Raw genomic sequence first — 55,093 nt, 5'->3', positions numbered from 1 at the left:
GCGCAGACGGAGGTCGGGCAGCAGCCGGAGGCCGACGGCGCCCCTAATCCGGCAGCCGCGGCCACGGCGGCGGAGAACACCGGTGAGACGGACCTGCCCGAGGTTTCCATTGCGGACGGCGAGAAGATGTTCCTCTACGAGGAGCGGCTCGGCCAGTCGTCGCCCACGGCCATCCCCGGCGCCGTTTCCTGGTCGATCAAAGAGGAATCGCCGGGCGGCGATGCCAAGCCAGAGCCGGCAATCCAGGCGCAGATCGCCGTGCCGGATCGCGGCCTGACTGCACTGATGACGATCAAGCGCAATGCCGATCCGTCGCTGCCGGCGAGCCACGTGATCGAGTTCGTGTTCTCGCTACCGCCGAATTTCGAGGGCGGCAGCATCGATGGCGTGCAACGCGTATCGATGAAGCGTACGGAGCAGGACCGCGGCGATCCGCTGATCGCGGTTCCGGCGAAGATCACCGACGATTTCCACATGATCGCGCTCAACGACTTCGCGGAAGCCGCCAAGGTCAATACCGAACTCCTGCGCAGCCGCAGCTGGATCGATATCCCGATCACCTATCGCAACGGGCGCCGCGCGCTGCTGACGCTCGAGAAGGGCGCTGCCGGTACCGATGTCTTCAACAAGGCCCTGCAGGCCTGGAGTAACCTCGGCAGTGCCGCTGCCAGCGGGCAGTAATAGAGCCTGCTGCAGGTCTCCTTAGATCGAGCTCGATTTAAGGCCAAAGCAGCAACTCAAAGCGCTACAGCGATTTTCCCGCGTCTGAAAAGACGCGCGGCGCTGTGGACGCGAAAAGACAACACCCCGGCAGGGTGGTCATGCCGGGGTTTTAGAGTCTCGAATTCGAGCTTGCGTCGTTTACGCGCCCTCGACTACGCGCCCTCGACGACGCGGAGTGCATTGGCGCGGTCCAGCGCGGCTTTGCGGACGGCATCCTGCACCTTCTCGAAGGCGCGTACCTCGATCTGGCGGACGCGTTCGCGGCTGATGTCGAACTCGGTCGAGAGGTCCTCCAGCGTCACCGGATCTTCGGTGAGGCGGCGGGCCTGGAAGATGCGGCGCTCGCGGTCGTTCAAGACCTTCATGGCGTCGGCGAGCAAGGCGCGGCGGCTGTCGAGCTCGTCCTGTTCGATCAGGATTTCTTCCTGATTGTCGTGCTCATCCACCAGCCAGTCCTGCCACTGGCCCGAGTCGCCTTCGCTGGCCTTGATCGGTGCATTCAGCGAAGCGTCTCCGGACAGCCGGCGGTTCATCGAAACGACTTCGTCCTCGCTCACCTTGAGCGTCGTGGCGATTTCCTTCACCTGCTCCGGCTTGAGATCGCCGTCGTCAAGGGCCTGAATCCGGCCCTTCAGCCGGCGCAGATTGAAGAATAGCCGCTTCTGATTGGCGGTCGTACCCATTTTGACGAGCGACCAGGAGCGCAGGATATATTCCTGGATGGCCGCTTTGATCCACCACATCGCATAGGTCGCAAGGCGGAAGCCGCGGTCGGGTTCGAACTTCTTGACCGCCTGCATCAGGCCGACATTGCCTTCGGATATAACTTCGCCGATCGGCAGCCCGTAGCCGCGATAGCCCATCGCAATCTTGGCGACCAGGCGCAGATGGCTCGTCACGAGCTTATGCGCGGCGCCGCGGTCTTCATGCTCTTGATAGCGCTTGGCGAGCATGTACTCTTCCTGCGGCTCGAGCATGGGAAATTTTCGGATTTCGTCGAGATAGCGGTTTAGACCGCCCTCTCCGGCAGCAATGGTCGGCAAAGTACTGCGGGCCATGAAGCACCCCCTCTTTTTGGTCTCCGGCCTCCAAGACGGCAGGCTGGCGTGGGTCTTCGTTCAGACCCCACGAGCCTAGAAGATAAGTGCGGCGAAAGCATGATTCAAGGAGTCCGGTTTCACGCTGTCGTGAGACCGAAGAGGAAATATCGCGCTTTGAGACCCGTATTAGATCGGAATCCTTCGCCGCAATTTCAAGGGTGATCAGCCGGCGGTCCGCAGCGCCGCGATCAGTTCCTCCATGTCGGCCGGCATTGCCGCTTCGAAATGCATCGTCTCGCCGCTTGAGGGATGCTCGAACTGCAGCATGAAGGCGTGGAGCGCCTGGCGAGGGAAGCGGTTGACCACGGCTTTTGCCGGCTCCGGCAAAAGATTGGCTTTGGTCCGAAAGGCAGCGCCGTAATCGGGATCGCCGAGCAGGGGATGGCCGATATGGGCCATGTGCACGCGGATCTGGTGGGTACGGCCGGTTTCCAGGTGGCACTCGACGGTCGAGACGAGCGCGGTGCCGTCCGGCTTTTCCTGATAGCGCTCGACGACCTCGTAATGGGTGATCGCCTCGCGTGCGTCCTCGCGCTCCTCATGCTTGACGGCCCGCTTTGTCCGGTCTCCCGCCCGTCCGAGCGGTGCGTCGATCGTGCCTTTCAACTGGCGAGGGCGGCCCCAGACGATCGCCCGATACGCACGCTCGAGCGGTCCTGTGCGGCCGTGATCGGCGAATTGGTCGGAGAGATGGCGATGGGCGGCATCGTTCTTCGCCACGACCATGACGCCGCTCGTGTCCTTGTCCAGCCGATGGACGATGCCCGGCCGCCTGACGCCGCCGATGCCGGAAAGGCTTGCGCCGCAATGGTGGATGAGGGCATTGACGAGCGTTCCCGTCCAATTGCCGGCACCGGGGTGCACCACAAGACCGGCCGGCTTGACGAGCACGATCAGGTCATCGTCCTCGTAGATGACGTCGAGCGGGATCGCCTCACCCTTCGGTTCCGGATCTTCCGGTTCAGGCAGGGCGATCTCGAACGTATCGCCCGGGTGTACCTTCTTCTTAGGCTCGAGAGCCGGCGAGCCGTTCATCGAAACGGCACCCTGCTCTATCAGGCCCTTGATACGGTTGCGCGAGAACTCGCCCGAAAGCGCCTCCGTCAGAAAGGCGTCGAGCCGTCCCGCGGCGCTCTCATTCGCCGTCAGGACTTTCCTATTGCCGGTCGCTTGTTTAAAGGGATCGTTCATGCGTTCCAATTCCGATAGAAAGCCAGCCATGACCGCAATCGAGCCCGATGATGAAGAGAAGCCCCTTGATCCGGCGATGGAGAATGTCCGCCGCAAGATGGTGCGCCTGCAACTCGTGTCGGCCGGCGTGATGCTGATCATGCTTATGGCCGTCCTCGGGACGATTGTCTACAAGCTGACGCGCACGGAAGGCGGCCCGGAGACGGTGCAAGCGGCGGTCAGCGTGCCGGCGGACGCGCCGGTGCAGGCGATCGCGGCGCTGCCGGCCGGATTTTCGATAAACGAGGTGGCGCTCTCCGGCTCGCAAGTGCTGTTCTATGGCAGCCTGCCGGGTGCAGAGCCGCGTGTGATCGTCTTCGACATCGGGGCAGGGCGCATCGTCGCGGACATCACCGTCAGGACGAACTGACGGCATGGGCGCGGCCCCTCTGATCCGGATCGACGACCCGTCGGACCCGCGCATTGCGGGCTTGGTGTCGATCAAGGAGCGTGATCTCATCGGACGCGAGGGCCGCTTCATCGCCGAGGGCACCGTCGTCCTGCGCCTGCTGGCAGCGGCGCATCGCTCCGGCCGCGGTATTGCCGCCGAGGCGATCCTGCTCCTGGAAAGCCGCGTTGCCGGTCTTGGGGATCTGCTTGCGAAGTTTCCGCCCGAGGTTCCGGTCTACGTGGCCGATGCCGGCGTCTTCGATGCGATCGCCGGGTTCAACATGCATCGGGGCGTGTTGGCTCTCGGCCGCTGCGATCAACTGCCGGGCGGGGATGCGCTGCTTGCTCGGCTTCCCGCCTCAAGCCTTGTTCTCGCCGCCTGCGGCATCTCCAACCACGACAATATGGGGTCGCTGTTTCGAAATGCCGCGGCCTTCGGCGTTGATGCGGTGCTGATGGACCAGACGAGCTGTGATCCGATGTACCGCAAGGCGATCCGCGTGTCGGTCGGCTCCGTGCTGACGCTACCTTTTGCGCGTGAGGGAACCGCGGCCGAGCTGATCGGGCGGCTGCAGGCGGCGGGCTTTGCGCTCTGGGGCCTTTCGCCGCGCGGCGAAACCGATGTCGCGGAGATCCCGCCGGCGCCGCGCACGGCGCTCCTGGTCGGCACCGAAGGCGAGGGCCTGCCGGAGGCGATCCTGTCAGCCGTTCGGACCGCGCGCATCCGTCAGCGGCCGGGCCTCGACAGCCTCAACGTGGCGATGGCGGCGGGCATTGCGCTCCATCAGGTTGCGCGCGTCAACGGCCGGATCTGACCCGGGCAGGCGGCCGAAACATCCCGGCATAGGGCTCCTCACGGGGCCGGCGACTTGACAAAAAAGCCCAATCCGCGCCTGGCGTTATTTTGACGGCAACAATTCCTTGGCGCGCTTCGCCAGGCTCTTGCGGCTTCCCTGCTTCTCTCCCTCTTCGCCGGCGAGGAGCCCGTGAATCGGCGAGGTGTCGCCTTCGCGCCTGGCGGTGAGCGCGACCATGCCGGCGGCAATCTCCGCCATTTCATCGCGCAGGGCCTCGTCATGGGCGGCGGATCTCGAATTCGTGAGGCGTTCCGAGAGCGCCGTTGCGCGCATACGCATGTCCTCGGAAAGCCTGTCGGCGTCGGGCTCCTGCAGCATGGCCTTCTCTTTCTCGTCCGCATTGCCTACCGCTTTCCGGCTCGGGCCCGGCTGTTTCGGCAGCTTGACACCGGCGGTGCGGAGCGCCTTGGTCGCGTCGCGGATCTCCTGGTTTGCCGTTTTCACCCGCGCCTTCAGCCTTTCTATCTCCTGGGCGCGGCGCTCGAGCGCGCTCTCGCGATCGGCAATGGCGGCGGTTTCACGGGCAAGCTTCGTTTCCAGCTGGCGTATGCGGCTGCCGTCCCGCTCCAGCCGCAACTCCATTTCGCGGGCCCGCGCGTTTTCCGCCTTGAGATCCGCCCGCAGCGCCTCGCGTTCGTCGCGCAGTCCGGCGACACGGCTCTTCAGATGCTCGGCCTCGGTCTCCCGCGCCGCGACATCGATGCGAAGGCTGTCGCTTTCGGCGGCATGCCTGTCCAGTTCCTTCTTCAGCCGGCGAATGGTCTCGCTCTTGTCGCCATCGGCGCGCTGCAGGTTTTCGAATGAGGCGCGCATATCCGCGACCCGCAGCTCGAGTTCGCGGATGGTCGAGCGCATCGTGGTGACCTCGACGTTCATTACCGCCACCTGCGCCTGAAGCTCGGCATTTTCCTCGGCCAGTCGACGCGCTTCCTGGTGCGTCCCTTCGTTCTGCAGCATCAGGGCGACGCCCTTGTCGCGCTCGCGGCGCAAGGCCTGCATGGTTTTGGCGTTTTCGGCGGCGTAGGTCGCGCGGGCGGCATCCCTCTGTGCGCGCACCTCCTGGGGGCTCAAGGGCATGGTTGCTTTCAGCCGATCCTCGGCGAAGCGCACGATGCGCCTCTGGATGGCGGGCGCGATCATCAGACCGAGCAGGACCGCCGTCAGGAAGCCGAGAGCAAAGAGGAGCGCATATTCAATCACGTGCCGGCCGTTTCATCTGGACCGGGCCGCCCATCCGGGACGGCCGGGCGGCCCATTCGTTTTTGCAGTAAAGCATGACGCCTGAAATGACATTTACTGCAAGCTTGCACGCCTTTCCATATCCACAGCGATCAACCCTGCGCGCTCCTCGTTACCGGACGTCAGAACGGATTCCAGGTCGGCTGCTGCGTCAGCTTGAGGTAGCCGACATTGACGCCGAGCCTGGCGCCGATGCCGGTGCGGATCGGCACGACGACGACATGCTCGTCGGTCAGCACCGTCATGCCGACACCGGCGACGACATAGGCCGAGCCGGAGACGCCGCCGAAGCGCTTGTAGAGCGCCGGCACGCTCGGCAGATTGTAGACAAGCATCATTGCCCGGCTGCCCTGTCCACCCCAATCGAGCCCGAGCGACGGGCCCTGCCAGAAGACCGGATGCTGGCCGACATTCTTGGTGTAGAGCTCGCCCTCGCCATAGGTCAGGCCGGCTATGAAGGCGCCGGAACCTTCCTGCCCGAGGATGTAACCGTTCGGCAGCCCGTAGCTTTCGAAGGCGCGCTCCACCACTTTGGCAAGGCCGCCGGAGGTTTCGCCGAAAAAGGTGTGGCCGGCGTCGATGATCTCTTGCATCGAATACTGGCTTCCGTTGGCGGATTGGGCGTGGGCGGCGGAATAGGCGCCGGTTGTCAGGGCGACGCCGATCAGTATGATCGTGGTCAGGATGGCGCGGACAGCCATTGCGGTAGCCTTCATCTTCGGCTGCATCGTTTCCTCCGTCAGGCGCGAATGCGGCGCGCGCGGGCCGTTACGACCAGCTCTTGATCGGTCGTGCGCCACCCGCGGGTCTGGACCATTTTCAAGTGGCTGTGCATGAATGGCACGACCGTCTTGATTGAGCGCACCCTATCCGCTTTCAGTGGTTCCGCGCGAGGCTGGGCCACCGAAATCGGGGTGCCCTGACAATTTGAACCGATGATCTTAACAATCGGTTTACCAAATGTGATGTCATTATGGCTCATCGAGAAATAGGTGTGCTCGCCGGCCGCACGGGGCGTGGCCGGTCGGAGCGTCGCGGGCGTTTGCACCCTCCGCAAGCCCCGGATGGAAGAACCGGACAAGGAACGAGAATGGCAAAGAATCCGAACCTGACGCTGACGGGACCCGATCTGGCCGCGCTGCTGTGCAGCCGGGTTTGCCACGACGTCATTTCGCCGGTCGGCGCCATCAACAACGGCCTCGAACTGCTCGACGAGGGCGGCGCCGATGCCGATGCCATGGACCTGATCCGCACCAGCGCCCTCAATGCCTCGGTCCGGCTGAAATTCGCCCGTCTCGCTTTCGGCGCTTCGGGCTCGGTCGGCGCATCGATCGACACCGGAGAGGCGGAGAAGGCGGCCAAGGATTTTGCCGCCGCGGAAAAGAAGACCGAAGTCACCTGGAACGGCCCGCGCGCGATCATCGCCAAGAATCGCGTCAAGCTGCTCCTGAACCTGTTCCTCATCGCCTATGGCGCGATCCCGCGCGGCGGCTCGATCGAGGTTACGCTGGAGGATCCGGAATTCGACGCCGCCTTCACGCTCGTCGCCAAGGGGCGGATGATGCGCGTGCCGCCGAAGCTCATGGAAATCCTCTCCGGCACCCCGGAGGAGGCGGTCGACGCGCACTCGATCCAGCCCTATTATACGGTGCTGCTCGCCGAAGAGGCGGGCATGACGATTGACGTCGCATCGACTGGCGAAGAGATCGTCTTCACCGCACGCGCCGGGGCCTGATCCGGAGCCGCGCCGCCGCTCACCGAAAATGGCACGAATTGGCTCCCCACCGGTCCGCGTGGCGGGTTCTTGCGTTTTCTTGCCGCTGGCGGAACGCCCCGGATTTCCTTGCTCTCGATGATCATATCCGGACGCGTTAAACGGGGCCGGCAACTTTACCGCGAAACAAAAGAGAGCGTTGACCGAGCGCGGTAACAGTTTCTTTGCCAAATCCGTATAGGATTGTTTCCTGGACGCGTTTTCGCCCGTGAGGCGTGGAGGAGTGAAACATGCGGCGCTTGATGATCGCTGATGGTTCGGATGTTGTAAGGAAGGTCGGCAAGCGCATCCTGTCGGGCATGGGTTTTCTCGTGTCCGAGGCGGCGAGCAGCCTCGACGCTCTGGTGCGTTGCGAGGCCGAGCTGCCGAACATCCTGATTGTCGATGCCGGGCTCGAAGGGGCGCTCGACCTCATCGGCAATATCCGCCGGCTGCCCGAGGGCGCCTCGGTCAAGATCTATTATTGCGTCGTCGAGGCGGACCTGCGCAAGATGATGGCTGGCAAGCGCGCCGGCGCCGACGACTTCCTCCTGAAGCCCTTCGACCGCAAGATCCTGACGAACGTTTTTGCCAGCCAGTCGATGGCGGCCTGAGCGGGGTTTCCGCGACCGGCCTTGAACATGCGGTCCAGATCCTCCCGAAGAAACTTGCCGCGGCTCCCCCGCGGCCCTTTTTTGTCTTGACTTCAACAGGGCGAAGGGTCGGGTAGGGCACGCCTGCAGCGCCGCGTCTTATCGGGTGCCCGGTTGCGATACGGCAGGCTCTCGTCCGGACCTCATCCTTGTGAAGGCGCATCCGCCTTTGATGAAAGCGCAAAGGTTGCTGTAGGGTTTTGCAGCAGCGGCAGGCGCCAAAACGACAAAAACCCGCCCAGGGGCGGGTTTTGCGTCGGGGCGGGTTCGTCGCCCGGGCCAAGCCGGGGGCGCGACGGATTGGAAATCAGGCGGTTTCCAGGTAGTCGTTGCCCTCGGGCTCGCGCAGCACGTAGCCGCGGCCCCAGACCGTTTCGATATAGTTGGCGCCGCCGGCGGCGTTTGCAAGCTTCTTGCGCAGCTTGCAGATGAAGACGTCGATGATCTTCAGTTCCGGCTCGTCCATGCCGCCATAAAGGTGGTTCAAGAACATTTCCTTGGTGAGCGTCGTGCCCTTGCGCAGCGAGAGCAGCTCCAGCATCTGGTATTCCTTGCCGGTCAGGTGCACGCGCTGGCCGCCGACTTCCACCGTCTTGGCGTCGAGGTTGACGATCAGTTCGCCCGTGGCGATGACCGACTGGGCGTGGCCCTTTGAGCGGCGCACGATGGCATGGATGCGTGCCACCAGCTCGTCCTTGTGGAAGGGCTTGGTCATGTAGTCATCGGCGCCGAAGCCGAGGCCGCGGACCTTGTCCTCGATGCCTGCCATGCCGGAGAGAATGAGGATCGGGGTCTTCACCTTCGACAGGCGCAGCGTTCTCAGGACCTCGTAGCCGGACATGTCCGGCAAGTTCAGGTCGAGAAGGATGATATCGTAATCGTAAAGCTTGCCGAGATCGACGCCTTCTTCCCCCAGATCGGTGGTGTAGACGTTGAAACTCTCCGACTTTAGCATCAGCTCAATGCTTTGAGCTGTCGCGCTGTCGTCTTCGATCAGTAGAACCCGCATAGTCTTCCCCTTTTCCGCCGCCCAAGGTCTACGTGGCCCCCCTTACGCGTTACGGATCCAGTCGTTGCCTGATTTGGAGGCTGCCATCAAATGGTTAACAAATTCTGATTCACTCTGGCAAGGTGTATCGAGCGTGTTAAATATTTTTAGCAGTCTCCTGATTCCAAAGGTGAATCTGAAACGGCGTTCCTCATGCGATACATGAGGAGATGCCGATATCTGACTCTCTAGACTCGCAAATAGGCCAAGCGCCACATTTCGTATCTCAGCATTTACGGAGCCTTAAACCATCGTCCCTATGATTAACGATGCCCGTAAACGAAAGGTTACCAGCGGTAGGTGTTTGTTAAGACCGCTGGGGATTTTTCGTTTTCGGCTCCAGGGCGGAGCCGGAGGGGTAGCGCATGGGTCTCGGATCGGAGTCGATTTGTGCCGGACCATGTGCAAGTTCAAAGTGCTGCGGCGGCCTCGTCCGAAAGCGGGGGCGCTGCGGAATCGGTAGCCGGGGTCTCGCCATCCACGGGAGTATTGCGTATGAAACCACGTGAGAGCCTTGTCCGCCTGAAAGAATTTCAGGTTCGGGAGAAGCAGCGTCAGTTGAACCAGCTTCAGATGATGATGGCTGAGTTCGAGCGGATGACTAAGGAACTGGAAAGCCAGATCGTTTTCGAGGAAAAGAAGTCGGGCATTTCCGACCCCTCGCATTTCGCCTATCCCACCTTCGCGAAGGCTGCCCGACAGCGCGCCGACAACCTCCAGGTGTCGATCCGGGAACTGAGAGTGCAGCAGGATGCGGCCGAGCTCGCCCTTGCGGAAGTTCAGGCCGAATACGAGAAGGCGGCCGCGCTCGAAGAGCGGGATGCGGGCACCCGGCTTCGCGCCTGAGAGGGCCTGAGGCGCAGCAGCAGAGAAGTCGAAATGAGCCTGCCTCCCGCGTTTCCGGGAGGCAGGCCGTTTTGTTTCGGGCCTTTTCGAAGCGCGGAAGCCTCGCGGCGCCAGAGGGGGTCGTTCGCGGCCCCCTGAAACGACACCGGCGGCTCAGGGAGGATCCCGAGCCGCCGGTTCGAATTATGGCCCTGTTTCAGGGGTGATCAGTGGCGATATTGCTGAATGCGCGTGGTGCGCAGGCCGGCCAGGCCGTGATCGTTGATGGAGGACTGCCAGGAGAGGAATTCCTCGACGGTGAGGGTGTAACGCTCGCATGCCTCTTCAAGGCTCAGGAGACCGCCACGCACGGCGGCGACGACTTCGGCCTTCCTGCGGATTACCCAGCGCCGGGTATTGGCCGGCGGCAGGTCCGCAATCGTCAGAGGACTGCCATCGGGGCCGATGACATATTTTACGCGTGGACGCATCATTTCGGTCATGGGACTCTCTACACAAACGCAAGACCATATGCACACGACCCTAGCGTGCCACATTTAACATTTACCTAAGCGGCTGGTAACGATTTGCTTATAATTTGAGACACTTCCGACCGGCGGGAATCCCCTGCACGGCCAGCAGGGCGGTGCTATCGCCGATCTCCTTCAGCATCCTGCGAAGCGGCTGAATTGCCGGGGACTTTGCTGCCCTTCGGTTCGGGAGCCATGCAATTACCACATTTCGCTTCGAAGGAGATTTCCTGATAACGGGACTCCTCATGATGCATGCCGCTCCAAAACATGTAGCGGTTTCGGGGCAAGGGCATGCACAAACAAGGAGCGAGCGTCGAAGCGGCGCTCCCGGATATTTCCGCCCGCGCATCACCACTCCCTTTGACCGGCCGCGCCGCGACCGGGGCGGGTTTCCGCCGCTGTTGGCAATTGCCGGAGCGTGTGAGGGGCTTGAATTTGAGCCGGGCGTCCGTCGGCAGCAGGTGACCTTGAATGAAGGAAGCGAACGAACCGGCCTTGCAGCGCGAGGCTGACGCAGATTTGTTTTTCGACATCGATCCAGCGTCGGTGCAGACCGAATACGAAATCCTCCAGCTGATGCGGCAGCTGGTCACCCGCTATGGCTACGCGCATTTCCTGATCGCGCGGCTGCCGATGGCCGAGGAGCAGCGTTTTTCCGAGCGCCTGGTTCTCAGCAACTGGCCGGCCGAACTGGTGCGCCAGTATGACGCCGAGCAGATTTTCCCGGCGAGCGGACTCGTTGAGCGCCTGCGCCGTACCAAGCTGCCCATTGCGGGCGGTCCGGAACTCTTAGAGGAGACGGGGAAGGGAAGGGGGATGGGCGCGATCCGCCAGCTCCAGCCGCATCCGGAAATGGTGCGCCATTTCGCCGTGCTTCTGCACACGACCTCGGGCGAGCCGTTCCTGGCGATGCTTTCGGGCAAACGGGAGGAGCCCAGGGGCGGGGAAAAGGCAATGATCTATCTGGCGCTCGTCCAGCTCTTCGAGTGTCTCGAGCGCACCTTCGATGCCGGCCAGCCCGCGCGCGAGAAATTGTCGAGCCGCGAGATCGAATGCCTGCGTTGGGCTGCGGCCGGAAAAAGCAGTGACGAGATCGCCATCATCCTCGGCATCTCCGCCTATACGGTGGCGAGCTATTTCAAGAGCGCCGCCCGCAAGCTCGATGCGGTCAACCGCGTGCAGGCGATCGCCCGGGCCATCAGGATGAAGCTGATCTGACGCCCGCGCCGTCGCCCTTGCCCGGCGAGGCACAAGTTTCTATATGTCGCGGCACGAAAGCCATGGAAATGCCGCTGGCGCGGCGAGACCAGCGCCTTGCGGCCTGAAGCGTAAAAGAGGGCGTCGGATGGCCGCGCCCGGATTCCGGATTGGATCCCGTGAACAGTCTCGATTTTGACCGCAAGCCCGAAGATACGCGCGTCGTCGTCGCCATGTCCGGCGGCGTCGATTCCTCCGTCGTGGCCGGGCTCCTGAAACGCGAGGGCTACGACGTTCTCGGCATCACGCTGCAGCTCTACGACCATGGCGCGGCCGTGCACCGCGCCGGCTCCTGCTGCGCCGGCCAGGACATCGACGATGCGCGCCGCGTCTGCGAGACGCTCGGCATTCCGCATTACGTGCTCGACTATGAGGCGCGCTTCCGCGAAACGGTGATCAATCCCTTCGCTGAGAGCTATATTGCCGGCGAAACGCCGATTCCCTGCGTCGCCTGTAACCAGACGGTCAAATTCGCCGATCTGCTGGCGACCGCCAAGGAGCTCGGCGCCGATGCGCTGGCGACCGGCCACTACATCCGCTCGCGGCCGAGCCCCAAGCCCCGCCATGCCGGTCAGCGCGCCCTCTACCGGCCGACGGATGCGGAGCGCGACCAGAGCTACTTCCTCTTTGCCACCACGCAGGAGCAGATCGACTATCTGCGCTTTCCGCTCGGCGGCCTTTCCAAGACCGAGACTCGGCGGCTCGCCGAGGAGATGGGTCTTGTCGTCGCCAAGAAGGCCGACAGCCAGGACATCTGCTTCGTGCCGCAGGGGAAATACAGCGACATCGTCTCGAAGCTGAAGCCGAATGCGGCGCTTGCCGGCGAGATCGTGCATCTCGACGGCCGTGTACTCGGCACGCATGAGGGCATCCTGCACTATACGATCGGCCAGCGCCGCGGCATCGGCGTTGCCACCGGCGAGCCACTCTATGTCGTCTATCTCGACGCCCGCTCGCGCCGCGTCATCGTCGGCCCTAAGGAGGCACTCGAGACGCGCCGCGTCTATCTGCGCGATGTCAACTGGCTCGGCGATGAGGAACTTGAGGAAGCGGCTGTCCGCGGCTTTGCGTGCTTCGCCAAGGTCCGCTCCACCCGCCAGCCGGCGCCGGCGGTGCTGAAGAGCGATGCCGACGGGCTCTATGTCGAGCTCGTCGAGGGCGAGGCGGGGGTGGCGCCCGGCCAGGCCTGCGCGCTCTATTCCGGCACCGGCGAGGACGCCCGAGTCTATGGCGGCGGCTTCATCCGCAAATCCGAGCGCGAGCCCACCGCGGAGGCCGCCCTGCAGGCGCTCCTCAGGGCGCCGGCGGCCGCCTGAGACGGGTCGCTCGGCCTCTTCGGGAAAACTTCGCATTTCCCGAAGACATTGCTTGACACTAGCGGGAACAGCACCTTATAAGCCGCCCGACCAGCCGAAACGGGCTTCGCCAAGAAGCCTTCTGGCACCGGCGGCGGAGTAGCTCAGTAGGTTAGAGCAGAGGAATCATAATCCTTGTGTCGGGGGTTCGAATCCCTCCTCCGCTACCACACGTCCCCCCAGCATTTCAGCGTTGGCGCCGATCAGGGCGGGTAGGTGGCCGATCACTTCGACTTCCACGCCTCCATGCCGATCGTGCACGACGACGCTGTCGACTAGATTTCGGAAAGCGACTATCGCTTCGGCGTCGACGCGGGCATCCAATTCGTTCAGGCGGCTCGCCAGCTGTCGTCTAACATCACCTGAGCTGATGCCGGGCCGAACGCCGCAGCCGTTATCATGAATGTGAACACTGTCCTTCCGAACAAGAACGCCCCCGTTTTGCAGCATCACCAGCCAGAGCAATTAGCGCGATAGCAATGAAACCTTATCCCGAAGCATCAGGTATCTGTCGGATTTGCGACGTACACCGAGCGCTTCTGGGTTGTGCCGCCTCCTTGAGCTTTGATGCTGGCCCCGGCTACAGTGGTGCAGATCTTCGTTACCTTTGTGGATAGCTCCTCAAGCGTTGCCATCACCCGGTTCACCTGCGTCAGCGTCGCGGTCATCTCAGGACCATACCGTATAACGAGATATTCCCTGTTGGAGGTCAGCGTTGCCAAGTGCTCGGCCGTACGTCTGCGCAAGATTAGGCCAGCATCCATCGCCATTCGCGATCGCTCGCCTATGTCGTGCTTGAGGCCGCGAATGGCCTTGGAGTCGAGACCTTTGGCAAGCAGAAACGCATTCAGGTGAAGCTCAATCGAGTGAAGGGCGAGAAACCGACGCGGATTGTGCTTTTTGCCCCGTGGAGAGTGTTCTCCGAGCACGATGGCGGCCATCTTGTATTGCTGCGCCAACTCAAGAATGTCGTCAACGCTCGCCGAGTCTCCAGGGTACGCCGCATCCACAAAGTGTCTCCCGGTGCTAAGAAATCCGAATTTGATGGCCTTGAAGTTCAAACGTCAATTCACTCAATCGGGCTAATCGGCACTGTTCAGCCGCCCTGTGGGGCTCTGCCCCATAGGAATCGTCAAAGCATGAACGTCTTGCCGACCGCGGATGGAACGACCCTCTCGGCATAGGCGGCGGCCAGTGCGCTCACGGCTCGCCAACCCGTGCAGTGCCCGGGTGATATCAATTGCAGGTCAAACTGCGCCAGCGTTTCGACCGTCTCAGCGGCTCGCCTTCATGCAGCAAAACGCCCGAAGGTGAATTGGGGCATCGTTTGAGTCGGTCCTCCACAACCAATGTATTTCCGAACTGCGCGGAGGGCGGTTCGGCGGATTCTTCGAAGTCCGCTTTGCGCGAATGTCGGTCGTCAAAGCTATATCGTCCGACCTCTAAAAGCGGACATCGCCTGTAACCCCAACTAGGTGCCCGCCGGCAAACGTTCTCGCCGGTCCGCTCCATCTTCGTTTCGCGGCTGTGCCGCGCGCTCGGCGCCCGTATGCCACAAACTATCTGATCGAACTGAAGCTCAACGCGGCCGCCGCAGCATCGGGACGAGCGTCGGCGACGAACCGACCTGGATCGCGCCGAGCGGTTCGAAGCCGTAGCGTCGGTAGAACGGAATGTTGCGCGGGTTCGACGATTCCAAATAGGCTGGCGCGTGATCGCGATCGCACCGTGCGAGTGCGTACGCCATCAAGGCGTCGCCGTGACCTTCGCCTTGATGCGCCGGGTCGACGCCGATCAGCGGCAGGTACCAATGTGGTTCGGTCGGGTGGTAAGTGGCCATCTGCTCGAATATGGCCGTGGTTTCGGGGGTAAGAGAGCGCGCAACCGTGCTCTCGAGCACCGCACCAAGGCCTTCCTCGTCGGAATGCACCCCGGGCGTTAGCCACAGCGCCGTCCCGGCGTAGCCGTCGGTGCAAAAGGCGCTTCCGTTAGAGAATGCGCTGCTCCCGAACGCCCGGATCATTCGCGGCATGGCCGCAACGTACTGGTGTGCATGCGGCCAGGTCCATCGCGCCATAGGATCCGCTGCAAACGCCAGCATGACCGTTTCGACCGCCAGATCTTCCTCGGCCGCCGCCATAACTCTCACTGTTGGCGATTTCACACTGCCCTCCTGACGTAGGTGGTCCGACGAGGCGCCCGCGCCCGTTCTCAGCTACGCATCGTAACCCGGACGGCGTGGGAGCGATACCGGTTGCTGCTGGCTCAGCGGTTCCGGATTCAGCTGCCCGTCCGCTCTAGGCCCAATGCTGCCGCGCGCAGCGGTATCGAACTCCTGCCGGCCCGGCGGGCAAGGTTCGTCGTCCACACACCACGCTCAACTCGGTGTGAAGCTCAGTCGTTCGAGGAATTTAGTTGCGGCCTCGACACCGCGGTCGCCCGACAGGGCGGTTCCCAGCTCCGCCGCGCGTGCCCGCATGATGGCCGCGTCCATCGCTGTCAGCGCTTTTGCCAGACCGGCAGCGCTGAGCGTCTTCCGGTCGAGTGGGGCGGGCCCAGCGCCAAGCGCCGCTACCCGCCTGCCCCAGAAGGGCTGGTCGCCGAAGAAAGGGACGATCTGCGTGGGCAGTCCTGCACGAAGGCTCGCCGCAGTCGTTCCTGCTCCCCCGTGGTGGATGGCGGCAGTTGCCCGTGGCAGCAACCAATCGTGTGGCGCGTTGGCCAGGAAAAACGCACGTGGGCTCGCATCCACTTTACCGATCGCACCGCCCCCACCGGTAAGCAGGCCGCGCTTACCGGTCATTTCGAGGGCCTTCAGGATCATGCCCGTCATCGCCGCAGGGTCGATCCCCGGCATGCTCCCGAAGCCGAAATAGACAGGCGGGGGGCCAGCCCGCAGGAAAGACTCCAGTGCCTCGTCCGGCTGCCAATCGGGGCGGTCGAGGAACCAATATCCGGTGACCAGCACGTCTGGTCCCCAGTCGGTCGGTTTCGGGAGCACTGCCGGACTATATGCGTAGAGTGTCCCTGCCACCGGCTTGCGAGCAGTCTTTCCAGGCAGGCCGAGCGTGGTTGCGCGCCACGCCTTCAGGTCCTTGGCGAACAGCAGCCGCGCCCCGTTGATGGCAAAGGTGTGGCTCATTCTGTTGAATGGTCCGAGCGACGCGAACGGAAGCATAGGACTAGGAAATTCGTCGGTCGGCGTGAATCCTGGAACGGGGGAAGCAAGGACATGCGGTACACCGAGCGCCGCGGCCATGTCCGGTGAGCCGAACGATTTCGGATGGTAGACCAGCACGTCAGGCTGGAAGCTGCGGACGGCCCGCCACTCCTCGTCGAGAAGCCTCATCATTATGGGGCGCACATGCTTGAGAAGCTTCAAGCCGGCGCTGAATCCTTTGCCGCCGGCAACGGCGGCCTTTCCCTCCCGCGTATCCAGGAGCGCCAGGAATTCGCCTGGAAGGCCCGCGAACAGAATACCATGCTCGGCGGCCATGTCGGTGAACTGGACGGGAGCGGCCAACTGGACCTCATGTCCACGCGCCATCAGGCCCATAGCCAACGCAATGTAAGGCTGGACGTCACCGCGTGTGCCGAGGGTTTCAATTGCGAAGCGCATCCACCCTCAGTACACCATGCCGAAGCGAATGTCCGCTCGTTGCGATGCTGACCCTAAACCTGCCGGTCCGGTGTCGGCCCCAAAGCAGTCACTCAACTCCCCGCTGCGAGCCGCGCTTAAAATCAACTCATGAACTTTGGCAATGCAGCCGCCAGCGCATCGACGGCTACACGGACCTTTAGCGGCAGATGAGGCGTCTGCAGCCATACTGCATGGCAATCATAGAGGAACGGTGGTTGATCGGGCAAAAGCCGGACAAGCATGCCCGCCGCGATCCGCTCCCGCACCAGCCAATAGGGAAGCCATGCAAGCCCCGTTCCGGATATCGTGGCATCGGCGATGGCATCGAGATCGTCGAGTCGGAAACGGTTGAGTGGCATCACTACGAAAGGCGATTGGCCCTGCCGTAGAAAGAGCCATGGCGGAACAGGGCCGGACCGACGGTAGACGACTGCTTTGTGTTGCGCCAGATCTTCCACGGTCTCCGGGCGGCCATGGCTTTCGAGGTAAGCCGGTGAGGCGCAAACGATCATTGGCTGGCGCGCGACACGGCGCGCAATCAATCCGGCCCTGTCCCCCAGCGTTCCCGTGCGGATAGCGAGATCATGGCCATCTTCCGCAAAATCGATGAGGCGATCGTTGAAGGAGAGCTCAAGTTCCAGTGCCGGATACTGGCGGGCGAGTTCCAGCAATACGGGCATGACGCAGTGCCGGCCGAAATGGACCGGCATGGTGACGCGCAGTTTTCCGCGCGGTTCGGAAAGCTGGTCAGCCGCAAGCGCATCCAAAGCTTCGGTCTCGGCGAGAATCACGCGGCAGCGCTCGTAATAGGCTCGACCGAAATCGGTGAGGCTTTGGCGCCGTGTGGTGCGGTTGATGAGACGCACACCCAGCCGTTCCTCCAGAAACCGGATATGCTTGCCAACCATCGGCCCGGAGAGATCGAGAGCAGCTGCGGCCGCGGCGAACGAGCCGAGATCGACGGCCTTGACGAACACGGCCATGCTTGTCAGGCGATCCATATTCAAAACCTTTGGTTTCTACTGTGCTGACTAGTCCGCTATTTATCTGCTGAAACACTGCTGTCATAGCTCATTCCGTTCACTTGTTTTGGAGTTTAGCCATGACGCGCGTCGTTCGCTTTCACGAGCTTGGTGGTCCGGAAGTTCTGCGGATCGAAGATGTGGATGTTCCGGAGCCCGGTCGGGGCGAGGTTCGGATCCGGGTCAAGGCGCTCGGCCTCAACCGAGCCGAAGCCCTGCTACGGTCAGGCAACTATATTGAAACGGCGCAATTACCTTCCAGCCTCGGCCTGGAAGCCGCGGGCGTCGTGGAAAAGGTCGGCGAAGGCGTGGACGGCTTCGCGCCGGGCGATGCGGTCAGCGTGGTGCCGGCGAGGTCGATGATCCGCTGGCCGTCGTATGGCGAGCTCGCGACCTTTCCCGCCGCGCTCCTCGTCAAGCATCCGACATCGCTTAGTTGGGAGGGGGCGGCCGCCGTCTGGATGCAGTATCTCACCGCCTACGGCGGGCTGATCGACATCGGTGGGCTCGGCCGCCAGGATTTCGTCGTCATTACCGCGGCGTCAAGCAGCGTGGGACTGGCCGCGATCCAGATTGCCAGCAAGGTTGGCGCGATACCGATCGCAGTCACCCGGACATCGGCCAAGAGGCAGGCGCTGCTGGAGGCCGGCGCGGCGTATGTCATCGCCTCCGCGGAGGAAGACCTGGAAGCCCGCCTGAAGGAAATTTCCGGCCCACAAGGCATTCGGGTGGTGTTCGATCCGATCGGCGGACCGATCTTCGAGCCTTTGACCGCTGCCATGTCGCCAGGCGGCATTCTCATCGAGTATGGCGGCCTGAGCCCCGAGCAGACGCCCTTTCCGCTGTTCACCGTGCTCAGCAAGAGCCTGATGCTGCGCGGCTACCTCGTTCACGAGGTGATCGGCGATCCGGCCCGGCTGGAACCCGCCAAGGCGTTCATTCTCGACGGGGTGATATCGGGTTCGCTCCAACCGGTCATCGCCAGAACCTTTCCGTTTGACCAGATCGTCGAAGCGCATCGCTTTCTGGAATCAAACAAACAATTCGGCAAAATTGTCGTGACGGTTTGAACCAACGCAACCTCCGGTCCGAAGTGCATCGACGGAAGGCCGGACTCCACCCGTTCCAGTCCTCCAGATCGGCGGATGTAGCGCAGTTTCGCGCCAACAGCGGGCCGCCCTTCATGCAGCAAAACGCCCGAAGGTGAATTGGGGGGATCGATTGAGTCGGCCCTCCACAACCATATGTTTCGAGCTGCGCGGCGAGTCGGTTCCGCTGAAATACCCGTCATGGGACATCGGCGCCGCAAGTTCTGCGAGATAGCGTTCGAACTCCTTGTTGAAATCTAGTACCCTTCCGTTCGTTAAAACAACGCAACATGAATGCACGGGACCGTGAGGTGCATACCGCACGCTGGCATAACCGCTTGGTCCCGATGCATCTTCAGGCGAGGCCCCTTCCATGAGAGCCGTCGACACGGCAGAGGTCCTCTTTCTGGTCGATAATGCGACCGACAGTCTGTCGTCGAATCCTGATTTCGTGGAGACCGAGTTCGCCCGCCATCGCCGTCGCGGGATGCGATGGCTCTCCGGGAAATGCCTGTGCTGCGCCGCGCACGGGCTTTCCTGCTTGATCACCACCCGGACGAGGTCGGCCAGCCGCACGCTCCTGTTCGACACCGGGCCCGAGGAATGGGTGTTTGAGCGCAATGTGGTCAGGCTCGGCGTCGATCTCGGCGATGTCGGCGCGGTGATGCTGTCGCATGGTCACTGGGATCATGGGGGTGCAATGCCGCGCGCCCTCCAGATGATCACAATGGGCAATGGTGGGCAGCCGGTCCCGACCTACATGCATCCCGATATGTTCGCCCTGCGCGCGACGAAATCCGGCGAAGGGCAGTTTCGACCGATGGAGCTGGTGCCGAGCGTGGATGTCCTGTCTGGAAACGGCGCCGATGTCATCGTTACCCGAGACGAGCAACTGCTTTTTGACGAGACGTTCTATGTAAGCGGGGAAATCCCTCGCGTGACCCGGTTCGAACGCGGGTTCCCCGGTCAATATCGCCAGACCGCGGCAGGCAGTTGGGAGCCGGACGAGATAATGCCGGATGAGCGCTTCGTGGCGATCAACGTGGCCGGCAAGGGGCAAGTCGTCTTCACCGCCTGCTCGCACGCCGGCCTGATCAACGTTCTGATGCACGCCCGGGCACGGTTTCAGGATATCCCGCTCTATGGCGTGTTTGGCGGCTTCCACCTCTCGGGGATCACCGAGCCCATTATCCCGGAGACGGTCGAAGCGCTGGCGCAGTTTGACCTGCAATTGATATCGCCCGGGCACTGCACGGGTTGGCGCGCCGTGAGCGCTCTGGCCGCCGCCTATGGCGAAAGGGTCGTTCCAGCCGCGGTCGGCAAGACGTTCATGCTTTGACGCCTTCTGTGGGGCAGAGCTAATAGCCCAACGCCATCCCATCCTTGCGGGGGTCGGACCCTCCGATCAGGACGCCGCGCTCCCAGTCAATCCAGACGGCCTGCGCGCCGCCGATGGCCCACCGGGGTGGCTGAACCTTGAAGCCACGGCGTTCCAGTTCGGCGCCGACGCGGGTGCGGATGACTTCCTCGGCCTCCACCGTTGCGGTAGCGGGAATTGGAAAGAGGCGCGGCAGGTCAATGGCGGTCTGAAGATCGAGACCGCAATCATAGAGCCGGGATAACAGATGAGCATGGCCCATGGCCTGGTAGTGGCCGCCCATCACACCGAACGGCATGACGACGCGTCCGCCCTCGGCGGCCATTCCCGGGATGATCGTATGCATCGGACGTTTGCGGGGACCGACTTCGTTGGGATGCCCTGCCACAAGCGAAAAGCTCTGACCACGGTTGTGGAACAACACGCCTGAGCGTGGCGACATCAGCCCGCTGCCATAGGAACTGAATATCGAATTGATGAAGCTGACCGCGTTGCGGTCGCGATCCACCACGCAAATATAGACGGTATCCTTGTGCTCGACGGTGTCGACCGACGGCAACGGATCGGTGATCCGATCGACGGAGATGCCACTGGCGAGGCGATCAGCAAGGGTGCTCGAGAGCATACGCTCGACGGCCCCATCCGACCCGGGGGGATCGGCGACCATCGCGTCGCGCGCGGCATAGGCGAGCCGTGTTGCCTCGAGGAGGAGATGCAGATCATCGACGTCGAACGGGTCGTTGGACAGCGAGAAACGTGAGAGGATGTTCAGAATCAGGAGGGCGACGACGCCCTGGCCATTCGGCGGGCATTCGTAGATGGTGCGGCCGCGATAGGTCGTGGAGATGGGCGTAACGTAGTCTCCTGCAGCGCTGGCGAAATCGTCGAGAGTATGATGGCCGCCGAGGCCGCGCAGATAGTCCACCATGTCCTCGGCGACAGCGCCGCGATAGAAGGCGTCCTTGCCACCGCGTGCGATCGCTTCGAGCGTGTCGGCGAGCAAGGGCTGGCGCTGGATGCTGCCGACCGCAGGCGCCGCTCCCTCGACCAGGAAGGTAGCACGGGTGGTTGGGTCCGCCGCCAGGAGGTCGCGCTGCAGGCTGAGGTCGGCGGCGACACGGGGTGTCAAGGCGTAGCCGTCGCGCGACATGACGATGGCCGGTTGAAGGACCTCGGCCATCGGCATCCGGCCGAAGTCCTTCAAGAGGCGGCACCAGGCATCGACCGCTCCAGGAACCGTGACCGCATGAGGAGAAGAGCGCTCGATTGCTGTCACACCCTCGGCCCGCAACGCGTTGCCGGTCAGGGCGGCCGGTGTCCGGCCCGAGCCGTTATATGCGCGAATGTCGGTGGATCCTTCCACCGCTATCATTGCGAAACAGTCCCCGCCGACACCGGTCGAACCCGCCTCGACGACAGACTGAACCGCCACGGCCGCCACCGCCGCATCAATGGCGTTGCCTCCTGCCTTGAGGATCTCGATGGCTGTCAGGCTTGAGGCCGGATGGGAGGTTGCCGCCATGCCGCGACGTGCGACGGCCAGCGACCGACCAGGATCTTCGAAGTTGCGCATGACGTTCCCCAAAGTCTTCCCGGCCATCTACTTTGTCAGTCTCTGGCACCAGAACTTTCCAATAAATTCGACTGTGTTGTCCCAAATGTACTGATAATTAGTGCCATTTAGCGATCAAAGTTACAAACTTCTGTTCGCATCAATCGGTCGCAAAGCTGGGCTTCTGCGACAGGTTCGGGCGTCCACTTGGGGTCAACAGCAGCCCGCCTTCAGGCAGCAAAGCGCCCAAAGGTGAATTGGGGGATCGCTTGAGTCGGCCTGGTGACAAGCTCGTAACCGCCACGCCTCGTGGGCCAAGCCCGCAAGAGGAGCCGGCGAACAGGGCCGGGGCTGGGTTATCTCCGATCGCGTCCAATTCCGTGCCCAGCCTGCGATTGAGCACGCGCACTGGCCACGCCCCTTTCAGACCTATGCGCATGGGCGCTATCCTCAGCGGGGCGTCGAGACGTCCGTCGCCTGCGGCGTGTAGACGACTATATCGGTCTCTTTCTCCGTCAAAGCGCCACCGATCGCCAAGTAGACGAGGATCGTGCCTATGGAGAGCAAGAGCAGCCCGACAGGGAAAGCAGTTGAAGCGTTCTGTTCGGGCTTGTTGTGATCGCTGCCATACATATCGCACTCCCACAAAATGGTTCTGGGAGAACGAGAATGGCGTGGACCGGTTCCCGCTCGCGTGGCGTCGGGGACTTAAGTCCGAAGCTCTGCAGCCAAAGGTCTTATCTCCATTGCGGAGCGGTTTTCCCGCTACATATTGAGAGAATGAGCACCCCCGTGAAATAAGGGGGTGAACGCTGGTAGCAGCCGTGGAGTGCGCGGTCCCAGGGCGGTGCTTCCGTCCCTTCCGCAATGCCCTGGGGTCTCCCTTCCGAGCTTCCCTTGAGGTTCGCCATGAACGCCCAAAAGATACGAAAGCTCATTGACGACTGCCGTCGCGACCTGTCGGAATATCTGTCGCCCGAGAGCGGAATCAGTGACAGGGAGATCGTCATCGCATTGCTTTATCGGCTGGATGGACCTCAGGCCATGGACGCGTTGGGTGAGGACTTCGACTACCGACCGCCGGCGGACGATTCACGGACCGCCGAGCGTGCCGGCTCCCGTCCGAACGAAGCCCGACTGAGGATAATTCTCGGGCAGACAAGGAAATGTCATTAGTTTGAGCCGGCAGAGCCCGTTTGGCGATGGCTCTGCCGCAGCTTCGAAAACGACTGCTCACACAGAGCCGTGAATTGGACACCCTCTTCGATAGCTACCCACCCGCGGCCGAAGCGGGGCGTGGAGTTCGAATGGAGGAGCTCACCCGGCCCACCTAACCCCATCGCGTGAGTAGCCCCCAGGTCGCTTTGGCAGTATCATGCGCGCCGTGCTCCTCGCGGAGGCGAGGTAAGCCTGGGAGGACCGAGCCATGTCCATGTCTTCGGTGCTGCGCCCGCTGCGGACGGTCTGTCTCGCGGCCGGTGCTTTTTTCATGTCCGCACAATTGGTGAATGCTGAAGAGGCGCTTCCGCCGGAACTCGAGAAGCTGAAGGTCTCGCTGGAGAAATACAAGGATCCGGTCGTCGCCGTGCGCGAAGGCTATTTCTCGACGCTCGGATGCGTCACCTTCGCAGAAGGAACGATGGGGGTACATTTCCTCAACCCCGCGCTGATCGGCCCCGAGCCAGATCCGATGAAACCGACCCTGCTGGTCTATGAGCCGGTCGGCGACCGGCTGGAGCTCGTCGCAGTCGAGTGGCTGATCCCGCTCGCGACCGGTGTCAAGGACAGGCCCGAGCTCTTTGGCCAGCCCTTCGAGGGGCCGATGGAGGGGCACGAGCCGCTTCTGCCGGCGGCGCTTCATCACTATGACCTGCATGCCTGGATCTTCAAGCCGAACCCGCGCGGCCTGTTCCATCCGGTGAACCCGGACGTCAAATGCCCCGAGGGTCCCTACACCCTCCTGGAAGAACCGGCGAAAATGGTGCCGCATAAGCACCAATAGGAATGAAGGCTGGCCGATGCGCTAACCTCTGCGCTGATCTGCGGCGTCGTCGGAACCACGGGCTGGCGCGGAGGTAAAGGACGGGAAACGGTAGCGTTCGAGAGGCGAGTGGCCTTTCGTTTCGCGAGGCGCTTTTCCGTCTTGCGCGGACCGATCCGCGGGCGACAGGCCGCGCAGAGTTCATCTTCATCCTCATCAAGAAACATCGCGCCGGCGGTGGAACCAAAGAGCAGGCCTCGCGTTGAATCAACGAAGTTCCGGGAGGCGGACCATGAAGCACACCGACATCAAAAAGCTCGATTTAAGCCAGCCCAGACATGTCTGGGACGTCGCCGATTATTGCCGGCGAAGCGGCCTCCACAAGGCCGAGGAACGGCGGCTGATCCGGCTTCTGGGCAAGTTTGCCTCGAGCCACGAGCTTCAGATGAACGTGATCCGGCCTCAGACGCGCGTGCGTTGAACATTTCGCCGGCTTTAATGCGCAACTTCCGAAATCGGAATCGATTTCGGAAGTTGCGCAATCTCGAAGAGTTAAAGCGAAGCTTTGCGCGTCTGAAATGACGCGCGGCGCTGCAAGAAGTGGAGAATGCGCATCGTGTGGGCAATTCTGACCGGCGCATTTTTGGTACTATGCGGGCTCCTCTACATGACAACAGAGGCGCTGAGCCGACGTCGGCTGAGCAAGGAACCTGATCCGGTAGTAGAGCCGAGACAGAGCCTGGAGCCGCGGCGGCAGGGCCTGCGTTTCCTCGGGATGGGGCGCAACTGGCCGGGTGCGGTGCTGATGTTTGTCGGGGCACTCCTGCTGCTTTACGGCGCCTTCCTGCCCGACCTAGTCTGACATTCCCGACCTAGCCTGACATCATCTCGATCAGAAAAACTTCCGACGCTATATCGGCCGAGAGGGTCAGGGCTATCGGCTGCTGCAGGGTGGCCGTGTCCAGCGCATGCAGGGTCGCGGAAACGCCTTGGGTGCCAAGCGCGACGCTGCCTTTATGGCAGAAGAGCAGGATTTCCCGGGCATTGGTCGCGATCGGCAGCGAGCCCTCGACATGCAACTTGCGCACCCGGTGCCTGAGCGCATGCCGCCGCGTCATCACGTTGAGGTCGGTGACGGGGCCGTCCGCAAGCCTCGACGATGTCGGCACGTCGGCTGGGAAGGAAAGCGGCGGGTCCGCGACCGTCAGCAGCTTCGGCGGCCGCCCCTCGATGACAAGCGTCAGGCCGTGGCCCTCGAGGACCGACAGCGTACGGTCGATCCCCTGGAAGCTGGAAAAGGCGCCGTCGGCTGCAACGGTCGCCATGCTGACGCGCCAATCGAAATCCGCAAGCGTCGCCCGGTCCGGCGAGACGGCGATTTCCACCGTCTCGCCGCCGCCGTTCTTCCACGGCATCCGCCTGTATTCGATCGCGCGCAGGATTCGCATCATCTCAGCCGAGCCATCCCATCGCAGTGCCGATCCAAACGATCGGAGCAGCAACCAGTATGCTCAAAGCGACGCGGATATACCAGATCACCAGGAGATTCCGGAAACCGAGCGGAATCGAAGTCGCCAGCATGCAGGGGATGGAGGCCGAGAGGAAAAGCACCTGGCTCACCGAAACCACGGCAGCGAGGAACTTCAATTGCGGCGCCGCCTCCTTGAGAAGGATGGCAGGCAGGAACATTTCCGCCAGCCCCGAGGCGAGCGCCCTTGCAGCCTGCATCGGCTCGCCGACCTGGGCAATCCAGGCAAAAGGGTAGAGCGCAAGGCCGAGAATGTCGAAGATCGGCGTGTATTTGGCGGCAAGAAGGCCGATCAGCCCGACGGCCATGATGCTCGGCAAGATCAACGCGGCCATGCGCATCCCGTCGAGGAAGCTTTCGCTGAGGAGCGCCGGCAGGCGCTTGGCGGATGCCGCCTGGTCCAGTCCCGTCTCGACGGCGACGCTCAGGCGGCCGCGTCCGGCAGGGAGCGGCTGGTCGCGATCGCCCTCATGCGCGAGCCCTGCAATCGGCCAAATGCGCGCGGTGATCGCCGATACGATGAAGGTGACCGCAAGCGTCGACCAGAAATAGAAGTTCCAGACGTGCATGAGCCCAAGGGTCTTGGCGACGATGATCATGAAGGTGGCCGAGACGGTGGAGAACCCGGTGGCGATGATCGCCGCCTCGCGCACCGTATATTTGCCCTCGCGGAACACCCGGTCGGTGATGAGCAGCGCCAGCGAGTAGCTGCCAACGAAGGAGGCGACTGCGTCGATCGCGGACCAGCCCGGTGTGCGCCAGATCGGCCGCATGATCGGCTGCACCAGCACGCCGGTGAATTCGAGAAGGCCGTAGCCGACGAGAAAGGCAAGCGCCAGCGCGCCGATCGGCACGATCAAACCGACGGAAAGCACAAGCTTGTCGAAGAGGAAGGGCAGCATGTCGGGCGCGAAGATCGCCGCGGGGCCGATGCCGGCGAGATAGAGAAGGGCGAGCGCCAGTCCGAGGACGCGCAGCACGGAAAAGACGGCATTCGTCGCAGTCTTCCGCCAGGTGCCTTGAACGAAGGGGGCGAAGGCGCCATAGGCCATCAGCAGACAGACGAAGGCGATCGCCGCCGGGCGGGCGCCGGTGGATATGGCGCTTGCCGCATGGTCGAGCAGGATGGTCGATTTGCCGTTCAACTCGACCGGCACGAAAAACAGGACAATGCCCAAGAGGCTGCAGAGCATCAGCCGCAGCGCGGCCATTGCGCGCGTTCCCCTTGCCGTCGTGGTGATATGCGTCATGTGGTCTCCTCCCAGAGCACGAGCCGGCGGCGGCGGCCGCGGGCTCTTATTTCAGCTTTGTAAGAACCCGCCCGAAGGCGCGGTCGATCTCTTCCTCCCGGTCATGGCGTCCGTTGCGGATCTTCCATTGGCCCGCGACCATGACGTCGAGGACCGCCTCGCGGCCGAGCGCAAAGAGCCAGCGGTCGAGAATCTGGTTGCCGCTTGCCGCGGCGATAAAGGGATTGGCGCCGTCGAGCACGACGAGGTCCGCCCGCGCGCCGACGGTGAGGCCTTGCGGGCCGATGCCGGCCGCTTGGGCGCCGCCGGCAAGGGCTGCGTCGAAAATCGTTCTGCCGACGGAGGCGCCGGGGCCGGCGGCGAGGCGGTTCCGTCGGCGGTCGCGCAGCCGCTGGCCGTATTCGAGGAGCCGCAGCTCTTCCGCAACACTGGTCGCGACATGGCTGTCGGTGCCGATGCCGAGCCGACCGCCGGCGGCGAGGTAATCGACGGCCGGAAAAATCCCGTCGCCGAGATTGGCTTCGGTGGCCGGGCAGAGGCCGGCGACCGCGCCGGATTTCGCCAGCCGCACCGTTTCCTCCGCTGTCATGTGCGTCGCGTGGATGGCGCACCAGCGCCCATCGACCGGCATCTCGTCGAGCAGCCATTCGACCGGACGCCGGCCGCTCCAGGCGAGGCAATCCTCGACTTCGCGGGCCTGCTCGGCCACATGGATGTGGATCGGGCCGGAGACCGGGGCCGCGTCCAGGATCGCGCGCATCTCTTCCGACGTTGCGGCGCGCAGCGAGTGGATGGCGTAGCCGAGTTCGGCGCCTTCATGCCGGGTGGCGGGAAGGAGGCGGTCGATGAGGGCGAGGAAGCGATCGGGATCGTGCAGGAAGGGGCGCTGCCCGGGATTGGGTGCCGCGCCGCCGAAATTGGCATGGGCGTAGAAGACGGGCAGATGGGTGAGGCCGATGCCGGTCGCCTGCGCGGCGCTCAGGATGCGCAGCGACATTTCCGCCGGATCGGCATAGGGCGTGCCGTCGGCGCCATGGTGGAGATAGTGGAACTCGACCACACGGCCGAAGCCGCCTTTCAGCATCTCGACGTAGAGCTTTGCGGCGATCGCCTCGACATCGTCGGGATCGACGAGACCGACCGTGCGGTACATTTCCTCACGCCAGGTCCAGAAGCTGTCGTCTCCCGCGCCTGCGACCTCGGCAAGCCCGGCCATGGCGCGCTGGAAGGCATGGGAATGCAGATTGGCCATCGCCGGGAGGAGGGGGCCGGTCATGCGCTCGTCCTCTGCGGTCGGCACCTGGTTCGGCTCGATCGCGGCGATGCGGCCGTCCTCGCCAATCGACACGGCGACGCTTTCGGCCCAGCCCGTCGGCAGGAGTGCCTGTTCGGCAAAGAGCCGTTGCGCGGGATGCCTCGCCATGCGCCGTTCCTCCTGTACGTGGTTGTATATGGAACTATAGGCATTTTGTGGTGGCGCGCAAGCGCAAAATCGCGCAAAAGAATGGCTGATTTGCCGATAGGCAGGGCCGGCCGGTGCCGGCGAGACGGAGCATCAGATGACGCCAGTGGAGCGCAAGAGCGAGCTTGCCGCCTTCGACGAGGGTCCGATGCCGCGCTACGAGGCGGTGAAGCAGTTCATCCGCAGCCGCATCGAAAGCGGCGAATGGCCGGCGCACCACCGTATCCCCTCCGAAAACGAGATCGTAGCCGAGCTCCGCGTCAGCCGGATGACGGCGAACCGGGCACTTAGGGAGCTTGCGAGCGAGGGCGCGATCACCCGCATACAAGGCGTCGGCTCCTTCGTCGCGGCAAGCAAGGGCAGCAGCGCGCTTCTGGAGGTCCGCAACATTGCCGACGAGATCCATGCCCGCGGCCATCTGCATAGGTCGCGGATCAACCTGATGCAGGCGGAGCCGGCAAGCTCCGAGGTGGCGGACGCTCTGGGGCTCGCGACGGGCGGACGCGTCTTCCACTCGATCATCGTCCATCTGGAGGACGACGTGCCGATCCAGGTCGAGGACCGCTTCGTCAACCCGTCCGCCAGCCCGAACTATCTGAAGCAGGATTTCGAGAGCACGACGCCGAACGCTTATCTGACTCTGGTGGCACCGATCACCCGCACCGAGCAGATCGTCGAGGCGGTGCTACCGAAGCCCTGGGAGTGCAAGCTACTCGCTATCGGCCGCAACGAACCCTGCCTGATGATCCGCCGCCGGACCTGGTCCGATGCCGCCAATGTCACCGTGGCGCGGCTTCTTTACCCCGGCACCCGCTATCGACTCGAGGGCATCTCGCAGTAGAACCGCGCGAAAATACGGGAACGAACAATGGAAGAGGAATCGCTGAAGCGCCGCACAGAGCTCGCGCGCCCGCAAGTGTCCGCCGAAGAGGCAAGCGCGATCCTGTCGGAACATTACGGGCTCTCCGGTGAAGTGGTGGAGCTTGGCAGCCAGCAGGACCGGAACTACCGCGTCGATACCGCCGAGGCGCGCTTTGTCCTGAAGATCGCGAGGGCGGAATATGCACGTGTCGAGCTCGAGGCGCAGAACGCGGCCTTGCGTCACGTGGGCGGGAAGGCGGGCGCACCGAAAGTACCGAGCGTGGTGCCGTCAAGCGCCGGCGAGGAGATCGTCGCCGTCACTGGCGGCAACGAGGCCTATCAGGTCCGGCTCCTGACCTTTCTCGACGGCAAGCCGCTGACGGGCCGCAAGCACCTGGCCGTGGAGAGCGTGGCCGCGCTTGGCGACACCGCCGGACGGCTGGCGGTTGCGATGCAGGACTTCGATCATCCAGGCCTCGAGCGGGAGCTGCAATGGGACCTGAGAAGGGCGGGGCCGGTGGCGCTGCACCTGCTTTCGGCCATGACGGACGGGGAATTGCGCAAGCGCATAGCCGAGGCGATGGTCGGCGCCATGCGGCGGCTGCAGCCGCTGATGTCGCAGCTGCGCGTGCAGGCGATCCACCAGGACGTCACCGACGACAATGTCGTCAGCCGTGCCGACGGGAGCGGCCGCCTCATCCCGGAGGGCGTCATCGATTTCGGCGACGTGATGAAAGGCTGGGTGGTTGCGGAGCTTGCGGTTTCCTGCACATCGCTTTTGCATCATGCGGATGGCGATCCTTTCGCAATCCTTCCGGCGGTGGACGCCTTCCACGCCGCCTGCCCGCTGACGGACGCCGAGCTCAAGGCACTCTGGCCGCTGATCGTGGCGAGGGCCGGCGTGCTGGTCGCAAGCTCCGCGCAGCAGCTTGGGATCGATCCGGACAATGCCTATGTCCGGGGCAATGCCGCCCACGAGCGCGAAATCTTCAACGTGGCCGTGTCGGTTCCGTTCGAGCTCATGGACGAAGCGATCCACCGGGCCGTCGGGAGGGAAGAGACAAAGACCATTCCTGCCATGGAGACCCGCCTGCTGCCGGATATCGATCCGGAACATGTCGGCATCGTCGATCTCTCGCTTCTCGGGCCGCATCTTCCCGCCGACCGCTGGCAATACGAGGATACCGAAGCGCTTCTCCTGCAGTCGGCTGCGCGCGCGGCGGGCGCTGCCGCCACGCGCTACGGCGAATACCGGCTGACGGAGACGCGGCTGCTTCAGGCTCAGGCGCCGCGGACCTCGGCGCTCGGCGTCGACCTTTGCCTGCCCGGGCAGACGGCGGTTCACGCGCCCTTTGCCGGCCGGGTCGTGGAGCGCCAAGGCCGGCTGGTGCTTTCGGACGAGCGGCTGCATCTCCATCTTCTCGGCGTTGATCCGGCGGATATCGGCAGCGATACGATCGAGGCCGGTACCCGCATCGGCACGACCTTTGGCGATCCTTCGGCGCTCGGCTTCATGCGCGTCCAGCTCTCAACGGTGGCGGATCTCGACCCGCCAGCCTTTGCGACGGCGCATCAGGCGGAAGCCTGGCGCCGGCTCTGCCCGTCGCCGGCCGCACTTCTTGGGTTCGATTGTAATGCACCCTTGCCGGATGCGGCCGGGCTTTTCGAGAGGCGCCGGCGCCATTTCGCGCGGCCGCAGAAGAACTACTACCGCAAGCCGCCCGAGATCGAGCGCGGCTGGAAGGAGCATCTCTTCGACGTCGAGGGGCGCGCCTATCTGGATATGGTCAACAACGTCACCATCGTAGGCCACGGGCATCCGCGCCTCTCGGCCGCCATCGGGCGGCAATGGTCGCTGCTCAACACCAATTCCCGTTTCCACTACGCGGCGGTCGTGGAGTTTTGCGAGCGGCTGGCGGGGCTGGCACCGGAAGGGCTCGACACGGTCTTCCTCGTCAACAGCGGCTCGGAGGCGAACGATCTCGCCATCCGTCTGGCCTGGGCCGCTTCCGGCGCGCGCAACATGCTTTCGCTGCTCGAAGCCTATCATGGCTGGACGGTCGCGAGCGACGCGGTGTCGACTTCGATCGCCGACAATCCGGAGGCGCTGACCACACGGCCCGGCTGGGTGCATCCCGTCGTTTCGCCCAACACCTATCGCGGCCCGTTTCGCGGTGCCGGATCGACCGGCGACTATGTCGCGACAGTCTCGGCCAAGCTCAGCGAACTGGATGACAAAGGGCAAAAGCTCGCCGGGTTCATCTCCGAAACCGTATACGGCAATGCCGGCGGCATTCCGCTGCCGCCCGGATATCTGGAGGCGGCCTATGCCATGGTCCGGGCGCGCGGCGGCGTCACGATCGCCGACGAGGTGCAGGTCGGCTATGGACGCCTCGGGCACTATTTCTGGGGCTTCGAGGAACAGGGCGTGGTTCCGGACATCATCACCGTCGCCAAGGGCATGGGCAACGGCCATCCGCTCGGCGCCGTGATCACCCGGCGCGAAATCACAGAGGCCTTGGAGAAGGAGGGCTATTTCTTCTCCTCCTCCGGCGGCAGTCCGGTCGGTTGCGTCGTGGGCATGACCGTTCTCGACATCCTTCACGATGAGGCGCTGCAGGAAAACGCCCGCATGGTCGGCGACCATCTCAAGGCACGGCTCCAGGCACTTACGGACCGTTTTCCGCTCGTTGGCGCCGTGCACGGCATGGGGCTGTATCTCGGCGTCGAATTCGTCCGCGACCGGGAGACGCTCGAGCCCGCAACCGAAGAGACGGCAGCCATCTGCGACCGCCTGCTCGACCTCGGCGTCATCATGCAGCCGACCGGCGATCATCTGAACGTGCTCAAGATCAAGCCACCGCTCTGCCTCAGCCGCGAGAGCGCCGACTTCTTCGCCGACATGCTGGCGAAGGTGCTGGAGGAGGGCTGGTGAGGATCAGCCCTCGCTCAGCATTTCCGTTTCCCCGTTCAGGCGGTGGACGAGGCTGCGGCGGACGCGGCCGATGTCGCGCATAGGCGGCTCGCCGAAGTGGCGGGCATATTCGCGGCTGAACTGCGACGGACTCTCGTAGCCGACGCGGTGGCCGGCAGCGCCGGCGTCGAGGCGTTCCTGCAACATTAGCCGTCGCGCTTCCTGCAGGCGAATCTGCTTTTGATATTGCAGTGGGCTCATGGCCGTGATCGCCTTGAAATGATGATGCAGCGAGGAGACGCTCATGTTCACGCGGCCTGCGAGTTCCTCGATGCGCAAAGGGCTGGCATAATTTTCCGTCAACCAGGCAACGGCTCGGCCGACCTGGTGCGGATGGCTTTCCGCCGTCGCCATCTGCCGCAGCTTGGCACCATGGGGACCGATCAGCAGCCGGTAGAGGACTTCCTGTTCAAGGAGGGGCAGCAGGACGGCCGAGTCCTCGGGGCGGTCGAGCAGGCGCAGCAGGCGCAGCGCCGCGTCCTCCATCTCGCTCGTCAGCTTGTTGACGGTCATCCCGCGCGGCGAGGCTGGCAAGGGTGTCGGCGCATCGTCTATCCTGTCGACGAGCTCTGCGACCTTACGCACGTCAATTCGAAAACTCATGCTGAGATACGGTTCGTCCGGCGTCGCAACGATCTGCCAGGACACCGGCAGATCGATCGATGTAACGAGATAGTCAGACGCGCCGTAGGTGAGCGTTTCCTCGCCGAGCATCAGGCGCTTGGCACCCTGTACGATGATGGCGAGACCTGGCCCGTAGGAACCGCAACTGACCTCGGCGGCATTGGACGACCGATGAACGGCGAGGCCCGGAACGAAGGTCGGAAAGTGGCCATCCGCCACAGCCGTCCGGGCAATGATACCGATCATCTCCTGGCGTGGCGATTTATGCGTGGCTGACATGTTCTGCGGTCTTTCCAGTGGCTTGGGTGCAGGCGGGGTGGAGAACAGATAGCCGTTTGAGCAAACTTCCGTCAGCGTTCCACGACTATTCCTGCAGGATCGTGCAAGAATCTTGCAGGATCAAGCTACCCCAATCCGCGGCCGAGACAGCATAGTGCAACTTGCCGCCCGCAGTCCATCTCCGCCGCGGGCGGCCCTCCCACAGGCACCGCGCGCTCCCGAGCCGGTCGCCCACTCCAAGAAACATCAAGGACACATCCATGGCCATAGCAAGAGGATATGCGGCGACCGATGCGTCGAAGCCGCTCACGCCTTTCACCTTCGAGCGCCGCGAACCGCGCGAAGACGACGTGGTTATCGACGTCGAATATTGCGGCGTCTGCCATTCCGACATCCATCAAGCCCGCGGCGAGTGGGGCAATTCGACCTTCCCCATGGTGCCCGGCCACGAAATTGTCGGCACCGTACGGGTGGTCGGCGCCAAGGTCAGCAAATTCAAGATCGGCGACCGCGTCGGCGTCGGCTGCTTCGTCGATTCTTGCACCGCCTGTGCAGCCCGCGACCTCGACCGCGAACAATACCTGCCCGGCCTCGTGCCGACCTATAACGGCGTCGAAGCGGACGGAACGCCGACCCAGGGCGGCTATTCCGATCATATCGTCGTCAAGGAAGGTTATGTGCTCTCCATTCCGGAGAACCTGCCGCTCGACGTGGCCGCACCGCTTCTGTGTGCCGGCATCACCCTCTATTCGCCGCTGCGCCACTGGAAGGCGGGGCCTGGCAAGAAGGTGGCGATCGTCGGCATGGGCGGTCTCGGCCACATGGGCGTCAAGCTCGCCCATGCGATGGGCGCGGAAGTGACCGTCCTCAGCCAGAGCCTGTCGAAGAAGGAGGATGGGCTAAAGCTCGGCGCCGACCACTACTACGCGACGAACGATCCGGAGACTTTCCAGGCGCTTGCCGGCAGTTTCGACCTGATCATCTGCACGGTGGCCGCCGAGATCGACTGGAACGCCTACCTCAACCTGCTGAAGGTCGACGGCGATTTCGTGCTGGTCGGCATCCCGGAAAATCCGGTGCCGCTCCATGCCTTTTCGCTGGTGCCGGCCCGACGCAGCATTTCCGGCTCGATGATCGGCTCGATCAAGGAAACGCAGGAGATGCTCGACTTCTGCGGCGAGCACGGCATCGTCTCGGAGATCGAGACGATCGACATCGATGAGATCAACGAGGCCTATGAGCGGGTGATCAAGAGCGACGTGCGCTACCGCTTCGTGATCGACATGGCCTCGCTCAAGGGATAATCGACGGCGATCAAGGGTCCGCTTCCGTCATCAGATTAGCGGCAGCGGACCGTCATTCTTGATCTCTTCCATCACCGCATAGGTGCGGGTCTCCTTTACGCCCGGCAGCGTCCAAAGCACCTGGCCGAGGAAATTGCGGTAGGCGGCCATGTCCTCGAAACGGGTCTTGACGAGATAGTCGAAGCCGCCGGCCACCATATGACACTCCAGCACTTCCGGCGCCTGCTTGATGGCGGCGGTGAACTGGTCGAAGACCTCCGGCGTCGTCTTGTCGAGCATGACCTCGATGAAGACGAGGAGCCCGAAGCCGAGCTTGTGCGGATCGAGGCGCGCTCCGAAGCCGCAGACATAGCCTTCCTTCAGCAGCCGCCGCAGGCGTTCGCTGGTCGCGGTCGGAGAGAGGCCGATGCGGTCGGCCAGCTCGAGATTGGTGATGCGGCCGTCCGCCTGCAGGATCTGCAGAATTCTGCGGTCGGTTTTGTCGATCTGATGCATTGCCGCCCTCCCTGCGTTCGTCAGGCGGCAAGTCGCGCTTCGGCGAGCTTCACCCAGTAGGAAATCCCGTGCGGAATCACCTCGTCGTTGAAATCATAAGCGGGATGATGGAGTCCGGCCGTCTCGCCATTGCCGATGAAGATGAAGGCACCCGGCCGGGCAAGCAGCATATAGGAGAAGTCTTCGCCGCCCATCATCGGGTCGAGCGCGGCATCGACCTTGCCGTCGCCGGCGATCGTCGCTGCCGCAGCAAGCGCATGGGCGGTCTCGTCCGCGTGATTGACGGTGACCGGATAGTTGCGCCCGTACCACACCTCGGCGGTGGCACCATAGGCGCCGGCGAGGCTTTCGGCGATCTGGCGGATCCGCGCCTCGCCCGTGTCGCGCACTTCCGGCGTGAGCGCCCGGACGGTGCCGGCAAGCACGGCCTGTTCGGGAATGACGTTATGGGCGAAGCCGGCATTGAATTTGGTGACGGAGACGACAATCGGGGCGAGCGGATCGACCATTCGCGAGGCGATCGTCTGCAGCGCGTTGACGATCTGCGCGCCGATCGCGATCGGGTCGACGGTCTTGTGCGGCTGGGCTGCATGGCCGCCGCGGCCCTTGATGGTGATCGAGAACTCGTCGGTGGAGGCCATGATCGGGCCGACGCGGCTTCCGAAATGGCCGACCGGCATGCCTGGCATGTTGTGCATGCCGTAGACCTCTTCGATGCCGAAGCGTTCCATGAGGCCATCCTTCACCATCTCGTTGCCGCCGCCACCGCCTTCCTCCGCCGGCTGAAAGATTACGGCGACATTGCCGGCGAAATTGCGCGTCTCGGCAAGGTATTTCGCCGCACCGAGCAGCATGGCCGTGTGGCCATCATGGCCGCAGGCATGCATCTTGCCAGGCGTGGTCGAGGCCCAGGGCTGGCCGCTCGTCTCGGCGATCGGTAGGGCATCCATGTCGGCCCTGAGGCCGATGGTGCGGCCGGTGCCGAGATTGCCGCGAATGAGCCCGACGACGCCGGTGCGGCCGAGGCCGGTCACGATCTCGTCAATGCCGAATTCCTTGAGTTTCCTTTCGACGAAGGCTGCCGTATTTTCCACCGCGAACAGAAGCTCCGGGTTCCTGTGCAGGTGGCGCCGCCATTCGGTCACTTCGCTCTGGAGTTCGGCGGCGCGGTTCAAAATCGGCATGATGTATCCCTGTCGGTCTTCGGTGGATGAACGCGGCAGCCAAATCACTGGGCTTTGCCATGTCCTGGCCATATAGGCTAAATAGCGGCACAATACGAGGCAACTCCGGAATTTCGAGGTCTGAGATCTTGGCGAATGCTCGATTCATGATGCGCAACAGCATAAGGGCGGCGGCCGCCCTTGCGACCGCCTGCGCGGTCCTTGCGACCACGACCCTGCCGTCCCTTGCCAATCCGCGGCTCGTCGTCGACGTCAACACGCTGAAAGTCTTCGAGCACGAGGACATGTTCCAGAAATGGTACCCGGCGTCACTGACCAAGCTGATGACGGCCTATACGACCTTTCGTGCGATCAAGGCGGGGCAGCTGACGCTGGAAAGCCCGGTGGTCATGTCGAAGAATGCCGCGTCCGAGCCGCCGAGCAAGATGTTCTACAAGCCCGGCCAGGCGATGACGCTCGACAGCGCGCTGAAGATGATGCTCGTGAAATCGGCGAACGACGTTGCCGTGGCGATCGCCGAGACGGTCGGGGGGTCGGAATCCGCCTTCATCGACCGAATGAACGCCGAGGCGCGCCGAATCGGCATGACATCGTCGCATTTCATCAACCCTAACGGCCTGCCCGGCAAGGGCCAGTACACAACAGCCCGCGACCTGGCGGTGCTGGCGATCACGCTGAGGCGGGAATTCCCCGAATATGCCTCCTATTTCGCCCTGGAAGGCATCACCACCGGCAAGAAGGACTATGCGAATTACAACATGCTGATCGGCCGCTTCGACGGAGCGGACGGCATGAAGACCGGATTCATCTGCGCATCGGGCTTCAATCAGGTGTCCTCGGCCAGGAGGAACGGCCGTAGCGTAATCTCGGTCGTGCTCGGCGCGGACAGTCTCGGCGCCCGCGCCGACGAGTCCGCCCGCCTGTTGCAGATGGCGCTGACGACAAGCGGCGGCGGCAAACCCTCGCTCACCGCGATTGCTCCCTACGGCGGGACGCGCGACGCGGTCGTCGACGTCAGCAAGGAGATCTGCTCCAAGGAGGCGGCGAAGATTCGCAGCGAAGGCCGCGACGAGGCCGGCCGGCAGAAGCTGCTCTCGCCCTATATTCACGAGATCAACCGTCCGCTGAAGCTTGTATTCGCCGGGCTTATTCCGGGCAGCAAGGAGAGGGGCGGCAGCGATGTTGTCGGGCAGGGCGATATCGCCAATGTGCCGGTCCCCGTTCCGCGTCCGAGCTTCTGAACAGTTTCCATAAGGGAGTTTGCCATGAACGGTCCATTGCCGGTTGTGCCGGTATCGATCCTGACCGGCTTTCTTGGGGCGGGCAAGACGACCCTTCTCAACCGTCTGCTGAAGGATCCGGAACTCACCGACACGGCCGTGATCATCAACGAGTTCGGGGATGTGGCGATCGACCATCTTCTGGTCGAAGCGTCAAGCGACGGCGTCATCGAGCTTTCCGACGGCTGCCTCTGCTGCACCGTGCGTGGCGAACTCGTCGACACCCTCGCCGACCTCGTGGACCGGATGCAGACCGGACGTATCAGGCCGCTGAAGCGCGTCGTGATCGAAACCACGGGGCTTGCCGATCCGGCGCCGGTGCTGCAATCCGTTCTCGGCAATCCCGTGCTCGCGCAGAATTACCGGCTTGACGGCGTGGTGACCGTCGTCGATGCGGTCAATGGCGAGCCGACGATTGCCGGCCACGTGGAAGCCACGAAGCAGGTTGCCGTCGCCGATCGTCTCGTCATAGCCAAGACGGGGCTTGCGAAAGGCAAGCAGGTCAGCGCGCTTTCGGCCATCCTGAGGAAACTCAATCCGCGCGCGCCCATCATCGACGGCGATACGGAAGCGGCAGCCCGGGCCGATCTGTTCGCCTGCGGCCTTTACGATCCATCGACCAAAACGGCTGATGTCGGCCGCTGGCTGCAGGACGAAGCCGACGCAGATCACGACCACGCCCACGAGCATCACCACAATCATGATCACGGCCATCGTCACGATCTTGATGAGAATGGGCACCGCCATCACCACCATGACGTCAACCGCCACGGCTCCGACATCCGCTCCTTCAGTATTCTCCACGACCGGCCGATCGAGCCGATGGCGCTGGAGATGTTCATCGATCTCCTGCGCTCGGCTCATGGCGAGAAGCTGTTGCGGATGAAGGCGATCGTCGCGGTCGCGGACAATCCGGAGCGGCCGGTGGTGCTGCACGGCGTCCAGACCGTCTTCCACGCGCCGGAGCGCCTGCCCGCCTGGCCCGATCCCGCCGACCGGCGCACGCGCATGGTGCTGATCACCAAAGGGCTCGAGGAGGCCTTCGTCCGCGACCTCTTTGATGCATTCACGGGCAAGCCGCGTGTCGATCAGGCGGATGCCCAGGCGCTCGCCGAAAATCCCCTTGCAGTGCCCGGCATGCGCTTCTAGAGCCTTTCCTGATTTCGCGCGTCTGATAAGACGCGCGGAGCTGAAAACCGGGGCCCGATGCGCCTAAGCCTTCTTCCGAATAAGAAAGCGATGGCCGCCCGCTACGGGGGTTGCCTCTTCGAGCCGGTGTCCGTCCTCGTTGCAGAAATGCGGGATGTCGATGACTGCCAGGGGATCGGTCGTCTCGATCTCGATCAGGGCGCCCGGCGCAAGCGATTCCATGCGTTTGCGCGTCTTCAAAACGGGAAGGGGGCATTTCAGCCCCCTCAAATCGTAGATGGTCTTCTGTTCGTGCGGCATCAATTGCCCCAGATCTTCCAGAAAGGGCGTTTTTTCGGCTGTTCGGGGGCCGGCTGCTCGGCGGGGATTGCTTGACCGCCGCCAGCGGGCGCCGTGGCGACCTGCGGGTTCTCGGCCGCCGACGCACTTGCCGCAGTGTCGCTTGCCGCCGGCTGCTGAGCGGGCGCGGGCGGGCCGGCGACCTGTTCCTGTGCCTGGGCGGGAGGTCGCGGCGTCACGGGATCGCCGTTGGAGAACAGGTTCCAGAACGATCTCCTTGCGGGCGCCGTCTGCAGCGTTGCCTGTTCCACTGGGCGCGCGACCGGGTTTGGCTGCGGCACCGGCACGGTCCCGCCCTCGCGGGTCGTCCTCTCCAGTGCTTCCTTCTGGATCAGGGTCGCCTGCCTGGCTTCCTCGGCTTGCTTCTCTTCGGCGAGCTTCCTTTCGAGGTCGCTCACCTTTATCAGCTTTCCGGCGTCGAGCGAGGTGCCGGTCGGGGCGTAGGCAAGTTCGCGGCCCTTGCGCTGTTCGGCGACCACCGCCTTGCGCTCCGCTTCCGTCGGCTCGTACCAGACCATGCCTTCGAATTTCTTCAGCGCCTTGTCATAGTCACGCTTATAGTCATTCTCGTAGTTCGCCATCGCCACCTGCAGCGCCGGCGGGCTCGACATGGCGGGGCATTGCCCGGCCGGGTTGAACGTGCCTTCGCTTTGCTGGTTGAAGACGTATTTCCGCTCGCAGACATTTACCTGCGGCGGGCGCTTGGTTACCTCGAACTGGTCGTAGCCGGCTTTCAGCATCTTCCAGAACTCGATATTCGGATTGTCGCGGTGACGCGCCATGTTTTCCGCCGTCATGCGGAAGGGAAAGGCCTGCAGCTGAATGTTTTCCTGTCCGCCCCGGAAGGCGTCGCGCGCGAGGGCAAAAATCTCGATGATCTGCTCGTCAGTCATGGAATAGCAGCCCGACGAGGAGCAGGCGCCATGGATCATCAGATGCGTGCCGCTGCGGTTGTTCGCCTTGTCATAGGCGTTCGGATAACCGGTATTGATCGCCAGATAATAGCTCGAATTGGGGTTCATCTGATGCGGATAGAGCGGATAGAATCCCTCGGGCGCCTGCCGGTCGCCTTCCTTGACCTTCGGGCCGAGCTTCCCGGACCAGGCGCAGATCTTGTAGCTCTTTAGAAGCTGGAAGCGACTGGCCGTGTTCGCCTTCCAGACTTCGAGCGTTCCCTCTTCCTTGAAGATGCGCAAGAGGATCGGCGATGACTTCTGCATCCCCAGCTCGCGCATTTTGCTGACCATCTTGCTGGAAAGCTGGTACTCGGTCTTGTTCTTGACATTGGAAATGTTGACCGAGTCGAGCGTCTCGTTGGTGCAACCGGCAAGCGCGGCTGCGACAGCGGCGGTGACAACAAGATTTCTGAAACGCATCAGCGAAAGCCCGTTCTTGCCACAATTTAACCTTGAGTGCCGCCTCCCTTTCGGGAGGACTCTTCAACGAATCACTACGTCATTATTCTTCACGAAATCTTAACCCTGCAGGGACCGCCTGCGAACGCCGTTTTTCATGACCCGATGAATATGGCCAAGATTTGGCCATGATCGATTTCCGGTTGCCGCACGCGAGGCTCTGATCGCGATGGTTCAGGGCGGAAAGGCGAGCTTTCAGCCCGCGGCAAGAAGGCATCGTGGGTTCAGAGATTGCGGCCGATATTCAGGTATTTCTGGCGGCGATCGGCGCGCAGTTCGTTGCCGTTGCGCGCGGAAAGCTCCTTGAGCGCGTCGGCGATCACGCTGCCGGTGCGCTCGATAACCGTGTGCGGATCGCGGTGCGCGCCCCCGACGGGCTCGGGAATGATGCCGTCGATCACGCCGAGCGCCTTCAGGTCCTCGGCGGTGATCTTCATGTTGCTCGCTGCCTCCTTGGCGCGAGTGGAATCGCGCCACAGGATAGAAGCGGCACCTTCCGGCGAGATGACGCTGTAAATCGCGTGTTCGAGCATATAGACGCGGTTACCGGTGGCAATCGCGATCGCCCCACCCGACCCGCCTTCGCCGATCACCACCGTGACGATCGGCACCTTCACGTTCAGGCACATTTCCGTCGAGCGGGCGATCGCCTCGGCCTGACCGCGCTCCTCGGCGCCGACGCCGGGATAGGCGCCGGCCGTATCGACCAGCGTAATCAGCGGCAGTGCGAAGCGATCGGCCATTTCCATCACACGGATCGCCTTTCGGTAGCCTTCCGGGCGCGGGCTGCCGAAATTGTGCTTGATGCGCGACTTGGTGTCGCTGCCTTTCTCCTGGCCGATCACGGCCACGGGCGTGCCGCGAAACCGCGCAAGGCCGGCCTGGATGGCATCGTCATTGGCAAAGTTGCGGTCGCCGGCAAGCGGCGTGAACTCGCTGAAGAGCTCGGCTGCGTAATCGAGGAAATGCGGGCGCGAAGGGTGGCGGGCGACCTGCGTCTTCTGCCACGGCGACAGCTTGGAATAGATCTCGACCATCGCGTCGCGGACGCGCCCCTCAAGCCTTGCGATCTCGTCGGACGTGTTCACGCTCTCGTCTTCGCTGGCGAGTTTCTTCAGTTCGAGAATCTTGCCCTCGAGATCAGAGATGGGTTTTTCGAAGTCGAGATAGTTGTGCATGAGATGCGTTTCCGATCGTTTTGCGACAAGGACTGCCCGGCCTCGCCAACTGCCCGGCGGTCCTAATCCTGTTTTTTCGCCTGTTTGGCAAGGGGGTGATGGTTTTGCACGAGCTCGCGTAAGCGCTCTTCCAGCACATGCGTGTAGATTTGTGTCGTCGAGATGTCCGAGTGGCCGAGTAGTTCCTGCACGGCGCGAAGGTCGGCACCGTTGGCGAGAAGATGGCTGGCGAAGGCGTGGCGTAGCACGTGCGGCGAGATCGCCGCGACCCGGATGCCGGCGCGCGCGGCGAGGCTCTTTAGGTCGCGGGCAAAGACCTGGCGCGGCAGGTGCCCGGATTTGCCATAGGAAGGGAAGAGCCAGGGGCTCTCCTCCTCGCTCTCCCGTTCCCGTAGGGCATCGCCATAGCTGCCGATGGCGCGCATCGCTGCCTGCGAGAGCGGCACCAGCCTTTCCTTGTTGCCCTTGCCGCGGATGACGAGAAAACGGCCGTTCTGCGAAAGCACGCTCGCCGGCAGCGAGACGAGTTCGCTGACGCGCATGCCGGTGGCGTAGAGAAGCTCGATGAGGGCATGCATGCGCAATTTCGAGAGCGCGTCCTCGCCGCCGGCAGCCGCCTCTGATTCCGCCTCCGCCTGGCCGATGAGCCTGGTAACGTCGTCAACGCTCAGCGTCTTCGGCAGCGGGCGCGCCTTTTTCGGGGCGTCGAGGATGCCCGTCGGGTCGTCGCCGCGCAGGCCCTCGGCATAGAGGAACTTGTAGAATTGCCTGAGCGAGGAGAGGCGGCGTGCCTGCGACGAGGATTTGAAGCCCTCCTTGGCGAGATGAGCGAGATAATGTCTCAGATCGTCGGGGGTGGCCTCGCCGAGCCGCGTGCCGCTCGAGCGCAGGAAGGAGAGCGCGTCCTTGAGGTCGCGCTCGTAGGATTGCAGCGTGTTCACTGCGGCGCCGCGCTCGGCGCTCATCATTTCGAGAAAGGCTTCGATATGCGCTTCTGAGAGATCCATCATTGCGGCTTGTTGACCCGCTCGGAGGGGATACGCACGGTGACGTCCCGTTCCACCGGCTCGACGAAGGTGACGAGTGCCACCATCGTGCCGTAGACCATGCCTGCGACGACGGCACAGAAGAACAGGAATCGGAACAGTGTCGGCATTTTAATCTCCTCTACACCGCCGCGCCGCCTTTTCAGATGCGCAAAGGTCGCTGTAGCACTTCGAAACGCTGTATGTCTTCAAAGCGAAGTCGATTCAAGGAGGCAGGCGGTTGAGAGCCTTCCATCCGTGCCAGAGGCCGCGCTTCCACTCAAGGTGCGTCCGCGACATTTGCGCGTTGAAATGGGGCATGGCGACCATATGAACGGCCCTGAGGGCGCGTTCAAGAAGCGCCCTCCGGCCCGTAGCGACGACTTGACGCCCTCCGCCGATTTGTCGATACCGGAATGGAATGGGGACTATGAAGCGCAATGAACGACGTCACCGAACCGGTTTCCGCGACGCTTGCCGAACGGGCGAAGCTCGCCCTCGGTAAGCGCAATCTCATCTTCATCGGCCTGATGGGAGCGGGTAAATCGGCGATCGGCCGAATGACGGCTCAGGCGCTCGGCATTCCCTTCGTCGACTCCGACCATGAGATCGAGCGCGTCTCGCGCATGACGATCAGCGAACTTTTCGCCGCCTATGGCGAGGAAGAATTCCGGGCGCTCGAGGCGCGCGTGCTGAAACGGCTGTTGCGGTCGGGACCGCGTGTCGTCTCGACCGGCGGCGGCGCCTATATCAACGAGCGGTCGCGGCGGCAGATCAAGAGGGGCGGGCTGACGGTCTGGCTCAACGCCGAACTCGACGTGCTCTGGGAGCGGGTGAACAAGCGCGACACCCGTCCGCTTCTGAAAACGGAGAATCCGAAGCAGACGCTCGAAAACCTGATGCGGGCGCGCTACCCAATCTATGCCGAGGCGGACCTCGTCGTCCTCTCGCGCGACGTGAAGAAGGAAAGGATGGTCGAGGAGGTCCTCGTCGCCATCGCCGATTGCAAGAAAGCCGAGACGCTATGATGAGCCAGATGACGCCCTCCGAACGCAAGGTCCGCGTGAATCTCGGAGACCGTTCCTACGATATCCTCATCGGCCCCGGGCTGATTGCGGCGACGGGCCGGGAGATCGGCGCACGCCTGAAGGGCCGCAGGGTGGCCGTCATCACCGACGAGAATGTCGCACCGCGTTACCTCGATCCGATGATGGCGAGCCTTGCGCAAAGCGGCATCGAGGCCGTCTCGCTGGTCCTGCCCCCGGGCGAGAAGACCAAGAGCTTCGATCATCTCATCCCGGTTTGCGACGCCATTCTCGGGGCCCGGATCGAGCGCAATGACGCGGTGATTGCGCTTGGCGGCGGCGTGATCGGCGACCTCACCGGCTTCGCCGCCGGCATCGTGCGCCGCGGTTCACGCTTCATCCAGGTCCCGACCTCGCTTCTCGCCCAGGTCGATTCCTCCGTCGGCGGCAAGACCGGAATCAACTCGCCGCATGGAAAGAACCTGATCGGAGTCTTCCACCAGCCGGACCTCGTTCTGGCCGACACGGACGTGCTCGACACGCTGAGCCCGCGTGAATTCCGCGCCGGCTATGCGGAGGTGGCGAAATACGGCCTGATCGACAAGCCGGCTTTTTTCCACTGGCTCGAGCAGAATTGGCAGGCGGTCTTTGCCGGCGGCTCCGCCCGTATCGAGGCGATCGCCGCAAGCTGTCAGGCCAAAGCCGATGTCGTGGCGGCCGACGAGCGCGAAAACGGCCTGCGGGCGCTCCTCAATTTCGGCCACACCTTCGGACATGCGCTGGAAGCAGCGACCGAATATGATAGTAACCGTCTGGTGCACGGAGAGGGCGTCGCGATCGGCATGGTGCTGGCCCACGAGTTCTCCGCGCGGATGAATCTCGCGAGCCCGGACGATGCACGCCGGGTCGAAGCCCACCTCAAGACCGTCGGCCTGCCGACGCGGATGGGCGATATTCCCGGCGGCCTTCCGCCGGCGGAGCGGCTGATGGACGCGATCGCCCAGGACAAGAAAGTGAAGGGCGGCAAGCTCACCTTCATCCTGACGCGCGGCGTCGGCCAGTCCTTCGTCGCCGACGACGTGCCGGCCTCCGAAGTTTTGAACTTCCTTAAGGAAAAGCACCCGCAATGAGCAGCGACGCCTTATTGACCTTCCTGGCGGACTATTGGCTATCCCTGGTTTCGGTCATCGCTCTTCTCGTGCTCTCGGCATTTTTCTCCGGGTCCGAGACAGCCTTGACCGCCACCTCCCGGTCGCGCATGCACACGCTCGAAAGCAATGGCGACCAGCGGGCGGGAATCGTCAACCGGCTGATCGAGCGGCGCGATCGTCTGATCGGCGCGTTGCTCATCGGCAACAACCTCGTCAATATTCTCGCGTCGTCACTGACGACCAGCCTGCTGATCGGCCTTGTCGGCGATTCCGGCGTGGCGATAGCCACCTTCGCCATGACGGTGCTGCTCGTTATCTTTTCCGAAGTGTTGCCGAAAAGCTGGGCGATCGCCTCGCCCGATCGCTTCGCCCTCACCGTGGCGCCGGTGGTCCGGCCCTTCGTCGCAGTCGCCGGCCCGCTTTCCTCTCTCGTCAACGCGATCGTCCGGCGCATCCTGAACCTCTTCGGCGTCAATCTCGCCTCCGACATGCCTATGCTTTCCGCGCATGAGGAGTTGCGGGGCGCGGTCAACCTGCTGCATCGCGAGGGAGCGGTGATCAAGGCCGACCGCGACCGGCTGGGCGGCGTGCTCGATCTCGGCGAGTTGGAAGTGTCGGATATCATGATTCACCGTACCGCCATGCGGGCGATCAACGCCGACGACGCGCCGGAAGTCTGCGTGCGAGAAATCCTCGAAAGCCCTTTTACGCGGCTGCCGCTGTGGCGCGGTTCGACCGACAACATCATCGGCGTCGTCCACTCCAAGGACCTCCTGAGGGCATTAGCCGAGCCCAATGTGGAGCCGGAGACGCTGGATATCGTCAAGATCGCGCAGAAGCCCTGGTTCGTTCCGGATACGACCAACCTGAAGGACCAGCTCAACGCCTTCCTCCGCCGCAAGCTCCATCTGGCCATCGTCGTCGACGAATATGGCCAGGTGCAGGGGCTGGTCACCCTTGAGGACATCCTGGAGGAGATCGTCGGCGACATTGCCGACGAGCACGACCTCGACATCCAGGGCGTGCGGCAGGAAGCCGACGGCTCCATCGTCGTCGATGGTTCGGTGCCGATCCGCGATCTTAACCGCGCGCTCGACTGGTCGCTGCCGGACGAGGAGGCGACCACGGTCGCCGGTCTCGTCATTCATGAATCGAAGAGCATCCCGGAGGAGCGGCAGGCTTTCACCTTCTACGGAAAGCGCTTCACCGTCATGAAACGGGTCAAGAACCGGATCACCAAATTGCGCATCCGCGCCGCCGACGACACGCCGACGGCTTAGCGCATCGGCCCATCGTATGGGTTTCCGGAAAACCCATTGCGTCGATTGAAGGTGTGCCTTGCGCGCACAGAGCCCGTCCCAACGTCACCAGGGGCGCGGATCACCAGCGCGTCGGCTCTCCGGGGGCGGCGGGCTCGACTGCAAGCGCATGCAGGCCGGCATCGAGCTCCGGCTTCAGGAGATCGTTGATGGCGCGGTGGCGCGCCACGCGGCTCATGCCTGAAAAGGCGCTTGCGACGATGCGGACGCGCATATGGGTCTCGCCGCCGCCGTCAAAGCCCGGCTGGTGGCCGGCATGGAGATGGCTTTCGTCGATGACGGCGAGCCGTTCGGGTTGGAAGGCTTCCACCAGCTTCTGCTCGATGCGGCTTTGCAACGACATGCTTCCGTCCCATTTCCCTGTTTGCTGCTTGAGCGTAGCTGGCGACGCCCGGAGTAAGCGGTGCAAAATACCCGCACAAAGCCAGCAACATTCCACTTTGTCAATTCTTGTTGTGACCTGTCGCAAACCCCATAATGTGCGCCATGAAACTCGATTCAAAATACTTCGACCGCATCCGCACGCGCCCGAAGGGCGAGGCGCGCGTCGAGCCGTCCGTGCCCATGTGCCAATGGGACGGCTGCGACAAGAAAGGGGTGCATCGGGCGCCCGTCGGTCGCAACGCCGAAGGCGAGTATTTCCTCTTCTGTTTCGAGCATGTGAAGGAATACAACAAGGGCTACAATTATTTCTCGGGGCTCTCCGATTCCGAGATCGCGCGCTACCAGAAGGAGGCCGTGACCGGGCATCGGCCCACTTGGACGGTCGGCGTCAACAAGAATGCCGGGGACGGTCCCACCCAATCGCAGATGCGCTCCGGCAGTGCGGGTGCGCAGGCGCGCATGCGCGACCCGTTCGGCTTCTTCAACGAAGCACGCGCCCGCTCGAGCCGGCACGAGCCGCGGCTGCGCAAGCTGAAGACACTCGAGGCCAAGGCCTTCGAAACGCTCGGACTTGCAGCCTCGGCAACGACCGCCGATATCAAGGCGGCCTACAAGGAACTCGTCAAGAAGCATCATCCCGACGCGAACGGCGGAGACAGAGGTTCGGAAGACCGTTTTCGGGCCGTTATACAGGCCTATCAATTGTTAAAACAGGCTGGTTTCTGCTAACAACGCGGATTAAGACAGAAGTACTATGCAGGCGAATGCGCGGGTGCCGTCCGGCGGCCGCTCTGGAGACATGATGAGCAAGATTGACCTCGACATTTCCAACCTCCCCGACACGACGATCTCTGTCCGGGAGGTTTTCGGCATCGACACGGATTTGCGCGTTCCCGCCTATTCGAAGGGCGATGCCTATGTGCCCGATCTCGATCCGGACTATCTTTTCGACCGGGAAACGACGCTCGCCATTCTTGCAGGCTTCGCCCACAATCGCCGCGTCATGGTTGCAGGCTATCATGGCACCGGCAAGTCGACCCATATCGAGCAGGTCGCCGCAAGGCTCAACTGGCCCTGCGTGCGCATCAATCTCGACAGCCATGTCAGCCGTATCGATCTCGTCGGCAAGGATGCGATCGTCGTCAAGGACGGCCTGCAGGTGACAGAGTTCAAGGACGGTATTCTTCCCTGGGCCTACCAGCACAATGTCGCGCTCGTCTTCGATGAGTATGATGCCGGTCGCCCGGATGTCATGTTCGTCATCCAGCGCGTGCTGGAATCCTCCGGCCGGCTGACGCTTCTCGACCAGAGCCGGGTAATCCGCCCACATCCGGCCTTCCGGCTGTTCGCGACTGCCAACACCATAGGCCTCGGCGATACTACCGGTCTCTACCACGGCACACAGCAGATCAACCAGGCGCAGATGGACCGCTGGTCGATCGTGACCACGCTCAATTACCTGCCGCACGACAAGGAAGTCGACATCGTCGCGGCCAAGGTCAAGGGATTTTCGGCCGACAAGGGCCGCGAGACCGTCTCGAAGATGGTGCGCGTCGCGGATCTCACGCGCGCCGCCTTCATCAACGGCGATCTCTCGACGGTGATGAGCCCGCGCACCGTGATCACCTGGGCGGAAAATGCCTACATCTTCGGCGACGTCGCCTTTGCCTTCCGCGTGACCTTCCTCAACAAGTGCGACGAGCTGGAGCGGCCGCTGGTGGCCGAGCATTACCAGCGCGCCTTCGGCGTCGAGCTGAAGGAAAGCGCCGCGAATATCGTGCTGGAAGCCACCGCCTGATTGCCGAAGGCTGCAGGTAAGGTGAGGCGCTCGGATATCGCCCGGGCTGGCTGAAGAAGGAACTGTTGTGAGCTCGAATTCCAAGGCGAACCCGCAGACGAGGGAAAGCGCTGCCGAACCGTTTAAGCGGGCGCTTTCCGGCTGCGTCCGCTCGATCGCCGGCGATGCGGAACTCGAAATCGCCTTCGCCAACGATCGTCCGGGAATGTCCGGCGAGCGTATTCGCCTGCCGGAGCTTTCCAAACGTCCCAGCCGCCATGAGCTTGCAGTCGCGCGCGGCCTCGGCGACTCGATGGCCCTGCGAAAGGCCTGCCATGACGACCGGATCCATGCGACGATGTCGCCGCAGGGCGCCGACGCCCGCGCGATATTCGATGCGGTCGAGCAGGCTCGCGTCGAGGCGATCGGCGCACTCAGGATGCCTGGCGTCGCCGCCAACCTCTCTTCCATGCTTGAGGAGAAATACGCCAAGGCAAATTTCGGCGCGATCGCGAGCCAGGCGGATGCGCCGCTCGAAGAGGCGATGGCATTGCTGGTGCGCGAGAAGCTGACGGGCGAGAAGCCGCCCGCCGCCGCTGGAAAAGTGCTCGACCTCTGGCGCGACTTCATCGAACAGAAGGCGGCCGCCGACATGCAGAACCTGCCGGCGGCGGTCAACGACCAGCAGGCTTTTGCCCGCGTGGTTCGCGATATGCTGGCCTCGATGGATGTCGCCGAAAAATACGGCGAGGACGATCTGGAGCCGGACGAGCAGGAAAGCGAGACCGACGAGGACCAGCCGCGCAGCGAGCAGCAGGACGAAAACGCCAGCGAGGAGGAAGAGGGAACCGACGCCGCGCCGGCCGAGGAGAACCAGTCTGCCGAGGAGCAGATGGAAGAAGGCGAGATGGACGGCGCCGAGATTTCCGACGACGACCTTCAGGATGAAGGCGACGAAGAGAGCGAGACGCCCGGCGAGGTCAAGCGTCCGAACCATCCTTTCGCGGATTTCAACGAGAAGGTCGATTATACCGTCTTCACGCGGGAATTCGACGAGACGATCACCGCCGAGGAGCTCTGCGACGAGGCCGAGCTCGACCGCCTGCGGGCCTTCCTCGACAAGCAGCTCGCCCATCTGCAAGGGGCCGTCGGCCGGCTCGCCAACCGCCTGCAGCGCCGCCTGATGTCGCAGCAGAGCCGCTCCTGGGAATTTGACCTCGAAGAGGGCTTTCTCGACACGGCCCGGTTGCAGCGCGTGATCATCGATCCGATGCAGCCGCTGTCTTTCAAGCGGGAGAAGGATACGAATTTTCGCGATACCGTCGTGACGCTGCTGATCGACAATTCCGGCTCCATGCGTGGACGGCCGATCACCGTTGCCGCCACTTGCGCGGACATTCTTGCCCGCACGCTCGAGCGCTGCGGCGTCAAGGTCGAGATTCTCGGCTTCACCACCAAGGCGTGGAAGGGCGGGCAATCGCGCGAGAAATGGCTTACCGGCGGCAAGCCACAGTCGCCCGGCCGCCTCAACGACCTGCGACACATTATCTACAAGTCTGCCGACGCGCCCTGGCGCCGGGCCCGGCGCAATCTCGGCCTGATGATGCGCGAAGGCCTGCTCAAGGAGAATATCGACGGTGAGGCGCTGATGTGGGCGCATGAGAGGCTGATCGGTCGGCCGGAGCAACGGCGCATCCTGATGATGATATCGGATGGCGCGCCGGTCGACGATTCGACGCTGTCGGTGAATCCCGGCAACTATCTCGAGCGCCACCTGCGCGCGGTCATCGAGCAGATCGAGAACCGGTCACCGGTCGAGCTCCTGGCGATCGGCATCGGCCACGACGTGACGCGCTATTATCGCCGTGCGGTGACGATCGTCGATGCCGATGAACTGGCGGGCGCGATGACGGAACAGTTGGCGTCTCTGTTCGAGGAAGAGAGCGGCCGCACCGGGCGCATGCGTCGGGCCGGGTGAGCCGCGTGCCCCGATTTCGCGCGCATCTCCCCTCCCTTTGTGCGGGCGGTCGGCAATCAAAGCAGCGACCATGGCGTCACCGACGGCGCTGTGGCCGATCCTGCTTCTCCTGAAGGGCCTTCTGTAGATGCTCCGCCGACCTCTTGTAGCCCTGTTCCTCCTCGCTTCGACCGCCGACGTGCAGGCCGAAGCGCTTTACGAAACCGTTCCGGTGCGGAGCCGGCAGATCACTGAGTTCCAGGTCGGTTCGGACACGGCCGCATTTGGCGCGCTCGAGTTCATCGGCGGCATCGAGATGACCTCGACCAACGCGCTCTTCGGCGCGCTTTCGTCGATCCGGTTCCGGCCGGACGGCCGGTCCTTCGTCGCCGTCCTCGACACCGGTCACTGGGTAGAGGGCGCCGTTCTCCGCGACGGTGCCGGCAGGCTTTCGGGGCTGAGCGATCTTACGATCACCTCGATGACCGATGGCAGCGGTGCGGCCCAACTCAAAAAATGGAAGGTGGATTCAGAAGGGTTGGCGCTGAGGGATGGCGAAGTGGTCGTGAGCTTCGAGCAGTCTCACCGGGTCGACGTCTATCCCGATCCCGGCTTTGCCTCGTCACGGCCGGTCGGGCAGCTACGCCTGCCCTTTCCGGTCGCCGAATTGCGCAACAATGGCGGCCTTGAAACGCTTGCGATCGCCCCAAAGCAAGGGCCGCTTGCCGGCGCCGCGGTCGTCGTTTCCGAGCGCAGCGTCGACACGTCCGACAATCTGCTCGCGGCTATTTTGGAGGGGCCGATGCGGGGCGCATTCACGGTGGTCCGCCACGACCCCTATGCCGTGACCGACGGTGCCTTCCTGCCGAATGGGGATCTGCTGCTGCTTGAGCGCCGCTTTAACTTCGCCTCCGGCCTCGGCATGCGCATTCGCCGGATCGCGGGCGGCGACATCCGGCCGGATGCGGTCGTCGACGGCGAAGTGCTGCTCGAGGCGGACATGGGTTACCAGATCGACAATATGGAAGGGATCGACGTCATCACAACTGCCGATGGCGAGACTCGGCTGATCCTGGTTTCCGACGACAATCACTCGATCCTCGAGCGCAACCTGATGCTCGAGTTCCGCCTCGGCAATTACTCCAACTAAAGCGCGTCGCGATCGAACGTCCTCGCCCGACGCGCTTCAGGCCCCTTTTTCCCTAAGCCGCTGCACACCTTTTTGGGCGACATGCATCAGCCTCAGGCGTCATCAAGGACGCATGCAGGGACCCTCAGACAGCCGCCTTGGATGCCTTCGGCATAGGTTTGACGACGCTCATCAGCGCGCCGTAGGGGAGCAGGAGCACGATTGCACAGAGGATCTTCACCAGTAGGTCCCCGAGCGCCCAGGAAATCCAGCGCGGCGTGTCGACTGCAACCAAGCCGAGCAGTGGGACCACCTCAAGCGCGAATCCGTCATTCGGTCCGAGAAAGACGAAGAACGGCGCAAAGGCGAAGGAGAAGAACATCGCCGTGTCGAGACCCGATCCGATCAGCGAGCCGGCGAGCGGAGCGCGCCACCAGGTCTGGCGCCGCAGCTTGTTGAATATCGCGATATCGAGAAGCTGGCCGAGCAAGAAGGCCGAGCCGGAGGCGATCGCGATTCGCGGCGTTGCGGCAAAAAAGGATAGCGCAACGGCGACGGCAAAGCCGGCAACCACTACGCGGCGTGCGACTTGCGGTCCTAGCTGGCGGTTCGTCAGATCGGTGACGAGGAAGGCAAAGGGATAGCTGAAGGCGCCCCAGGTCAGGAGGTCGCCAAGCTGCATGCCGGCGACGGAGCCCGGCAGCGGATACTGTACGAGGAAATTCGAGGCGACGACCACCAGGGTCATCAGCGCGACATAGATAAGGAACGTACGGCCGATCAGCATTTTTTATCCTGGGTGATGCCACCAGCGAGGGAACATAAGGATTCAAGTCACGAGAAAAAGGCTTGCGGGACGAACCCGCAAGCCTTCAGTTCCTCAGCGCCGCGCATCTTATCAGACACGCGAAGGCCGCTGGCGCATTTTCAAACGCCGCATACTTTTATCCTTCAATCGGATCCGATTTAAGGATGCAAGAGCAAATGTGCCGGTGCCGATCAGGCGGCTTCGGCAACCTTCTTGACGATCTGGCGGCGCAGCAGGCGGGCGCGCATGCTCAGCTCATTCTCGTCTGCCTTCAGAAGGAAGGCGTCGAGACCGCCGCGATGCTCGACCGAACGCAGGGCGGCAGCGGAAACCCGCAGACGGAAACGCTGGCCGAGAGCGTCGGAGATCAGCGTGACATTGCACAGGTTCGGCAGGAACTTGCGCTTGGTCTTGTTGTTGGCGTGGCTCACATTGTGGCCCGACTGGACGCCCTTGCCGGTCAATTCGCAACTACGGGACATGGTACACCTATTTCTTTATCGCCGCCGGACAATGCGGGTAGCGGGCCCAGAGCCCAGGCCGCGTTCCTACTGGCCATTCTTGGAAAGTCGCGGTTCTATAGTCAGTGACGGGCGGCCAGTCAAGCCAAACCTGTGCATTCCTGCAAAACCGGCCTTTCTCGCCACAGGCCGCCGCCGATCGGCGCTTCGGAACGCCTGCTTTTTCCGATTCCAAGCCTGTTGGGCTTGCGCTATTTCTGTCGCATGCATTCTGGAAGCGTGCAAGCCAGGCCGCTTTCAGATCATTTTGACCGTTTGGCGCAGAAAAGCCGCAAACCGCCTGCATTTCAAGGGATGGCAACGGCATAGTAAGGGAGCTCTCGGGCATGACGTGGCGTACTGGCTTTCGTGCGCCGGCCATTTTGGCCGCTACTCTGTTTTCCACGGCATCTTTCGCTGCGGAAATCAAGCATCAGACGGATTACAGCATAGCCCTTGCGGGCCTGCCCGTGGCGCGCGCCTCCTTCCACACGGAACTTGAGAAGAATCGCTACACGATTTCAGGCACGCTGCATTCGGCTGGGCTTGTCGACATCATCAAACGCACCTCGGGTCAGACGCGCGTTTCCGGGGTCGTCGGCCGCGATCAACTTCGCGCCACCTCCTATTCCATGTCCTACCGCAGCGGCAGCAAGGCGCGCGCGATAAGCGTCACCTTCCGTAACGGCAATGTGGTGCGCGCCAGCATGGAACCGAAGCGCACGCCGCTGCCGAAAAACTGGGTGCCGGTGACGCGCCGCGACTTGCGCAACGTGCTCGACCCGTTGTCGGGGCTGATCATTCCGGCCAGGACCCGTGTCTGTCCCAATACCCTGCCGATTTTCGACGGCGAATCGCGGCTCGACATTAAATTGTCGCCGAAAGGGACGAGATCATTTAGGACCCGGGGTTTCGAAGGCGAGGCCATCGTCTGCGGCGTCCGCTTCGTGCCCAGGGCGGGCTACAGGAAGGGGCGGCAAGACGTCGAATATCTGCGCCGCCTGAACACGATGGAAATCTGGTTCGCGAAGGCAGAGACCGTCGATGTCTATGCCCCGGTCTATGTGCACATTCCGACCAAGCTCGGCCCAGTGACCGTTTCCGCGACGCGATTCGGCGGCTGACTTTCTCATCCAACGGAGCGGTCACGCGCTTTCGTAAATCGTGAAAGAGCGATATCAGCTGCACGTTTACGGCCCTGCGCGTGTTTATCTAATCAGACGCGCAAAGGTCGCTGTGGCATTAATTGCATGCCTTCTCAATTCGATGTCGATTCAAAGAGACATGCAGTAGGTATCAGCAAGCGGGTCGGCTGGGGCCAGCGCTGCGCGAGGGAACGGCGATGAAGCTCAAGGCGACCCTGATCGGTTTTTCCGCGATCCTTATGTGGTCGCTGCTGGCATTGTTGACGGCAGCGTCCGGCAAGATGCCGCCATTCCAGCTTTCGGCGATCTGCTTCCTCATCGGCAGCTTGCCGGGTGTCATCCTGCTTACCCTGAAGCCGCAGCGCCTCGCGCTGCTGAAACAGCCTGCCAAGGTCTGGTTGACCGGTGTTGCCGGCCTGTTCGGCTACCATTTCCTCTATTTCACAGCGCTGCGCAACGCGCCGGCCGTCGAGGCGGGGCTGATCGCCTATCTCTGGCCATTGCTGATCGTCGTCGGCTCGGCGCTGCTGCCCGGGGAAAAACTTCGTTGGTTTCATGTCGTCGGCGCGCTTGCCGGGCTTGCCGGCACGATCCTCATCGTTGGGCGCAACGGCGTCGCCTTCGACGACGCCTACACGCTTGGCTACGGGGCAGCCTTTCTCTGTGCCTTCGCCTGGTCGGGCTATTCGCTTATCACGCGCCGTTTCGACAGGGTGTCGACCGATGTCGTTACCGGCTTCTGCCTGGCGACCTCGCTCCTGTCCTTGCTCTGCCATCTCGGACTCGAAACGACAGTCTGGCCGGAGACCGCTTTCGAGTGGCTTGCAGTCGCTGGGCTCGGGTTCTTGCCGGTCGGGGCGGCCTTTTATGCCTGGGATTTCGGCGTGAAGAACGGCTACATCCAGTTGCTCGGCGTCGCGAGCTATGCGGCGCCAGTGCTTTCCACGTTGATCCTGATCCTGTTCGGCTTCGCCGAGCCGTCCTGGCGGATTGCGGCCGCATGCCTGCTGGTCACAGGCGGCGCCGTGATTGCGGCGCGCGACATGATCTTCCGCAGGACGAAGGCCGCGGCGCAGCCCGCGGAGTAGGTGTCAATCCGGCTGCCAACCGGGCGGCGCCATCTCGAAGGCGGAAAAATCAAAGCCGGGCGCGACGGTGCAGCCGACGAGGGTCCAGTCGCCGAGCGAGGTCGCCGATTGCCACCAATCGGCTGGAACGAGATGCTGCGGTCTCTCGCCGGCGACGAGGTCGGGACCCAGGCGAACGGGCGCCGCCGGCCTGCCGGGCTCGGCGATCCTGAGCTCGAGCGGCGCACCGGCGTAATAGTGCCAGACCTCGGCGGCGTCACGGACGCGATGCCAGTGCGAACGATCGCCTTTCTCGAGCAGGTAGTAGATCGCGGTCGAATGGCCGCGCGGGCCACCTCGGGCGTCGCGGAAGGTCTCACGGTACCAGCCTCCTTCAGGATGGCGCGCAAGGCCGAGGTTCTCGATGATCGCCGCCGCGGTCAACTCTCCATCCGCCATCAGAAATTGTCCTTGCGCTTGCGGATCTCGGCGAAGACGGCGGCATCACTTGCCTTCTCCATTCGGAGGGTGGCGCGGATCTTTGGATCGGCGGCACGCAGAAAGGGATTCGTCCGCTTCTCCAGCCCGATCGTCGTCGGCGCGGTGAAACCGCCGTCCGAGCGGGTTTCTTCGATCTCCGCAGCGCGTTCCTTGAGCGCGGTATTGTCCGGATCGATCGTGACGGCAAAATGGGCATTGGCGAGCGTGTATTCGTGACCGAAATAGACGGCCGTATCGTCCGGAAGTGCCGTCAGCCGGCATAGCGATTGCCACATGCTTTCCGCCGTACCTTCGAACAGGCGGCCGCAGCCAAGCGCGAAGAGCGTGTCGGCGGCAAAGAGCAGCTTGTCCTCGGGAAA

General features: G+C 63.1%; 56 protein-coding genes and 1 tRNA gene (2 of these 57 running past the window's edge). 29 read left to right on the top strand and 28 right to left on the bottom strand.

Annotated elements, in window-relative coordinates; translation table 11 throughout:
* On the top strand, positions 1–681 hold the 3' portion of the coding sequence (locus SJ05684_RS13100; protein ID WP_034855130.1) for a hypothetical protein. It extends 1,557 nt beyond the left edge of the window; only the last 681 of its 2,238 coding nucleotides appear in the window; its start codon lies off the left edge, out of view; it ends in the stop codon at positions 679–681.
* Between the two features lie 194 nt (positions 682–875).
* On the opposite strand, the gene rpoH is transcribed toward SJ05684_RS13100, so the two are convergent.
* Positions 876–1,781 (bottom strand): RNA polymerase sigma factor RpoH, encoded by a 906-nt coding sequence (gene rpoH, locus SJ05684_RS13095; protein ID WP_034855131.1) that lies wholly within the window; start codon positions 1,779–1,781, stop codon positions 876–878.
* Positions 1,782–1,985: 204 nt separating this feature from the next.
* The gene (locus SJ05684_RS13085; protein ID WP_034855173.1) at positions 1,986–3,014 is read right to left on the bottom strand and encodes an RluA family pseudouridine synthase; all 1,029 of its coding nucleotides are present in this window, start codon (positions 3,012–3,014) and stop codon (positions 1,986–1,988) included.
* Positions 3,015–3,042: 28 nt separating this feature from the next.
* On the opposite strand from SJ05684_RS13085, the gene SJ05684_RS13080 reads away from it, so the two are divergent.
* A complete protein-coding gene (locus SJ05684_RS13080) occupies positions 3,043–3,423 on the top strand; it encodes a hypothetical protein (protein ID WP_034855133.1) in 381 nt (126 codons plus the stop codon).
* A 4-nt stretch (positions 3,424–3,427) separates the two neighbouring features.
* Positions 3,428–4,258: a TrmH family RNA methyltransferase gene (locus SJ05684_RS13075; RefSeq protein ID WP_034855134.1), complete on the top strand. Its 831-nt coding sequence runs from the start codon at positions 3,428–3,430 to the stop codon at positions 4,256–4,258.
* 84 nt (positions 4,259–4,342) lie between these two features.
* On the opposite strand, the gene SJ05684_RS13070 is transcribed toward SJ05684_RS13075, so the two are convergent.
* Both SJ05684_RS13070 and SJ05684_RS13065 read right to left on the bottom strand, forming a co-directional pair.
* Positions 4,343–5,500 carry a coiled-coil domain-containing protein gene (locus SJ05684_RS13070; protein WP_034855136.1) on the bottom strand — a complete coding sequence of 386 codons (1,158 nt, stop codon included), beginning with the start codon at positions 5,498–5,500 and terminating at the stop codon, positions 4,343–4,345.
* 161 nt (positions 5,501–5,661) lie between these two features.
* Positions 5,662–6,267: a DUF1134 domain-containing protein gene (locus SJ05684_RS13065; RefSeq protein ID WP_034855137.1), complete on the bottom strand. Its 606-nt coding sequence runs from the start codon at positions 6,265–6,267 to the stop codon at positions 5,662–5,664.
* 362 nt (positions 6,268–6,629) lie between these two features.
* Between SJ05684_RS13065 and chpT the strand changes: the two genes are divergently transcribed.
* Together chpT and SJ05684_RS13050 are read left to right on the top strand one after the other, a co-directional pair.
* A complete protein-coding gene (chpT, locus tag SJ05684_RS13055) occupies positions 6,630–7,274 on the top strand; it encodes a histidine phosphotransferase ChpT (protein ID WP_034855140.1) in 645 nt (214 codons plus the stop codon).
* Between the two features lie 269 nt (positions 7,275–7,543).
* Positions 7,544–7,906 carry a response regulator gene (locus SJ05684_RS13050; protein ID WP_034855142.1) on the top strand — a complete coding sequence of 121 codons (363 nt, stop codon included), beginning with the start codon at positions 7,544–7,546 and terminating at the stop codon, positions 7,904–7,906.
* Positions 7,907–8,252: 346 nt separating this feature from the next.
* Here SJ05684_RS13050 and ctrA read toward each other — a convergent pair whose 3' ends face one another.
* Positions 8,253–8,954: a response regulator transcription factor CtrA gene (gene ctrA, locus SJ05684_RS13045; protein ID WP_026616417.1), complete on the bottom strand. Its 702-nt coding sequence runs from the start codon at positions 8,952–8,954 to the stop codon at positions 8,253–8,255.
* Between the two features lie 534 nt (positions 8,955–9,488).
* Here ctrA and SJ05684_RS13040 point away from each other — a divergent pair.
* Complete coding sequence (locus tag SJ05684_RS13040) at positions 9,489–9,839, top strand: flagellin family protein (RefSeq protein WP_034855145.1); 351 nt, start codon at positions 9,489–9,491, stop codon at positions 9,837–9,839.
* 206 nt (positions 9,840–10,045) lie between these two features.
* Here the strand turns inward: SJ05684_RS13040 and sciP are convergent, their stop codons facing one another.
* The gene (gene sciP / locus SJ05684_RS13035) at positions 10,046–10,321 is read right to left on the bottom strand and encodes a CtrA inhibitor SciP (protein ID WP_003527546.1); all 276 of its coding nucleotides are present in this window, start codon (positions 10,319–10,321) and stop codon (positions 10,046–10,048) included.
* Between the two features lie 501 nt (positions 10,322–10,822).
* On the opposite strand from sciP, the gene SJ05684_RS13030 reads away from it, so the two are divergent.
* The 3 genes from SJ05684_RS13030 to SJ05684_RS13020 all read left to right on the top strand — a co-directional run bounded on the left by SJ05684_RS13030 (position 10,823) and on the right by SJ05684_RS13020 (position 13,133).
* Positions 10,823–11,569 carry a helix-turn-helix transcriptional regulator gene (locus SJ05684_RS13030; protein WP_034855147.1) on the top strand — a complete coding sequence of 249 codons (747 nt, stop codon included), beginning with the start codon at positions 10,823–10,825 and terminating at the stop codon, positions 11,567–11,569.
* A gap of 158 nt (positions 11,570–11,727) precedes the next feature.
* Positions 11,728–12,924, top strand: coding sequence for a tRNA 2-thiouridine(34) synthase MnmA (gene mnmA, locus SJ05684_RS13025; protein WP_034855175.1), 1,197 nt, complete (start codon positions 11,728–11,730; stop codon positions 12,922–12,924).
* Between the two features lie 132 nt (positions 12,925–13,056).
* Positions 13,057–13,133, top strand: a tRNA-Met gene (locus tag SJ05684_RS13020).
* Between the two features lie 330 nt (positions 13,134–13,463).
* Here SJ05684_RS13020 and SJ05684_RS13015 read toward each other — a convergent pair.
* The 4 genes from SJ05684_RS13015 to SJ05684_RS12995 form a co-directional block, all read right to left on the bottom strand.
* Positions 13,464–13,973, bottom strand: a complete 510-nt coding sequence (locus SJ05684_RS13015) for a hypothetical protein (RefSeq protein WP_193354424.1) — start codon at positions 13,971–13,973, stop codon at positions 13,464–13,466.
* Between the two features lie 569 nt (positions 13,974–14,542).
* On the bottom strand, positions 14,543–15,103 hold the full coding sequence (locus SJ05684_RS13005; protein WP_034855148.1) for a GNAT family N-acetyltransferase: 561 nt from the start codon (positions 15,101–15,103) through the stop codon (positions 14,543–14,545).
* 237 nt (positions 15,104–15,340) lie between these two features.
* Positions 15,341–16,582: a glycosyltransferase gene (locus tag SJ05684_RS13000; RefSeq protein ID WP_034855150.1), complete on the bottom strand. Its 1,242-nt coding sequence runs from the start codon at positions 16,580–16,582 to the stop codon at positions 15,341–15,343.
* A 122-nt stretch (positions 16,583–16,704) separates the two neighbouring features.
* Positions 16,705–17,604 (bottom strand): LysR family transcriptional regulator, encoded by a 900-nt coding sequence (locus SJ05684_RS12995; protein ID WP_095694264.1) that lies wholly within the window; start codon positions 17,602–17,604, stop codon positions 16,705–16,707.
* Between the two features lie 101 nt (positions 17,605–17,705).
* Here SJ05684_RS12995 and SJ05684_RS12990 point away from each other — a divergent pair, with 101 nt between their 5' ends.
* Both SJ05684_RS12990 and SJ05684_RS12985 read left to right on the top strand, forming a co-directional pair.
* On the top strand, positions 17,706–18,695 hold the full coding sequence (locus SJ05684_RS12990) for a zinc-dependent alcohol dehydrogenase family protein (RefSeq protein WP_095694263.1): 990 nt from the start codon (positions 17,706–17,708) through the stop codon (positions 18,693–18,695).
* Between the two features lie 391 nt (positions 18,696–19,086).
* Positions 19,087–20,052, top strand: coding sequence for an MBL fold metallo-hydrolase (locus SJ05684_RS12985; RefSeq protein ID WP_034857272.1), 966 nt, complete (start codon positions 19,087–19,089; stop codon positions 20,050–20,052).
* A 19-nt stretch (positions 20,053–20,071) separates the two neighbouring features.
* On the opposite strand, the gene SJ05684_RS12980 is transcribed toward SJ05684_RS12985, so the two are convergent.
* Positions 20,072–21,664 carry a gamma-glutamyltransferase family protein gene (locus tag SJ05684_RS12980; protein WP_034857273.1) on the bottom strand — a complete coding sequence of 531 codons (1,593 nt, stop codon included), beginning with the start codon at positions 21,662–21,664 and terminating at the stop codon, positions 20,072–20,074.
* Between the two features lie 429 nt (positions 21,665–22,093).
* Positions 22,094–22,276, bottom strand: a complete 183-nt coding sequence (locus SJ05684_RS12975; RefSeq protein WP_034857274.1) for a hypothetical protein — start codon at positions 22,274–22,276, stop codon at positions 22,094–22,096.
* Positions 22,277–22,552: 276 nt separating this feature from the next.
* Between SJ05684_RS12975 and SJ05684_RS12970 the strand changes: the two genes are divergently transcribed.
* The 4 genes from SJ05684_RS12970 to SJ05684_RS12955 all read left to right on the top strand — a co-directional run bounded on the left by SJ05684_RS12970 (position 22,553) and on the right by SJ05684_RS12955 (position 24,486).
* Positions 22,553–22,819, top strand: a complete 267-nt coding sequence (locus SJ05684_RS12970) for a hypothetical protein (RefSeq protein ID WP_034857275.1) — start codon at positions 22,553–22,555, stop codon at positions 22,817–22,819.
* A gap of 250 nt (positions 22,820–23,069) precedes the next feature.
* Positions 23,070–23,645, top strand: coding sequence for a hypothetical protein (locus SJ05684_RS12965; protein ID WP_034857276.1), 576 nt, complete (start codon positions 23,070–23,072; stop codon positions 23,643–23,645).
* 271 nt (positions 23,646–23,916) lie between these two features.
* Complete coding sequence (locus SJ05684_RS12960; RefSeq protein WP_034857277.1) at positions 23,917–24,105, top strand: hypothetical protein; 189 nt, start codon at positions 23,917–23,919, stop codon at positions 24,103–24,105.
* 126 nt (positions 24,106–24,231) lie between these two features.
* The gene (locus SJ05684_RS12955; protein ID WP_050980118.1) at positions 24,232–24,486 is read left to right on the top strand and encodes a hypothetical protein; all 255 of its coding nucleotides are present in this window, start codon (positions 24,232–24,234) and stop codon (positions 24,484–24,486) included.
* A gap of 10 nt (positions 24,487–24,496) precedes the next feature.
* Here the strand turns inward: SJ05684_RS12955 and SJ05684_RS12950 are convergent, their stop codons facing one another.
* From SJ05684_RS12950 to hutF, 3 genes are read right to left on the bottom strand one after another with little or no spacing between them, the layout of a single operon-like run.
* On the bottom strand, positions 24,497–25,072 hold the full coding sequence (locus tag SJ05684_RS12950) for a HutD/Ves family protein (RefSeq protein WP_034857283.1): 576 nt from the start codon (positions 25,070–25,072) through the stop codon (positions 24,497–24,499).
* 4 nt (positions 25,073–25,076) lie between these two features.
* Positions 25,077–26,402, bottom strand: a complete 1,326-nt coding sequence (locus SJ05684_RS12945; protein ID WP_034857278.1) for a YjiH family protein — start codon at positions 26,400–26,402, stop codon at positions 25,077–25,079.
* A 46-nt stretch (positions 26,403–26,448) separates the two neighbouring features.
* Complete coding sequence (hutF, locus tag SJ05684_RS12940; RefSeq protein ID WP_034857279.1) at positions 26,449–27,825, bottom strand: formimidoylglutamate deiminase; 1,377 nt, start codon at positions 27,823–27,825, stop codon at positions 26,449–26,451.
* Positions 27,826–27,961: 136 nt separating this feature from the next.
* Between hutF and hutC the strand changes: the two genes are divergently transcribed.
* Positions 27,962–28,705: a histidine utilization transcriptional repressor HutC gene (gene hutC, locus SJ05684_RS12935; RefSeq protein WP_034857280.1), complete on the top strand. Its 744-nt coding sequence runs from the start codon at positions 27,962–27,964 to the stop codon at positions 28,703–28,705.
* 27 nt (positions 28,706–28,732) lie between these two features.
* Complete coding sequence (locus tag SJ05684_RS12930) at positions 28,733–31,660, top strand: aminotransferase (protein ID WP_095694262.1); 2,928 nt, start codon at positions 28,733–28,735, stop codon at positions 31,658–31,660.
* Positions 31,661–31,663: 3 nt separating this feature from the next.
* On the opposite strand, the gene SJ05684_RS12925 is transcribed toward SJ05684_RS12930, so the two are convergent.
* On the bottom strand, positions 31,664–32,602 hold the full coding sequence (locus SJ05684_RS12925) for an AraC family transcriptional regulator (protein ID WP_034857285.1): 939 nt from the start codon (positions 32,600–32,602) through the stop codon (positions 31,664–31,666).
* Between the two features lie 260 nt (positions 32,603–32,862).
* Between SJ05684_RS12925 and SJ05684_RS12915 the strand changes: the two genes are divergently transcribed.
* Complete coding sequence (locus SJ05684_RS12915) at positions 32,863–33,906, top strand: NAD(P)-dependent alcohol dehydrogenase (protein WP_034857287.1); 1,044 nt, start codon at positions 32,863–32,865, stop codon at positions 33,904–33,906.
* Between the two features lie 30 nt (positions 33,907–33,936).
* Here SJ05684_RS12915 and SJ05684_RS12910 read toward each other — a convergent pair whose 3' ends face one another.
* Both SJ05684_RS12910 and SJ05684_RS12905 read right to left on the bottom strand, forming a co-directional pair.
* Positions 33,937–34,401, bottom strand: coding sequence for an Lrp/AsnC ligand binding domain-containing protein (locus tag SJ05684_RS12910; protein WP_034857288.1), 465 nt, complete (start codon positions 34,399–34,401; stop codon positions 33,937–33,939).
* A gap of 20 nt (positions 34,402–34,421) precedes the next feature.
* The gene (locus SJ05684_RS12905; protein WP_034857300.1) at positions 34,422–35,585 is read right to left on the bottom strand and encodes a M20 aminoacylase family protein; all 1,164 of its coding nucleotides are present in this window, start codon (positions 35,583–35,585) and stop codon (positions 34,422–34,424) included.
* Positions 35,586–35,734: 149 nt separating this feature from the next.
* On the opposite strand from SJ05684_RS12905, the gene SJ05684_RS12900 reads away from it, so the two are divergent.
* On the top strand, positions 35,735–36,826 hold the full coding sequence (locus SJ05684_RS12900) for a D-alanyl-D-alanine carboxypeptidase family protein (protein WP_034857301.1): 1,092 nt from the start codon (positions 35,735–35,737) through the stop codon (positions 36,824–36,826).
* Between the two features lie 24 nt (positions 36,827–36,850).
* Positions 36,851–38,014, top strand: a complete 1,164-nt coding sequence (locus SJ05684_RS12895; RefSeq protein WP_034857289.1) for a CobW family GTP-binding protein — start codon at positions 36,851–36,853, stop codon at positions 38,012–38,014.
* Between the two features lie 63 nt (positions 38,015–38,077).
* On the opposite strand, the gene SJ05684_RS12890 is transcribed toward SJ05684_RS12895, so the two are convergent.
* The 5 genes from SJ05684_RS12890 to SJ05684_RS12870 all read right to left on the bottom strand — a co-directional run bounded on the left by SJ05684_RS12890 (position 38,078) and on the right by SJ05684_RS12870 (position 42,102).
* A complete protein-coding gene (locus tag SJ05684_RS12890; RefSeq protein WP_034857290.1) occupies positions 38,078–38,314 on the bottom strand; it encodes a sulfurtransferase TusA family protein in 237 nt (78 codons plus the stop codon).
* Positions 38,314–39,729: a L,D-transpeptidase family protein gene (locus SJ05684_RS12885; RefSeq protein ID WP_034857291.1), complete on the bottom strand. Its 1,416-nt coding sequence runs from the start codon at positions 39,727–39,729 to the stop codon at positions 38,314–38,316. The genes SJ05684_RS12890 and SJ05684_RS12885 overlap by 1 nt, the downstream gene beginning before the upstream one ends.
* A 263-nt stretch (positions 39,730–39,992) precedes the next feature.
* Positions 39,993–40,946 carry an acetyl-CoA carboxylase carboxyltransferase subunit alpha gene (locus tag SJ05684_RS12880; protein WP_034857292.1) on the bottom strand — a complete coding sequence of 318 codons (954 nt, stop codon included), beginning with the start codon at positions 40,944–40,946 and terminating at the stop codon, positions 39,993–39,995.
* 62 nt (positions 40,947–41,008) lie between these two features.
* On the bottom strand, positions 41,009–41,956 hold the full coding sequence (gene xerD / locus SJ05684_RS12875) for a site-specific tyrosine recombinase XerD (RefSeq protein ID WP_034857293.1): 948 nt from the start codon (positions 41,954–41,956) through the stop codon (positions 41,009–41,011).
* Positions 41,953–42,102: a hypothetical protein gene (locus SJ05684_RS12870; protein WP_034857294.1), complete on the bottom strand. Its 150-nt coding sequence runs from the start codon at positions 42,100–42,102 to the stop codon at positions 41,953–41,955. The genes xerD and SJ05684_RS12870 overlap by 4 nt, the downstream gene beginning before the upstream one ends.
* A gap of 309 nt (positions 42,103–42,411) precedes the next feature.
* On the opposite strand from SJ05684_RS12870, the gene SJ05684_RS12865 reads away from it, so the two are divergent.
* The 3 genes from SJ05684_RS12865 to SJ05684_RS12855 are packed head-to-tail and all read left to right on the top strand — an operon-like array spanning position 42,412 to position 45,427.
* Positions 42,412–42,999: a shikimate kinase gene (locus SJ05684_RS12865; protein WP_034857295.1), complete on the top strand. Its 588-nt coding sequence runs from the start codon at positions 42,412–42,414 to the stop codon at positions 42,997–42,999.
* Entirely contained in the window at positions 42,996–44,126 is a 1,131-nt protein-coding gene (gene aroB / locus SJ05684_RS12860; RefSeq protein ID WP_083846220.1) for a 3-dehydroquinate synthase, read from the top strand. The genes SJ05684_RS12865 and aroB overlap by 4 nt, the downstream gene beginning before the upstream one ends.
* Complete coding sequence (locus SJ05684_RS12855; RefSeq protein ID WP_034857297.1) at positions 44,123–45,427, top strand: HlyC/CorC family transporter; 1,305 nt, start codon at positions 44,123–44,125, stop codon at positions 45,425–45,427. Before aroB ends, SJ05684_RS12855 begins: the two co-directional genes overlap by 4 nt.
* Positions 45,428–45,527: 100 nt before the next feature.
* Here SJ05684_RS12855 and SJ05684_RS12850 read toward each other — a convergent pair whose 3' ends face one another.
* On the bottom strand, positions 45,528–45,809 hold the full coding sequence (locus tag SJ05684_RS12850; protein ID WP_034857298.1) for a BolA family protein: 282 nt from the start codon (positions 45,807–45,809) through the stop codon (positions 45,528–45,530).
* Positions 45,810–45,943: 134 nt separating this feature from the next.
* On the opposite strand from SJ05684_RS12850, the gene SJ05684_RS12845 reads away from it, so the two are divergent.
* The 4 genes from SJ05684_RS12845 (at position 45,944) to SJ05684_RS12830 (ending at position 50,734) form a co-directional block, all read left to right on the top strand.
* Positions 45,944–46,579 (top strand): J domain-containing protein, encoded by a 636-nt coding sequence (locus SJ05684_RS12845; RefSeq protein WP_095694261.1) that lies wholly within the window; start codon positions 45,944–45,946, stop codon positions 46,577–46,579.
* Positions 46,580–46,652: 73 nt separating this feature from the next.
* Positions 46,653–47,648 carry a cobaltochelatase subunit CobS gene (cobS, locus tag SJ05684_RS12840; protein ID WP_034857352.1) on the top strand — a complete coding sequence of 332 codons (996 nt, stop codon included), beginning with the start codon at positions 46,653–46,655 and terminating at the stop codon, positions 47,646–47,648.
* A gap of 67 nt (positions 47,649–47,715) precedes the next feature.
* Positions 47,716–49,605: a cobaltochelatase subunit CobT gene (gene cobT, locus SJ05684_RS12835; RefSeq protein ID WP_034857303.1), complete on the top strand. Its 1,890-nt coding sequence runs from the start codon at positions 47,716–47,718 to the stop codon at positions 49,603–49,605.
* Positions 49,606–49,732: 127 nt separating this feature from the next.
* Positions 49,733–50,734, top strand: coding sequence for an esterase-like activity of phytase family protein (locus SJ05684_RS12830; protein WP_034857304.1), 1,002 nt, complete (start codon positions 49,733–49,735; stop codon positions 50,732–50,734).
* Positions 50,735–50,858: 124 nt separating this feature from the next.
* On the opposite strand, the gene SJ05684_RS12825 is transcribed toward SJ05684_RS12830, so the two are convergent.
* Positions 50,859–51,500 (bottom strand): VUT family protein, encoded by a 642-nt coding sequence (locus SJ05684_RS12825; protein WP_034857305.1) that lies wholly within the window; start codon positions 51,498–51,500, stop codon positions 50,859–50,861.
* Between the two features lie 212 nt (positions 51,501–51,712).
* Complete coding sequence (gene rpmB / locus SJ05684_RS12820) at positions 51,713–52,003, bottom strand: 50S ribosomal protein L28 (protein ID WP_026616330.1); 291 nt, start codon at positions 52,001–52,003, stop codon at positions 51,713–51,715.
* A 365-nt stretch (positions 52,004–52,368) separates the two neighbouring features.
* Between rpmB and SJ05684_RS12815 the strand changes: the two genes are divergently transcribed.
* Both SJ05684_RS12815 and yddG read left to right on the top strand, forming a co-directional pair.
* Entirely contained in the window at positions 52,369–53,145 is a 777-nt protein-coding gene (locus SJ05684_RS12815; protein WP_050980119.1) for a DUF3108 domain-containing protein, read from the top strand.
* A 218-nt stretch (positions 53,146–53,363) separates the two neighbouring features.
* Positions 53,364–54,254, top strand: a complete 891-nt coding sequence (yddG, locus tag SJ05684_RS12810) for an aromatic amino acid exporter YddG (RefSeq protein ID WP_034857306.1) — start codon at positions 53,364–53,366, stop codon at positions 54,252–54,254.
* A 3-nt stretch (positions 54,255–54,257) separates the two neighbouring features.
* On the opposite strand, the gene SJ05684_RS12805 is transcribed toward yddG, so the two are convergent.
* A complete protein-coding gene (locus SJ05684_RS12805) occupies positions 54,258–54,692 on the bottom strand; it encodes a cupin domain-containing protein (RefSeq protein ID WP_034857307.1) in 435 nt (144 codons plus the stop codon).
* A protein-coding gene (gene gloB, locus SJ05684_RS12800; RefSeq protein WP_034857354.1) for a hydroxyacylglutathione hydrolase crosses the window boundary here: on the bottom strand, positions 54,692–55,093 show its 3' portion. Its footprint extends 369 nt past the window's final position; 402 of the gene's 771 nt are visible here — the last part of the coding sequence; its start codon lies off the right edge, out of view; the stop codon is at positions 54,692–54,694. Before gloB ends, SJ05684_RS12805 begins: the two co-directional genes overlap by 1 nt.

The organism is Sinorhizobium sojae CCBAU 05684, from assembly GCF_002288525.1.
Classification (GTDB): Bacteria; Pseudomonadota; Alphaproteobacteria; order Rhizobiales; family Rhizobiaceae; genus Sinorhizobium; species Sinorhizobium sojae.
This window is presented reverse-complemented; position numbering and strand designations above follow the sequence as displayed.

Coding starts and splice junctions, on each gene's coding strand:
- rpoH (WP_034855131.1), bottom strand. CDS start 1,781: ATGGCCCGCAGTACTTTGCCGACCATTGCTGCCGGAGAGGGCGGTCTA.
- SJ05684_RS13085 (WP_034855173.1), bottom strand. CDS start 3,014: ATGAACGATCCCTTTAAACAAGCGACCGGCAATAGGAAAGTCCTGACG.
- SJ05684_RS13080 (WP_034855133.1), top strand. CDS start 3,043: ATGACCGCAATCGAGCCCGATGATGAAGAGAAGCCCCTTGATCCGGCG.
- SJ05684_RS13075 (WP_034855134.1), top strand. CDS start 3,428: ATGGGCGCGGCCCCTCTGATCCGGATCGACGACCCGTCGGACCCGCGC.
- SJ05684_RS13065 (WP_034855137.1), bottom strand. CDS start 6,267: ATGCAGCCGAAGATGAAGGCTACCGCAATGGCTGTCCGCGCCATCCTG.
- chpT (WP_034855140.1), top strand. CDS start 6,630: ATGGCAAAGAATCCGAACCTGACGCTGACGGGACCCGATCTGGCCGCG.
- SJ05684_RS13050 (WP_034855142.1), top strand. CDS start 7,544: ATGCGGCGCTTGATGATCGCTGATGGTTCGGATGTTGTAAGGAAGGTC.
- ctrA (WP_026616417.1), bottom strand. CDS start 8,954: ATGCGGGTTCTACTGATCGAAGACGACAGCGCGACAGCTCAAAGCATT.
- SJ05684_RS13040 (WP_034855145.1), top strand. CDS start 9,489: ATGAAACCACGTGAGAGCCTTGTCCGCCTGAAAGAATTTCAGGTTCGG.
- sciP (WP_003527546.1), bottom strand. CDS start 10,321: ATGACCGAAATGATGCGTCCACGCGTAAAATATGTCATCGGCCCCGAT.
- SJ05684_RS13030 (WP_034855147.1), top strand. CDS start 10,823: ATGAAGGAAGCGAACGAACCGGCCTTGCAGCGCGAGGCTGACGCAGAT.
- SJ05684_RS13005 (WP_034855148.1), bottom strand. CDS start 15,103: ATGGCGGCGGCCGAGGAAGATCTGGCGGTCGAAACGGTCATGCTGGCG.
- SJ05684_RS13000 (WP_034855150.1), bottom strand. CDS start 16,582: ATGCGCTTCGCAATTGAAACCCTCGGCACACGCGGTGACGTCCAGCCT.
- SJ05684_RS12995 (WP_095694264.1), bottom strand. CDS start 17,604: ATGGATCGCCTGACAAGCATGGCCGTGTTCGTCAAGGCCGTCGATCTC.
- SJ05684_RS12990 (WP_095694263.1), top strand. CDS start 17,706: ATGACGCGCGTCGTTCGCTTTCACGAGCTTGGTGGTCCGGAAGTTCTG.
- SJ05684_RS12985 (WP_034857272.1), top strand. CDS start 19,087: ATGAGAGCCGTCGACACGGCAGAGGTCCTCTTTCTGGTCGATAATGCG.
- SJ05684_RS12980 (WP_034857273.1), bottom strand. CDS start 21,664: ATGCGCAACTTCGAAGATCCTGGTCGGTCGCTGGCCGTCGCACGTCGC.
- SJ05684_RS12975 (WP_034857274.1), bottom strand. CDS start 22,276: ATGTATGGCAGCGATCACAACAAGCCCGAACAGAACGCTTCAACTGCT.
- SJ05684_RS12970 (WP_034857275.1), top strand. CDS start 22,553: ATGAACGCCCAAAAGATACGAAAGCTCATTGACGACTGCCGTCGCGAC.
- SJ05684_RS12965 (WP_034857276.1), top strand. CDS start 23,070: ATGTCCATGTCTTCGGTGCTGCGCCCGCTGCGGACGGTCTGTCTCGCG.
- SJ05684_RS12960 (WP_034857277.1), top strand. CDS start 23,917: ATGAAGCACACCGACATCAAAAAGCTCGATTTAAGCCAGCCCAGACAT.
- SJ05684_RS12955 (WP_050980118.1), top strand. CDS start 24,232: ATGCGCATCGTGTGGGCAATTCTGACCGGCGCATTTTTGGTACTATGC.
- SJ05684_RS12950 (WP_034857283.1), bottom strand. CDS start 25,072: ATGCGAATCCTGCGCGCGATCGAATACAGGCGGATGCCGTGGAAGAAC.
- SJ05684_RS12945 (WP_034857278.1), bottom strand. CDS start 26,402: ATGACGCATATCACCACGACGGCAAGGGGAACGCGCGCAATGGCCGCG.
- hutF (WP_034857279.1), bottom strand. CDS start 27,825: ATGGCGAGGCATCCCGCGCAACGGCTCTTTGCCGAACAGGCACTCCTG.
- hutC (WP_034857280.1), top strand. CDS start 27,962: ATGACGCCAGTGGAGCGCAAGAGCGAGCTTGCCGCCTTCGACGAGGGT.
- SJ05684_RS12930 (WP_095694262.1), top strand. CDS start 28,733: ATGGAAGAGGAATCGCTGAAGCGCCGCACAGAGCTCGCGCGCCCGCAA.
- SJ05684_RS12925 (WP_034857285.1), bottom strand. CDS start 32,602: ATGTCAGCCACGCATAAATCGCCACGCCAGGAGATGATCGGTATCATT.
- SJ05684_RS12915 (WP_034857287.1), top strand. CDS start 32,863: ATGGCCATAGCAAGAGGATATGCGGCGACCGATGCGTCGAAGCCGCTC.
- SJ05684_RS12910 (WP_034857288.1), bottom strand. CDS start 34,401: ATGCATCAGATCGACAAAACCGACCGCAGAATTCTGCAGATCCTGCAG.
- SJ05684_RS12905 (WP_034857300.1), bottom strand. CDS start 35,585: ATGCCGATTTTGAACCGCGCCGCCGAACTCCAGAGCGAAGTGACCGAA.
- SJ05684_RS12900 (WP_034857301.1), top strand. CDS start 35,735: ATGCGCAACAGCATAAGGGCGGCGGCCGCCCTTGCGACCGCCTGCGCG.
- SJ05684_RS12895 (WP_034857289.1), top strand. CDS start 36,851: ATGAACGGTCCATTGCCGGTTGTGCCGGTATCGATCCTGACCGGCTTT.
- SJ05684_RS12890 (WP_034857290.1), bottom strand. CDS start 38,314: ATGCCGCACGAACAGAAGACCATCTACGATTTGAGGGGGCTGAAATGC.
- SJ05684_RS12885 (WP_034857291.1), bottom strand. CDS start 39,729: ATGCGTTTCAGAAATCTTGTTGTCACCGCCGCTGTCGCAGCCGCGCTT.
- SJ05684_RS12880 (WP_034857292.1), bottom strand. CDS start 40,946: ATGCACAACTATCTCGACTTCGAAAAACCCATCTCTGATCTCGAGGGC.
- xerD (WP_034857293.1), bottom strand. CDS start 41,956: ATGATGGATCTCTCAGAAGCGCATATCGAAGCCTTTCTCGAAATGATG.
- SJ05684_RS12870 (WP_034857294.1), bottom strand. CDS start 42,102: ATGCCGACACTGTTCCGATTCCTGTTCTTCTGTGCCGTCGTCGCAGGC.
- SJ05684_RS12865 (WP_034857295.1), top strand. CDS start 42,412: ATGAACGACGTCACCGAACCGGTTTCCGCGACGCTTGCCGAACGGGCG.
- aroB (WP_083846220.1), top strand. CDS start 42,996: ATGATGAGCCAGATGACGCCCTCCGAACGCAAGGTCCGCGTGAATCTC.
- SJ05684_RS12855 (WP_034857297.1), top strand. CDS start 44,123: ATGAGCAGCGACGCCTTATTGACCTTCCTGGCGGACTATTGGCTATCC.
- SJ05684_RS12850 (WP_034857298.1), bottom strand. CDS start 45,809: ATGTCGTTGCAAAGCCGCATCGAGCAGAAGCTGGTGGAAGCCTTCCAA.
- SJ05684_RS12845 (WP_095694261.1), top strand. CDS start 45,944: ATGTGCGCCATGAAACTCGATTCAAAATACTTCGACCGCATCCGCACG.
- cobS (WP_034857352.1), top strand. CDS start 46,653: ATGAGCAAGATTGACCTCGACATTTCCAACCTCCCCGACACGACGATC.
- SJ05684_RS12830 (WP_034857304.1), top strand. CDS start 49,733: ATGCTCCGCCGACCTCTTGTAGCCCTGTTCCTCCTCGCTTCGACCGCC.
- SJ05684_RS12825 (WP_034857305.1), bottom strand. CDS start 51,500: ATGCTGATCGGCCGTACGTTCCTTATCTATGTCGCGCTGATGACCCTG.
- rpmB (WP_026616330.1), bottom strand. CDS start 52,003: ATGTCCCGTAGTTGCGAATTGACCGGCAAGGGCGTCCAGTCGGGCCAC.
- SJ05684_RS12815 (WP_050980119.1), top strand. CDS start 52,369: ATGACGTGGCGTACTGGCTTTCGTGCGCCGGCCATTTTGGCCGCTACT.
- yddG (WP_034857306.1), top strand. CDS start 53,364: ATGAAGCTCAAGGCGACCCTGATCGGTTTTTCCGCGATCCTTATGTGG.
- SJ05684_RS12805 (WP_034857307.1), bottom strand. CDS start 54,692: ATGGCGGATGGAGAGTTGACCGCGGCGGCGATCATCGAGAACCTCGGC.